Annotated in this window: 46 protein-coding genes (2 of these 46 cut by a window edge); 24 read left to right on the top strand and 22 right to left on the bottom strand. The window is 51.4% G+C overall.

Annotated elements, in window-relative coordinates; genetic code table 11:
* Both ACTJJS_RS07225 and ACTJJS_RS07220 read left to right on the top strand, forming a co-directional pair.
* A protein-coding gene (locus ACTJJS_RS07225) for a beta-ketoacyl-ACP synthase III (protein WP_440663053.1) crosses the window boundary here: on the top strand, positions 1–1,771 show its 3' portion. The gene continues 116 nt to the left of window position 1, outside the view; 1,771 of the gene's 1,887 nt are visible here — the last part of the coding sequence; its start codon lies beyond the left edge, outside the window; it ends in the stop codon at positions 1,769–1,771.
* Between the two features lie 20 nt (positions 1,772–1,791).
* On the top strand, positions 1,792–2,679 hold the full coding sequence (locus tag ACTJJS_RS07220) for a DUF6999 family protein (RefSeq protein WP_168872262.1): 888 nt from the start codon (positions 1,792–1,794) through the stop codon (positions 2,677–2,679).
* Here the strand turns inward: ACTJJS_RS07220 and ACTJJS_RS07215 are convergent.
* Positions 2,676–3,218: a TetR/AcrR family transcriptional regulator gene (locus ACTJJS_RS07215; RefSeq protein WP_343743834.1), complete on the bottom strand. Its 543-nt coding sequence runs from the start codon at positions 3,216–3,218 to the stop codon at positions 2,676–2,678. The two genes, ACTJJS_RS07220 and ACTJJS_RS07215, sit on opposite strands and share 4 nt — an antisense overlap.
* A 24-nt stretch (positions 3,219–3,242) precedes the next feature.
* A complete protein-coding gene (rpiA, locus tag ACTJJS_RS07210) occupies positions 3,243–3,938 on the bottom strand; it encodes a ribose 5-phosphate isomerase A (RefSeq protein WP_440663052.1) in 696 nt (231 codons plus the stop codon).
* A gap of 198 nt (positions 3,939–4,136) precedes the next feature.
* Here rpiA and ACTJJS_RS07205 point away from each other — a divergent pair, with 198 nt between their 5' ends.
* Positions 4,137–6,230, top strand: a complete 2,094-nt coding sequence (locus ACTJJS_RS07205) for a chondroitinase-B domain-containing protein (protein ID WP_440663051.1) — start codon at positions 4,137–4,139, stop codon at positions 6,228–6,230.
* Positions 6,231–6,368: 138 nt separating this feature from the next.
* Here the strand turns inward: ACTJJS_RS07205 and ACTJJS_RS07200 are convergent, their stop codons facing one another.
* From ACTJJS_RS07200 to ACTJJS_RS07190, 3 genes are all read right to left on the bottom strand, one after another.
* A complete protein-coding gene (locus tag ACTJJS_RS07200) occupies positions 6,369–7,547 on the bottom strand; it encodes an AGE family epimerase/isomerase (protein WP_440663050.1) in 1,179 nt (392 codons plus the stop codon).
* A complete protein-coding gene (locus ACTJJS_RS07195) occupies positions 7,547–8,926 on the bottom strand; it encodes an MFS transporter (protein ID WP_440663049.1) in 1,380 nt (459 codons plus the stop codon). Before ACTJJS_RS07195 ends, ACTJJS_RS07200 begins: the two co-directional genes overlap by 1 nt.
* 105 nt (positions 8,927–9,031) lie before the next feature.
* Positions 9,032–9,970 (bottom strand): YihY/virulence factor BrkB family protein, encoded by a 939-nt coding sequence (locus tag ACTJJS_RS07190; protein WP_168872256.1) that lies wholly within the window; start codon positions 9,968–9,970, stop codon positions 9,032–9,034.
* 75 nt (positions 9,971–10,045) lie between these two features.
* Here ACTJJS_RS07190 and ACTJJS_RS07185 point away from each other — a divergent pair, with 75 nt between their 5' ends.
* Positions 10,046–11,092, top strand: a complete 1,047-nt coding sequence (locus tag ACTJJS_RS07185) for an SGNH/GDSL hydrolase family protein (RefSeq protein WP_440663048.1) — start codon at positions 10,046–10,048, stop codon at positions 11,090–11,092.
* Positions 11,093–11,270: 178 nt separating this feature from the next.
* Here ACTJJS_RS07185 and ACTJJS_RS07180 read toward each other — a convergent pair whose 3' ends face one another.
* Together ACTJJS_RS07180 and ACTJJS_RS07175 are read right to left on the bottom strand one after the other, a co-directional pair.
* Entirely contained in the window at positions 11,271–12,179 is a 909-nt protein-coding gene (locus ACTJJS_RS07180) for a helix-turn-helix domain-containing protein (protein WP_440663047.1), read from the bottom strand.
* 67 nt (positions 12,180–12,246) lie between these two features.
* Entirely contained in the window at positions 12,247–13,194 is a 948-nt protein-coding gene (locus ACTJJS_RS07175; RefSeq protein WP_440663045.1) for an alpha/beta hydrolase, read from the bottom strand.
* A gap of 210 nt (positions 13,195–13,404) precedes the next feature.
* On the opposite strand from ACTJJS_RS07175, the gene ACTJJS_RS07170 reads away from it, so the two are divergent.
* The 11 genes from ACTJJS_RS07170 (at position 13,405) to ACTJJS_RS07120 (ending at position 24,907) form a co-directional block, all read left to right on the top strand.
* Entirely contained in the window at positions 13,405–14,118 is a 714-nt protein-coding gene (locus ACTJJS_RS07170) for an alpha/beta hydrolase (protein WP_440663044.1), read from the top strand.
* Between the two features lie 194 nt (positions 14,119–14,312).
* On the top strand, positions 14,313–14,945 hold the full coding sequence (locus ACTJJS_RS07165; RefSeq protein WP_168872251.1) for a hydrolase: 633 nt from the start codon (positions 14,313–14,315) through the stop codon (positions 14,943–14,945).
* 123 nt (positions 14,946–15,068) lie between these two features.
* Complete coding sequence (locus ACTJJS_RS07160; protein WP_440663043.1) at positions 15,069–16,361, top strand: alginate export family protein; 1,293 nt, start codon at positions 15,069–15,071, stop codon at positions 16,359–16,361.
* A gap of 20 nt (positions 16,362–16,381) precedes the next feature.
* Complete coding sequence (locus tag ACTJJS_RS07155; protein ID WP_440663042.1) at positions 16,382–17,122, top strand: M17 family peptidase N-terminal domain-containing protein; 741 nt, start codon at positions 16,382–16,384, stop codon at positions 17,120–17,122.
* A gap of 10 nt (positions 17,123–17,132) precedes the next feature.
* Positions 17,133–19,010, top strand: coding sequence for an amidohydrolase (locus tag ACTJJS_RS07150; RefSeq protein ID WP_440663041.1), 1,878 nt, complete (start codon positions 17,133–17,135; stop codon positions 19,008–19,010).
* Positions 19,011–19,019: 9 nt separating this feature from the next.
* Positions 19,020–19,451, top strand: a complete 432-nt coding sequence (locus ACTJJS_RS07145; protein ID WP_440663039.1) for a DoxX family protein — start codon at positions 19,020–19,022, stop codon at positions 19,449–19,451.
* An 11-nt stretch (positions 19,452–19,462) separates the two neighbouring features.
* On the top strand, positions 19,463–19,936 hold the full coding sequence (locus ACTJJS_RS07140) for a Dps family protein (protein ID WP_440663038.1): 474 nt from the start codon (positions 19,463–19,465) through the stop codon (positions 19,934–19,936).
* Between the two features lie 12 nt (positions 19,937–19,948).
* Entirely contained in the window at positions 19,949–20,641 is a 693-nt protein-coding gene (locus tag ACTJJS_RS07135; protein ID WP_440663037.1) for a YoaK family protein, read from the top strand.
* A 3-nt stretch (positions 20,642–20,644) separates the two neighbouring features.
* Complete coding sequence (locus ACTJJS_RS07130; protein ID WP_440663036.1) at positions 20,645–22,903, top strand: tetratricopeptide repeat-containing sensor histidine kinase; 2,259 nt, start codon at positions 20,645–20,647, stop codon at positions 22,901–22,903.
* Between the two features lie 4 nt (positions 22,904–22,907).
* Complete coding sequence (locus ACTJJS_RS07125; RefSeq protein ID WP_440663035.1) at positions 22,908–24,275, top strand: sigma-54-dependent transcriptional regulator; 1,368 nt, start codon at positions 22,908–22,910, stop codon at positions 24,273–24,275.
* A gap of 8 nt (positions 24,276–24,283) precedes the next feature.
* Positions 24,284–24,907 (top strand): TMEM175 family protein, encoded by a 624-nt coding sequence (locus ACTJJS_RS07120; protein WP_440663034.1) that lies wholly within the window; start codon positions 24,284–24,286, stop codon positions 24,905–24,907.
* On the opposite strand, the gene ACTJJS_RS07115 is transcribed toward ACTJJS_RS07120, so the two are convergent.
* Positions 24,904–26,517, bottom strand: coding sequence for a sigma-54-dependent Fis family transcriptional regulator (locus ACTJJS_RS07115; RefSeq protein WP_440663033.1), 1,614 nt, complete (start codon positions 26,515–26,517; stop codon positions 24,904–24,906). The genes ACTJJS_RS07120 and ACTJJS_RS07115 overlap by 4 nt on opposite strands.
* Before the next feature lie 183 nt (positions 26,518–26,700).
* Here ACTJJS_RS07115 and ACTJJS_RS07110 point away from each other — a divergent pair, with 183 nt between their 5' ends.
* Complete coding sequence (locus tag ACTJJS_RS07110) at positions 26,701–27,282, top strand: Crp/Fnr family transcriptional regulator (protein WP_168872241.1); 582 nt, start codon at positions 26,701–26,703, stop codon at positions 27,280–27,282.
* 3 nt (positions 27,283–27,285) lie between these two features.
* On the opposite strand, the gene ACTJJS_RS07105 is transcribed toward ACTJJS_RS07110, so the two are convergent.
* The 5 genes from ACTJJS_RS07105 to ACTJJS_RS07085 form a co-directional block, all read right to left on the bottom strand.
* Positions 27,286–27,903: an alpha/beta hydrolase gene (locus ACTJJS_RS07105; protein WP_440663032.1), complete on the bottom strand. Its 618-nt coding sequence runs from the start codon at positions 27,901–27,903 to the stop codon at positions 27,286–27,288.
* A gap of 7 nt (positions 27,904–27,910) precedes the next feature.
* Positions 27,911–28,846: a ring-cleaving dioxygenase gene (locus ACTJJS_RS07100; protein WP_440663031.1), complete on the bottom strand. Its 936-nt coding sequence runs from the start codon at positions 28,844–28,846 to the stop codon at positions 27,911–27,913.
* Positions 28,847–28,850: 4 nt separating this feature from the next.
* Positions 28,851–29,171, bottom strand: a complete 321-nt coding sequence (locus ACTJJS_RS07095) for a hypothetical protein (protein WP_440663030.1) — start codon at positions 29,169–29,171, stop codon at positions 28,851–28,853.
* An 11-nt stretch (positions 29,172–29,182) separates the two neighbouring features.
* On the bottom strand, positions 29,183–29,905 hold the full coding sequence (locus ACTJJS_RS07090; RefSeq protein WP_440663029.1) for a pirin family protein: 723 nt from the start codon (positions 29,903–29,905) through the stop codon (positions 29,183–29,185).
* 161 nt (positions 29,906–30,066) lie between these two features.
* Positions 30,067–30,888 carry an alpha/beta fold hydrolase gene (locus ACTJJS_RS07085; RefSeq protein ID WP_168872236.1) on the bottom strand — a complete coding sequence of 274 codons (822 nt, stop codon included), beginning with the start codon at positions 30,886–30,888 and terminating at the stop codon, positions 30,067–30,069.
* A gap of 204 nt (positions 30,889–31,092) precedes the next feature.
* Here ACTJJS_RS07085 and ACTJJS_RS07080 point away from each other — a divergent pair, with 204 nt between their 5' ends.
* A complete protein-coding gene (locus tag ACTJJS_RS07080) occupies positions 31,093–31,950 on the top strand; it encodes a helix-turn-helix domain-containing protein (protein WP_440663028.1) in 858 nt (285 codons plus the stop codon).
* A gap of 94 nt (positions 31,951–32,044) precedes the next feature.
* The gene (locus tag ACTJJS_RS07075; RefSeq protein ID WP_440663027.1) at positions 32,045–32,824 is read left to right on the top strand and encodes an alpha/beta hydrolase; all 780 of its coding nucleotides are present in this window, start codon (positions 32,045–32,047) and stop codon (positions 32,822–32,824) included.
* Between the two features lie 83 nt (positions 32,825–32,907).
* Here the strand turns inward: ACTJJS_RS07075 and ACTJJS_RS07070 are convergent, their stop codons facing one another.
* From ACTJJS_RS07070 to ACTJJS_RS07045, 6 genes are all read right to left on the bottom strand, one after another.
* The gene (locus tag ACTJJS_RS07070; RefSeq protein ID WP_440663026.1) at positions 32,908–33,600 is read right to left on the bottom strand and encodes a DUF3823 domain-containing protein; all 693 of its coding nucleotides are present in this window, start codon (positions 33,598–33,600) and stop codon (positions 32,908–32,910) included.
* Between the two features lie 11 nt (positions 33,601–33,611).
* Positions 33,612–35,483: a RagB/SusD family nutrient uptake outer membrane protein gene (locus tag ACTJJS_RS07065; protein ID WP_440663025.1), complete on the bottom strand. Its 1,872-nt coding sequence runs from the start codon at positions 35,481–35,483 to the stop codon at positions 33,612–33,614.
* Positions 35,484–35,493: 10 nt separating this feature from the next.
* Positions 35,494–38,634, bottom strand: coding sequence for a SusC/RagA family TonB-linked outer membrane protein (locus ACTJJS_RS07060; protein ID WP_440663024.1), 3,141 nt, complete (start codon positions 38,632–38,634; stop codon positions 35,494–35,496).
* Positions 38,635–38,747: 113 nt separating this feature from the next.
* A complete protein-coding gene (locus tag ACTJJS_RS07055; protein WP_440663023.1) occupies positions 38,748–40,784 on the bottom strand; it encodes a beta-L-arabinofuranosidase domain-containing protein in 2,037 nt (678 codons plus the stop codon).
* Between the two features lie 3 nt (positions 40,785–40,787).
* On the bottom strand, positions 40,788–42,635 hold the full coding sequence (locus tag ACTJJS_RS07050) for a glycoside hydrolase family 2 protein (protein WP_440663022.1): 1,848 nt from the start codon (positions 42,633–42,635) through the stop codon (positions 40,788–40,790).
* A 24-nt stretch (positions 42,636–42,659) separates the two neighbouring features.
* On the bottom strand, positions 42,660–43,682 hold the full coding sequence (locus tag ACTJJS_RS07045) for a glycoside hydrolase family 43 protein (protein WP_440663021.1): 1,023 nt from the start codon (positions 43,680–43,682) through the stop codon (positions 42,660–42,662).
* A gap of 194 nt (positions 43,683–43,876) precedes the next feature.
* On the opposite strand from ACTJJS_RS07045, the gene ACTJJS_RS07040 reads away from it, so the two are divergent.
* The 3 genes from ACTJJS_RS07040 to ACTJJS_RS07030 all read left to right on the top strand — a co-directional run bounded on the left by ACTJJS_RS07040 (position 43,877) and on the right by ACTJJS_RS07030 (position 50,204).
* Entirely contained in the window at positions 43,877–47,035 is a 3,159-nt protein-coding gene (locus ACTJJS_RS07040) for a ligand-binding sensor domain-containing protein (RefSeq protein ID WP_440663020.1), read from the top strand.
* Entirely contained in the window at positions 47,017–47,790 is a 774-nt protein-coding gene (locus tag ACTJJS_RS07035) for a response regulator transcription factor (RefSeq protein ID WP_440663019.1), read from the top strand. The genes ACTJJS_RS07040 and ACTJJS_RS07035 overlap by 19 nt, the downstream gene beginning before the upstream one ends.
* A gap of 176 nt (positions 47,791–47,966) precedes the next feature.
* Positions 47,967–50,204, top strand: coding sequence for a cation:proton antiporter domain-containing protein (locus tag ACTJJS_RS07030; protein ID WP_440663018.1), 2,238 nt, complete (start codon positions 47,967–47,969; stop codon positions 50,202–50,204).
* 59 nt (positions 50,205–50,263) lie between these two features.
* Here the strand turns inward: ACTJJS_RS07030 and acnA are convergent, their stop codons facing one another.
* Positions 50,264–52,990, bottom strand: a complete 2,727-nt coding sequence (gene acnA, locus ACTJJS_RS07025) for an aconitate hydratase AcnA (RefSeq protein ID WP_440663017.1) — start codon at positions 52,988–52,990, stop codon at positions 50,264–50,266.
* A 108-nt stretch (positions 52,991–53,098) separates the two neighbouring features.
* Here acnA and ACTJJS_RS07020 point away from each other — a divergent pair, with 108 nt between their 5' ends.
* Complete coding sequence (locus tag ACTJJS_RS07020; RefSeq protein WP_440663016.1) at positions 53,099–53,932, top strand: class I SAM-dependent methyltransferase; 834 nt, start codon at positions 53,099–53,101, stop codon at positions 53,930–53,932.
* Positions 53,933–54,147: 215 nt separating this feature from the next.
* Here ACTJJS_RS07020 and ACTJJS_RS07015 read toward each other — a convergent pair whose 3' ends face one another.
* Positions 54,148–55,944: a chloride channel protein gene (locus ACTJJS_RS07015; RefSeq protein WP_440663015.1), complete on the bottom strand. Its 1,797-nt coding sequence runs from the start codon at positions 55,942–55,944 to the stop codon at positions 54,148–54,150.
* Positions 55,945–56,055: 111 nt separating this feature from the next.
* Between ACTJJS_RS07015 and ACTJJS_RS07010 the strand changes: the two genes are divergently transcribed.
* Positions 56,056–56,733, top strand: a complete 678-nt coding sequence (locus tag ACTJJS_RS07010; RefSeq protein WP_440663014.1) for a Crp/Fnr family transcriptional regulator — start codon at positions 56,056–56,058, stop codon at positions 56,731–56,733.
* On the opposite strand, the gene ACTJJS_RS07005 is transcribed toward ACTJJS_RS07010, so the two are convergent.
* Positions 56,730–57,074: a winged helix-turn-helix transcriptional regulator gene (locus ACTJJS_RS07005; protein ID WP_440663013.1), complete on the bottom strand. Its 345-nt coding sequence runs from the start codon at positions 57,072–57,074 to the stop codon at positions 56,730–56,732. The two genes, ACTJJS_RS07010 and ACTJJS_RS07005, sit on opposite strands and share 4 nt — an antisense overlap.
* A gap of 91 nt (positions 57,075–57,165) precedes the next feature.
* Between ACTJJS_RS07005 and ACTJJS_RS07000 the strand changes: the two genes are divergently transcribed.
* On the top strand, positions 57,166–57,671 hold the 5' portion of the coding sequence (locus ACTJJS_RS07000; RefSeq protein WP_440663012.1) for a quinone oxidoreductase family protein. Its footprint extends 496 nt past the window's final position; the window shows 506 of its 1,002 coding nt (coding positions 1–506); it begins with the start codon at positions 57,166–57,168; its stop codon lies off the right edge, out of view.

The raw sequence follows: 57,671 nt of genomic DNA, 5'->3' as shown, positions 1-57,671 counted from the left end.
CAAAACAAAAATGCTGTCACAGAACGGCATCCAGTCCAGGTACTACGCGCTGGACCAGCAACAGCGTACAACCCACACCGTTAGCGGCATGACTGCAAAGGCCATTGAAGATTGCCTGGGCCGTAACGGGACCGGTAAAGAAGACATTCACTTTATATCGGCCGCCACTACGCAATCAGACCTACCAGTACCGGGATTTGCCAGTATGGTACATGCCGATCTGGGCAATCCGGCCTGCGAAATTGCCAGCCACCAGAGCGTTTGCGCCGCCGGCCTGATGGCTATCAAAAACGCCTATACGAATATTCAGACCGGCGCGGCACAAACAGCCGTGGCCTGTGCAGGAGAACTGGCCAGCAGGCTGTTCAAAGGCAAACGGTTTGAACACCAGCAGCGTATCCTGGACGGACAAGGACTGGAGCTTGAAACAGATTTCCTCCGCTGGATGCTGTCTGACGGCGCAGGCGCACTGCTGTTACAAAACAAACCCGCCGCGCAACACATCAGTTTACAAATAGACTGGATAGATCTCCGCTCCTATGCACACCTGTACGAAGTGTGCATGTATGCAGGCAGGAACAAAGGCAACAACGGCCACCAGCCACTGTCGTGGATGGACTATGACAGTTTCTCCGAGGCGGACCGCGATGGTGCGCTCAACCTGAAACAGGACCTTCGCCTCGTGGACAACATGGTGAAACTGGGCGTACAACGTTTCTTTGAACTGATCGACGACGGGAGATTCGACGCCGCGGGCTTCGACTGGTTCGTATGCCACTATTCTTCCCATCACTTCAAAGAAAAAATTATACAACTGCTGGCAAAGGGCGGCGTGAGCATTCCCGAAGAGAAATGGTTCAGCAACCTATATAGTGTTGGCAACGTGGGCACGGCCTCTATCTTCGTATTGCTGGAAGAACTGTTGCGCACCAAACCATTGAAGGCCGGCGATAAAATACTGTGCATGGTGCCGGAAAGCGGCCGCTTTATCACCGGCTTCATGATGCTGACAGTTGTTCCGCCTACGGCCACACAAACATTTGATCCCGCTTCACTCCTCACCGAAATCAAAGCTCCCGAGATCAGGATACAACAGGACAATCCCACCCTCGAATGGCTGATACGCCAACTCACCACCGTGTGGATTGACTTTGAAAGTTCCCTTCGACAGGTACCTGTCGTGAAGAAAATATTTTCCGGCACGCTCACGTTGGAAGAGTACAAAGCACTGCTGTTTAATCTTCGCCAGCAAGTGATAGACGGTTCCCAGTGGATTGCACGTGCAGCCTCCAACGTGAGCATCGAACACTTCGATATCCGCTCCTCTTTTATCTCCCACTCCCGCGACGAACACCGGGATTACCAGATACTGGAAAAGAACTATATTCAGTGCGGCGGCACCCTGGAGGAATTGCAAAAAGGTGAGAAAAACATCGGCAGTGAAGCGTTGAGCGCCTACATGTTCCAGCGGGCAAGCCAACCGGACCCGTTTGACCTGTTGGGCGGCATGTTCATCATTGAAGGTCTTGGCAACCGGGTGTCCGGCAATTGGGGCCGCGCCATTCAGCAACAGTTGCAGCTGCATGACGACCAGGTTTCTTTTTTCACCTATCATGAAACCAGCGACTCCAATGAAAATCATTTCGAACGGTTTGAAAACGCTATTCAGTCGGGCCTCCTGACCACCGCGCTTGCAGAAAGAATTGTAAAAACAGCGAAGGTGGTCGGTCGTTTGTACCGCCTGCAACTGGAACAAATTGGAAATTACTGAACCGAACCCGTCATCTCTGTATGAAAGACAGTACTTATTTTGAGAAACTGGAGAACAACCCGAGAGATCCGAGCCATTGGCATGCGTTGTTTCTCGACAACAGTATCCCGTTCAATCCTGACGCCAAGGCAGCATTTCTGTATGATGCCAGTCGCAGGACCAAACAGTTCCTGTATCCTTTTGTAAAAGTGTTTGCCCGTTTGGGTATTATTCTGTTGCAGATCTTTAAGGCCATTGCGCCCAATGTGATCAACGCGCCGCAGCGGCTGCACCGCTGGCTGTACAGGGGCATGAAATACTGCATCACGCCGGAGGCCAATTTCCTTATCCTGCGCCATTTTTACCTGGGGTCGGAGGTATTGCGTTTTATCAAAGACAATGTGAAAGATATTGACGACATCCCGATGAACCCGTTGAAACCGGTGTCTGTCAATGCCGTGAAAGATGATCTTTTTTTAAACCACGATCTCAATCTCTACAACTTTATCATCAACCTGAACAATGCGCTCAAAGCAAAAGGCAAAGCCATCACGAAAGTGGAACAGCCGGATTTCAGCGCTATCAGCACCGGACCGCTGCCTTTTGAGCCTTTCCGCGACAAGTGGAGCAATTGCATTGATTTATCTACCGCTATTGAGATATTCACACCGGTGTACCAGTTTTTTCTGACCGACAGCGATTTTTGGAGGGCTTCCAATTCGTTGCAGCTGGATGAAGTGATCGGGTTGTATGCCGCCACCATCATGGACTGCCCGGAGCGGCTGGTAGCGTTGAACAACAAACATCCCATGATTCCGTTGCCCACGTATGGCGCAGCTTTCCGGCTTACGCTGCATGGGCTTTCCACAGAAGTGTTGCATGCATTGTTGGTAGAACAAAAACTGAAACAGGCCGCGGCCGGCAATTAAAGCAGTTCGGCCACCATCCTTCTGGCCTCCTGTACCGGCCATTGATTGGCATACAGCTGACTTTCCACCATGGCCGATTCAAACAGCAGGTACACATGGTCCTGCACCAGCTGTTTTTCTTTGTTGAGGATACCCGCAAAATAGGCGCGCAGGTCTTTTTTATGATCGCGGATGATACGGAGGGCTTCCCCGTCCTGTTCTGTTATTTCGGAGAGAATGTTCAGGAAGGCGCATCCCCGGTAATTTTCTTTTTCATTGATGTCCAGCAGGAAGTCGAATGCCGCGAGGATTTTCTCACGGGGTTTGGATGGCTTTTCCGTAAAGGCCTTCAGTGCATCGAACCAGTAGTTGTGGCGGTATTCCAGGAACGCTTCCAGCAGCGCTTCTTTAGAAGCAAAATGCAGGTACAGGCTGGCGCGGGCCACGCCTGCTTCCTGCAGCACCTGGTTGATGCCGGTAGCGTGGTAACCTTGCCGGTAAAAAAGATCGGTGGCGGTATCAAGCAACCGCTGGCGGGGATCACTGCTTTTCTGCTTCATTACACAAAGATAAGACAGACTGATCTATCTTTCCGGAAATACAATCGTCAACCCGTTTTTACCGGCGATGATGGCTTCATGGGCCATGTGATAAAAGAGGGAGGTTTCCAGTATTCCGGGTATGGCTTTTAACTGTGGATTAATTTCTGCAACCGGGGGAAATGTCGTGAACCAGATGTCTATCAGCAGATTGCCGCGTTCTGTAATGACCGCGCCGTCTTTTTTGTTGCTAAGCCGCAATTGCGGGCGTGCATCGGGGTAAAGGCGCAGCAATGCCTGTTGCACAAAAGATAGTGCGTCCGGGATGAGTTCTATTACTACCGGCACGGTAGGCAGCAGCTTTTCCACGTATTTGGCGCCGTCGCCTATCAGTATAAACCGTTGCGCCATGGCAGCCAGCAGCTTTTCGAGGGTATGTACGCCGCCGCCGCTTTTCAGGGCGTTGAGGCTACGGTCGAACTGATCGCAGCCATCGAAGTGGATGTCCAGTTGTGCCAAAGAAGCCACGTCCCTGACAGTAAAACCGTGTTCCTGCAACAACAGCCGGGTGTTGAAAGAGGCCGTCGCCACGGAGATGCTTTTCAATAGTGCGGGTACCGCCGCCAGTTCCTTTACCAGGTGGGCGATGGTGCTGCCGGCACCCAATCCTATGGTATACCCCTCACGCACATACGTCATCGCCTTTTTGGCCGCTTCCAGTTTGTAGTCAATCGTTTCCATGCTGTATAACTTCACCTAAATGTACCTAAATACTTCAGCAGTAATCACTTAAAAAACAGTTTTTTTTATTCAGAGTTTTTTTCTTTTCTTGCAATGCAAACGATTGCATAAATGAAGACCGTTAGTTATCCTGAGAGACCTTTAGACCGGCTTTACACAACCCATTTACTCCCTGCAACCATACTTTAAACATTCCACATGAGAAAAAAGCTACTCCCTCTGCTTGTACTGTGCTGGCTGACAGTCGTACAGGCCACCGCCCAAACAACGGTAACGTCCCTGTCTGCATTGCAGACCGCCATCAACAACGCCAATCCCGGAGATGTGATCATCGTGGCCAACGGCACCTACACCGCTTCGGCTGATATCTCCATCACCAAACAGGGAACGGCCGCCCAGCCCATCACCATCAAAGCGCAATCAGTGGCAGGTGTGACCATCGCCGGTACCGGCGGCTTCAACATCGCCAGTCCCGCCCAGTACATCATCGTCCAGGGGTTCAAATTCACCCACAGCGCCAGCAAAGCCAAAACAGGCAGCGGCACGTCCTTCTGCCGCTTCACCCGCAACATCTTCGAAACACCGGGCGATGGGGAAAACCTGACCATCGCCGGTAACAATCACGAAGTGGACTACAACACCTTCCAGCATAAAAACGCGATGGGCCGCTTCCTGGCTATCCGCGGCTCCGGCAGCCAGATCGCCGAAAGCCTGTGGATACACCACAACTATTTCCTCGACCAGCAGCCACAGACAGGCAACGGCGCCGAAACATTCCAGTTTGGGCTGAGCGGCTACAGCATGTCTTCCAGCAACAGCATCGTGGAATACAACCTCTTTGAACAATGCGCCGGCGAAAATGAAATGATCTCTGTGAAATCATCAGCAGTAACAATACGGTACAATACCATCCGCAACTGCGCCGCCCAGTTCACCTTAAGGCATGGCAACAAATGCAAGGTGTATGGCAACTACTTCGTCAATACCCCAGGCATCCGCATCTTCGGTGACGACCACGTCATCTACAGCAATCATTTTGAGACCTGCAATCCCGCGATCAACATCGGCAACGGCGACGGTGAAGTGGCCGACGGCTCACCGCTCACCTGCCACGACCGCCCCGACCGCGTACTGATAGCCTTTAACACACTGGTCAATAATACCAGCAACATCACCCAGTCAGGCCGAACCAACGGTCTGGGCGCCACCTATACCAACGTGGCCTACAACATCATCCAGGGAGGCAGCACGGCCGCCACTATCGCCGGGCCATATACCAATCCCACCTGGAAAGGCAATATCATCTACAACACCAGTGCCGGCGCCATCCCCAGCGGTGGTTACGTAACTGCCAACCCGCTCGTGGCACGCGACACTACCGGCACCTTCCACCTGCAGCCCGGCAGCCCTGCTATCGGCGCAGCCACCACCGCTTACCCGGACGTGAAATTTGATATGGACGGCCAACCACGCACCTCCCCTCTGGATGCCGGCGCCGACCAGGTGTCTACCGCCCCCGTGACAGCCGTTATCCTTCAGCCTTCCATGGTAGGCTACAACGCCAATTCCACCCCGCCGGTTACACAGCTGGTAGACATCACCGACAACGGCGGTGTCATCACCGGCCAATATCCCAACACCACCAAACCGTCGGAAGATATCCCCAGCCTGATAGATAACGACATCGCCACCAAATACTTCCGCAGCGGCAGAACAGCCCTATGGGTACAGTACAAATCCACCGCACCGGCCAAAGTCACCAAATACACGCTGACTTCCGCCAACGACGTACCAGCCCGCGATCCTAAAAACTGGACGCTGCAAGGCTCCAATGACACCATCACCTGGACCACCATCGACAGCCGTTCCAACGAAACCTTCGCCACACGCGGACTGACAAAAGCCTACACCTGTACCAACACCACCGCCTACCGCTATTACCGCCTGAACATCAACTCCAATAACGGTGACACAGGTACGCAGCTGGCGGAATGGGAGCTGTTTGAACAACAAACCAGCCTGATGGCCGCCACCGCGAAGGAGGTGCCGGTCAACGTATATCCTAATCCCACTACCGGGACTTTCAAAGTGAAACTGACAGACAAAAAGAATAAATCATACCGCCTGATCGTGCTCGACGCCAGAGGTCACCAGGTAGCAGCCACTGTGCTGCCCGCCGACGCCACTACGCTCGAGGCGAACTTTAATCTCACCGCTTTGCCGGGAGGCATGTATTTCGTTCAGGTGAGCGACGGGGTGTTTCAAACTACCCGGAGCGTGCTTAAATATTGATATCCCGGATGATGGAATTCGGAATTGATGACCCACATTCCATCATCCCGAAATCCAGGGCGTGAGCCCTGGGTTTCGGTTTTCGGAGGCAAGGGGTTGCGTAATAAACGTCAATGATTCCCTATATAACAGACCTTATTATAAACGCTTCATTATCTCCATACACGCCCGTGCATTATGGTACGGGCATTTCCATAATCCTGCCTTATCTTCTTCCATAACAGCACCATCTTCCCTGATGCCCCAGTACCATTCGCCGTTCGTTTTGTCCAGCAGGTGTTTTTCAGTGAACTTCCAGCAGTCATAGGCCCTTTGCAGGAAGCGGCCGGAAGGCTGCAGCTGCCAGGCATTTACAAATCCTACGATAGCTTCCGCCTGTGGCCACCAGTGTTTCTCTGTGACCGTGTGTTGCGTGGACGGTTCATATTCATACCATAACCCGCCATCACGGGCAAGTCCTTCTTCCGTTGCCAGGGTCATTTTCAGCGCCAGGGCTTTAAAGGCCGTCACCAGTTCCGGATCATTGATGGTATGTGCAGCTTCCAGCAGTAACCAGCTGGCTTCTATGTCGTGACCATAAGACACCAGTTGTCCTTTTACTTTCCATTGTTCGTTAAAAAATAAATGCAGATGCCCGCTTTTACGGTCGATGATGCGGTCCAGGAACAGCCGCAGTATGTCCTGGATGTTCTTTCGCAGCGTGCTTTCCGGCCATACCGTATATAGGTTGGCGTAAGCCTCCAACACGTGCAGGTGAGTGTTCGTCGTCTTTTTTTCGTTGGCGTCTTTTTCGCTGAGGCGCTGGTCTGACAAAGGTTTCCAGTCACGCGTGAAAGCTTCGAGGTAACCGCCGTATTGCGGATCGTAGCTAAACCGCTGCAGATGATTATACAGGCGGATGGCGACTGTCAGCACCGCCTGTTGTTTCGTGGCCCGGAAGTATTCGCTGTAGGCATAGATTGCAAAGGCGATGGCATATGTTTGTTTTTTTGTTTCCAGCGGACGGCCTTCGTGATCAACGGTCCAGAATACGCCGCCATGCTCAGCATCCAGCAGGTGCGCACTGAACCATTTTTCCGCGCGGTGCGCCATCTCCAACAGGGATAGATCACGGGTAAGGTTATACGCTGCGGAGAAAGCCCACAGGATACGGGCGTTCAGCACGGCCCCTTTAGGAGCCTGTACCTCAACGTTGTTTTGGTTGTCTACCTTTCCATAAAATCCGCCATGCTGTTCGTCGGGCAGAAACCTCGTCCAATAGTGCAGAATACGGTGTAGTTCGGTTTGTAATTCCTGTTTTAATGCTTGCTGTATCATCAGTTGAGTTGTTGTTTGCGGACAGCCAGATCTTTGCTGATAAGGGCGGTACGGTCTTCCGACAAAGGATATAAAATGATAAAAAGAATAGAGAGTAATGAACCGGCAGCCGGCAGCCAGCTTAACATCAGTACGATACCCTGCTGGGTGGCATGTTGCTGCACACTGTTGGCCTGAAAGCCGAAGCTGCCCAGCAGCCAGCCGGTGAGCGCTCCACCGAGCGTCCAGCCAAACTTCTGCGACATCGAAGAAGAGGAAAAGATAAGGCCTGTGGCCCTGCGGCCATTGCGCCATTCGGAATAGTCAGCGATATCGGCGTACATCGACCATAACAATGGGAAAATGATGCCTGCGCATACACTGATGATCAACTGCAATACATAGATAAGCACCAGCTGCTCCTTTTGCAGCCAGTAAAACCCGATACTGCCTGCAGAAGCGATCACCATCGCCAGGAGATAGGTGTTCTTTTTCCCGATACGGTTACCTACCGGTGACGCCAGTACGACACCTAGTATATTGGCACCCTGGCCTATCAACAGATATAGCGTGGACCAGGTCACTTTGGTATTGCCCACCTGGAAAGCAGCGTCCTGCTGAATGAAATACTTAAAGTAATACAAGGTGGCGCCATCGCGGATAGAGTTGAAAATGAGCGCCGCTACGCCGGCGCCGAGCAATATCCACCAGGGCCGGTTTTGCCAGAGGTCGCGGAGATCATCTTTGAGCGACGCCGATTGCACAAAGGCAGGCTGCACCCGTTCTTTTACCCATGCAAAACATAACAGGAACAACTGTACGCAGATCAGCGCAATCACTGCTACTCCCAGCTGCCAGCCGCGCTGCGGGGTATCTTTTTCGCTGAAGATGTTCACCAGCGGTTCTATCAGCGCTACCACCAGCAAGCTGCCGCCGAACGCAAACGCCATGCGGAAAGAAGCCAGCTTATTTCGTTCCCGCCCATCCGGTGTCATCACGCCCAGCAATGACGCATAAGGCACATTGATCAGTGAATAGATCATCATCATGGCGGAATAGGTGATATAAGCGTAGATAAGTTTCCCGGAAGGGCCATATGCCGGTGTGGTGAAGGTGAGCACTCCTATAATGCCAAAGGGTATTGCCATGTACAGAAGGTAAGGACGGAACTTGCCCCAGCGGGAACTGGTACGGTCGGCCAGGATACCGACCACGGGATCAAAAAGCGTGTCCCAGATACGGCTGATCAGGAACATGGTACCCGCAGCAGCGGCCGTGATCCCCATCACATCGGTATAAAAAAATAACAGGTACATGCCAAACAGCTTCCAGAACATAGAAGAAGCCATATCGCCAAAACCATATCCGATTTTTTCCCGGAGGGTAATTTGGTTGTCCATAACGTGGGTATAAAAGTTGGCTGTTATTATCAGTCAAAACTATTCCCACAAAATACATTTTTCTGTAATACTTATTTATCTGTTTATGGTAATTTTTTGTCCGGGTTAAAGAGATGGTCTGTCTTCCGCTGTTTTCAGTTCATAGTGCGCTGCATGTTGCGCAGTACGGATAGGCATGCCGATATGGGTGGACCAGGCGTCTGTAAAAGCAGCCCCGAAGTAGAAGATAATGGACGAATAAAACATAAACAGCAGCAGTAGCACGGTAGACGCGGATGCGCCATACAAGGTATTAATACTGCTGTAAGTGAGCAGTACTTTTAATACGATTTTCCCGATACTGAAGAGAATACCGGTCACCAACGCGCCTACCAGACCGGGTTTCAGGCGTGGCCTCCCGTCGGGGATAAAATAAAAAACGAGATAAAACCAGATGGTGACGATCAGTACCGACAATACGTAGTTGAGGGTGCTGTTATAATAAGAGGCCAATGCGGGCAGATAAATGCTGATGTATTTTCCCAGGAACGCCTGGGCCGCTTCCGCGATCACATCTATGAGGAACAGCAGTCCCGCAAAAAAAATCACCAGCACCCCTCTCAGGCGTGACAGCATAATCTGCCCGAAATTCGCGCGGTGAACAGCTTTTATCTTCCACAGTTCGTTAATAGAACCTTTGATGATCTTAAACAGGGTGGTGGCCACAAACAGCAGGAAAAGAAACCCCGCGATGCCGATCAGCCAGTTTTGTGCGATGCTCCTGAAAGCCCGCAATGTTTGCACGATAGCTTCGGCCGTTTCAATGCCGAACAGCGCCTCCAGCTGCTGTGACAACCGGCGGCCCGGATGCTCCATCCGGAAAATAAGCCGCAGCAACTGTATCAGTATCACCAGGATGGCCGGCAGCGCAAACGTGGTGAAAAAAGCAGTGGCCCCCGCCAGCCGCAACGGATCATTGGCCTGTAAAGACTGATAGGCATCTTTAAAGGACAGTAGCAGCAGGCGCCAGTAGGGCGGCTTTTTTGTTGTTGTAATATCACCCATGTTTGAAAATTCGGCCGGTAATGCTAAATTTACCGTATAACCGCAAATATAAAGTATCCCCTAAACTTAATGGCCGTGTATAAAATCCTTGTCCTGTTCCTGAGCTGCCTGCTGTGGCAAACGAGCCACGCTGATACCTTCTACCCTGCTGACAACGGCTATTTCCAATATGTGGGACGTATCGATTTCTCTACGCCTGCCACGCCCCGCTTCTGGGCTCCCGGCGTATATGTAACGGCCCGCTTCAAAGGCCCACACTGTGAGATTGTGCTGAATGATGAAATGTTATACGGCACCAACCATAACTACGTGTCGATTATCATTGACAATAAAGCGCCTGTCCGCCAGCAGCTGCTGGGCAAAAGCGATACCATCCGCCTGCACCAGGGACTGGGCGAAGGTCCGCATACCATCGTTATCTGCAAAAATACGGAGGCCGGTATCGGTTACATGGAATTTGCCGGCCTGCGCTGCCGGGAACTGCTGCCACTACCGGTATCGCCTGTACGAAAAATTGAATTCATCGGCAACTCCATCACCTGCGGGTCTGGCAGCGATCAGTCTTCCGTGCCCTGCGGCCAGGGACAGTGGTATGATCAGCATAACGCCTGGAAAAGTTATGGTCCGCTGACGGCCCGCCAGCTGAATGCTCAATGGCAGCTCAGCTCCGTTTCCGGTATCGGGCTGGTACAAAGCTGCTGCGGTATGCCGCACACGATGCCGAAGGTATTTGATAAAGTCAATATGTACCGTGACTCTATTCCATGGGACTTCGCTAACTACCAACCCGATGTGGTGGCTGTCACCCTGGGCGAAAATGACGGTCCACAGGACTCTGCACGCTTCTGCCAGGCTTATGTGACTTTCCTGAAGCGGCTGAGGACCTACTACCCGGCGGCCAGTATCGTATGTATTGACAGCCCTATGGCAGATCCGGCTTTTTCACCGACATTGCAGCAGTACATCACCGCTGTGGTAGCCGCCATGCAGGACAAAAAGGTGAGCAAATATTTTTATAGCAGAAAATATCAAAGCGGTTGTGGCGGCCATCCCGATCTGGCCCAACATCAGCTGATGGCCAATGAGCTGACCGCCTACATCAAAAAAATAAAACACTGGTGACAAATGCAACGGTACAGAAGCCCTGTGCAGAACTGAAAGAGGCGATTGATTACTATTATCATGCCCGTAGCATTAGGCAAAGGCAGACCGCTGTTTTAAGGCATAGCATTTGAAAAGCAGTTTACAGTAGCGCGGACGAAAGTGTATGCCAGCGGTGTTATTGAAGCAGTGATGAGTGTCAATTAAACGTTTGCCTGTATTCCAGCGGAGATAGCCTGGTTTTGCTTTTAAAGAATTTATTAAAAGATTGTGGGTGCCCAAACCCAATATTGTAGGCTATCTCCGCAACCGACAACTTACTGGTGGATAACATCTCTTTAGCTTTGTCCACTACTTTACGGTGAATATGCTGTTGCGCGCTTTGTCCTGTGAGTGACCGGAGCATGTCACTTAAATAGTGGGAAGAGACATGCAGTTGTCCCGCCAGGTATTGTACTGTGGGCAGCCCCTGCATCAGTGCTGTTTCGTTGTTGAAATAATCGTCCAGTAATTTTTCGAGTGCTGTCAGCAGATCATGGTGGATGGTTTTACGGGTGACGAACTGCCGCTTGTAAAACCGGTTGGCGTATTGAAGCAACAGGTCTGTCTGCGCCAAAATCACATCCTGCGTCGTATCGTCAATCCGTTCATTTAGTTCGTCTTCAATGATCCCAAAAACAGACAGCACTGTCTTCTTCTCTTTATCTGACAGGTGTAGCGCTTCGTTAGTGGCATAAGTAAAAAAATGGTACTTTTTTATAGTACCAGCCAGGGGGTGTCCCTGGAGGAAATCAGGATGTATGAACAGGTTGAACCCTTCATATTCATCAGCATCCGTTGGCGCGGTGAGCAGTTGCCCCGGAGCCACAAATACCATTCCTCCCTCATCAAAATCATAATAGCTTTGCCCGTACTTTACTTTTCCATGGAGGTCTTCCATATAGGAGATCTTATAAAAGTTCAGGAAAAGCGATTGCGGAAATTCCTCCCGGAGGATATGCACATCGCAGTTACGGACCAGGCTCACCATAGGGTGTAATGGTTTGGGCAGGCCCAGCAGCCGGTGCAATTCCGAAATGGTGTTTATCTGGTGAGGAGCGGATTCCATATACGTCATGTTTAAAGTTACAATATTTGCAGGTCTCCTGCCTGATCAGGAGACCTGCAGGGCAGCATTACAGTTTTGTGTTAAAAAAGTGTTCCAGTTTATCAACTGCCGGGATGACAGCTTCCTGCTGATGGTAAAGGTCTGTATGGGAAGCCCCCTCCACGATAAAAAGCGCTTTAGGCTCTTTCGCAAGAGAGAATGCCTCCTGCGCCATCCATAAGGTGTCTGCCTCAGATCCCGCAATGATCAATAGCGGCCGTGGCGCGATCATATCCACAAAACGAAAGGCATCAAAACCCGCAATGTGTTCCACGCTGCTCCAGGTAAAGGTTTTGGCAGAACGTGGATGTTGGCCCTGGCTGGTGCAATAGTATTTCCACCCCTCATACGCGTACCGTCCCTGTGCTTTCGCCTGTTCTTCCGTTTCAGGGAAAAGCGGGAAAGAGCCTTCCTCTTTGCCGGCAGCTACGGCACGCCTGTCCCGCGCCGCAAGGTCCAGCATTTGTTGTATCACATCGGGGCTTTGCTTGCCATCAGCGCCGTTTCTGAACATCCGCCCGACATCCACGCCACTCACAGTGGCCACTGCTTTGATCCGGTGATCGGTGGCTGCCGCCATGATACCATAACCTCCCGATGCACAGATACCCAACACGCCTGTTTTGCCGGCATCTACTTCAGGCAGGGTGCTGAGAAAAGAAACAGCTGATTTAATATCCTCCACTCTTTGAGAAGGATTTTCAAGGCCACGGGGAAACCCTTCGCTTTCGCCCTGATAAGCAGCATCAAAGGCCAGGGTGACAAACCCCCGCTCTGCCAGCAGCCTGGCGTACAGGCCAGCGGTCTGCTCTTTGACGCCTGTGCCGGGGTGGCTTACCACGATGGCAGGGAGGGGAGCTGCGTCCATCATGGCCGGGAGGTACAGGTTGCCCGCTATCTTAATACCATCTGATGTAAAGGAAACTTTCCTTGTCGCTATACTGTTAGAAGAGAAAGTGTGATTGATTGTGTTCATATGATCTCATTTTGTTTGATGAGTCAAAATTCGGCTGCTGCCCTTTTCCGGATGTAGCCCTATTACCGGATATTGTAGCCAAAATGAAGCAACTGTCTCTAAAAGGTAAATTATTACACCGTACCGGGCAATACGCTCATTAACGCGGCCCGTTTTCCATCGCACCTTTGTATTGTTAACAAGAAACAAAAAAGCAAAAACTCCGATAACATGAAAAATCAAGCAAACCTCCCCGCAGTAAAAAACATCGTTTTGGTACATGGCGCTTTCACAGATGGTTCCGGCTACCGGGGCATATATGAAACGCTTACCCGGCAAGGCTATCAGGTGACCGTTGTACAAAATCCCCTGACTTCTTTAAAAGACGATGTTACGGCCACGCAGGTGGTACTGGACGCGCAGGACGGCCCGGCCATTCTCGCCGGTCACTCATGGGGAGGCGCCGTTATCACGGAAGCCGGCAATCATCCCAAGGTAGCTGCGCTGGTATACATTGCGGCGTTCCAGCCGGACGACCAGGAATCTGCCCTGCAGTGGTTCCGGACAATGCCGCCGGCGCCGGAAAACGGCATACTGCCGCCCGACGAAAAAGGCATCGTCTACTATGACAAAACGAAATACCACGCCGGTTTCTGTGCAGACCTGAGCCAGGAAGAGGCAGCGTTCATGTACGCATCGCAGGGTGCGTTCTATGGCAAGTGTTTCTTTTCCCCGATCACCACCGCGGCCTGGAGACACAAACCAGCCTTCGGCATCGTGGCCACAGACGACAAAAGCATCCACCCCGATATCCAACGTAATATGTACCGCCGCTCCAATACCAAAGTCACGGAAATAAAAGGCAGTCACGCTCTTTATGTGTCCCAGCCGGAGAAAGTGGCCGCTGTTATTGCAGCAGCGGCACAGGAAGTATCCGGCAACTGATATACGCCTGCATGTCATCACCAGCCCCGTTTGCCATGGCAAACGGGGCTTTTCTGTAAATGCTTTTTTCGCTTTTTCATAATTCTACGAAATACCGTAAAGCCCCGATTCCCACGAAAACACATAACAAATTACATATCAATAGTTTACAAAGAGGCATCTGAATTGTCTTGCTGGCGCAAACTATTTTAAAAATGAAACCATCATCCAACTTATTGTCTCCCGACAATCATGCGCTGGTACTGATCGACTTTGAAGGTCAAATGGGCTTTGCCACCAAAAGCATTGCGCTGAGCGAGCTGAGGACCAACACCGCTATCGTTGCAGGTGCTTCCAAAATCTTCAACGTGCCAACTGTAGTAACGACTGTAGCAGAACAATCCTTTTCCGGCCCTGTGTTTCCTGAGATCGAAGAGTTTTATCCGCAGGCCACTTCTGGTTATATCGACCGTACTTCCATGAATACCTGGGAAGATGAAGCGGCCTATAAAGCCATCGTAGGCAAAGGAAAAAAGAAACTGGTGCTGGCAGGACTGTGGACAGGCGTATGCATCGTAGGACCGGCACTGTCCGCACTGGAAGAAGGCTATGACGTGTTCGTGATCACCGACGCCTGCGGCGATGTAAGCGCAGAAGCGCATGAACGCTCCGTACAAAGAATGATACATGCCGGTGTAAAACCCATGACATCCATTCAGTACCTGCTAGAGCTGCAACGCGACTGGGCCCGTCAGGACACGTACAAGGCTGTCACCGATCTGATGAAGAAATACGGCGGTGCCTATGGCATTGGCATCCACTACGCCCACCACATGCTGCAACACTAATTCATTCGCTAAAACCTGTTCCAATTGCCTTTAAAACGCCTTCCCCGTCTTTTTCGTTTAACCATATCCGTTATTATATTTCTTTCATCCGTTTCCCGGACAACAGGGCAAAGCTTTAAGCTGATGCGCTTTGACGAAGACTATTCGGGCCTGAAAGATTCTGCCCGTACCTTCTACCGGAAAATAAAATACACCGGCTTGTCCAATAACGGGAACGCCTATGTTTCATTCGGCGGTGCGGCCAGAATGGAATATGTCGATTTTAACAACGAAGACTGGGGAAGGCTGGGCATTGGGCACAACGCGTTTCTGTTGCAGCGTTATGACGTGCATGCAGACCTGCACCTGCACGAACGGTTCAGGATTTTCGCACAAATCAGAAGCGCCTGGGAAACCGGCAGAAGCAACGGTCCGCGCCCCATCGATGAAGACCACCTGAATGTACAGAACCTCTTCATCGATGCAGCCATCATCAACAGAAAAGACCAGCAGCTAACACTTCGCGCCGGCAGGCAGGAACTGGATTATGGCAGCGGCAGGCTTATCTCCGTCAGGGAAGGCCCTAACCTCAGGTTATATTTCGACGGCGCCAAACTGATGTATTCCACCTCACGATGGAGCATCGACGGATTTGCCATGATGGCCGACACCACCTACACCGGCGCTTTTGACAACAAGCGCGGCAAACAGGTGAACCTGTGGGGATTGTACAGCAAAATCATCATTCCCGCTTTTCCCAATATCGATTTGTACTACATCGGGATAAAACGTGACCGCTCATCGTTCGAAGAAGGCCTCAACAAGGAACTACGTCATACCGCAGGCACGCGGATATGGCGGTACGGCGGCGGTTTCATTTACAACCTGGAAGCCGCCTGGCAGTTCGGCACCTTTGGCAGCGGCCGTATCAATGCATGGACCGCCTCCGTGGAAGCGGGCTACCTGTTTGAAGACCTTCCCGGTAAACCGGCCATCAGCCTGCGAAACGACTATATCTCCGGCGACAGGAAAAAAGGAGATGGCGACCTTCAGTCTTTTAATCCCCTTTATCCTAAAGGCGGATACTTCGGATTCAGTCCGCAGATAGGCCCTGTAAACCTAATAGACTTACACCCCTATGCCACTATCAATATCGGTAAGAAGATACTGGCACAGGCGGATGTTGTGCTCAACTGGCGATACTCGCTACAGGACGGCATTTACAGGCCCAGCGGCGGATTTAACCTGGCAGGTTCTTCTTCCTCGGAAAGACATATCGGCACCGCCTATCTCGCCAGCTTCGTGTACAGCATGAACAAATTCCTATCGCTGAACTGCGGTTTTCAATATTTCAAAACAGGCGCCTTTATCCGCGACATGACACCTACGCCCAAAGACGGCCTGTTCTTCAACACCAGGGTCAGCTTCAAATTCTAACATGTAAAAAACGATAAACCATGAATAAAACATTTATTACCCGTTGCAGAGCACTCATTATTTCCATGAGTGTTTCTTTTCTTTTGCTGCATACCGTTACCCTTGTGGCACAACACGCCGACGTTAAAACCACGCCTATCGGCACGGCTAAGGTATGGGGCAAAGTAGATGGCATCTCCATCGTAGGACTGGTGCAAGGCCCTTCTGCCGCTGTAGCGCCTTTGCAGGTTGCCTGCGTATTTGAATACACCGAAGGCGACATCTTCAATCCCCCTGCCCTGCCTGCTGCACTCAACGGCATGGTACATCTCGACGACGCGCTCAAAGGACAGATCACCGAATTAAGAAAAAGTGGAAAGTTCGAAGGGCATTATCTCGAAACACTGCTGATCACCCCGCCCAAAGGCGCCATGAAAGCACCTAAGCTGCTGCTGATCGGCCTGGGGGACCGGAACCATTTTAATGCGGACATGATGGTTAGTGTAGGCGCCATCGCTCTCCGGGAAGCCACGCGTATCGGCGTGCCCGGCTTTGCCTTCGCCAGCGATATCAAAGATGCCGGCATCGATTCACCAACAGCATTGGTGGCTGCCAACGTCACCAAAGGGATTATTCAGGCCTGGCGCACCCAACGCTACCTGCAGCAGCAGCACCTCTCTCCCGTGAAACCGATGACCAAAGCCATATTGCTGGCCGGTCCCGCGTTTTTTGAAACCGCCGGAGAAGGTATCAAAGAAGCCATTGCATCCTTTAACAACTAAATGCTTCCTTATGAATAAAAAAGCTGATCTCATTTTATATAACGGGAAGATACATACGGTAGATCCCTCCAATCCAAAAGCCACGGCCGTCGCCATCAGCGATGGCCGGTTCCTGGCAGCAGGCGATGACAATACCATCCTTCAGCAATACGCCGCAGCAGCAACGGTGCAGATAGACCTCAAAGGAAAACGTGTCATCCCGGGGCTCAACGATTCCCATATCCACCTTATTCGCGGAGGCCTTAACTATAACCTTGAATTGAGATGGGACGGCGTGCCTTCTCTCTCCGATGCTTTGGCCATGCTGAAAAAGCAGGTAGCTGTCACGCCATCTCCCCAGTGGGTAAGAGTGGTGGGCGGATGGACGGAACATCAGTTTGCCGAAAAAAGAATGCCTACGCTGGATGAAATCAATGCCATCGCACCGGACACGCCTGTCTTCATTATGCACCTGTACGACCGGGCTTTGCTGAACCGCGCCGCGCTTCGTGCCGTGGGCTTCACCAAAGACACGCCCGCTCCTCCCGGCGGCGTCATCGAAAAGAACAGCAAAGGGGAACCCACAGGACTGATCCTTGCCAGTCCCAACGCCATGATCCTGTATTCCACCCTGGCCAAAGGACCGAAGTTGTCCTACGAGCATCAGGTCAACTCCACCCGCCATTTTATGAAGGAACTGAACAGGTTTGGCATTACCAGCGTCATCGACGCCGGTGGCGGGTTTCAAAACTTTCCTGACGACTACCGGGTGATCAGCGAACTTCACCAAAAACAACAACTGACGGTCAGGATCGCCTACAATCTCTTTACACAAAGGCCCAAACAGGAACTGGAAGATTTTAAAAACTGGACCAGCACGGTGAAACTTCACCAGGGAGATGAGATGTACCGGCACAACGGCGCCGGTGAAATGCTGGTGTTCTCCGCAGCAGACTTTGAAGATTTCCTGCAGCCACGGCCGGATCTGCCGGAAACGATGGAAGCTGAACTGGAAAAAGTGGTGCGCCACCTCGTGGAAAACCGCTGGCCTTTCCGGTTGCACGCCACCTATAACGAAAGCATCACCCGCTTTCTCGACGTCTTCGAGAAAGTGAACAGGGACATTCCTTTCAATGGGCTGCACTGGATATTTGATCATGCGGAAACTATCGATGAACGGAACATCGACCGGGTAAAGGCCCTGGGCGGCGGTATCGCCGTACAGAGCAGGATGGCCTTCCAGGGAGAATACTTCACTGACCGCTATGGTAAAACAGCAGCAGCGCACACACCGCCGGTAAAACGGATGTTGCAGGCAGGCGTACCGGTAGGCGCCGGCACAGACGCCACCCGCGTTAGCAGCTATAACCCATGGATAGCACTTTACTGGCTTTCTGCCGGCAAAACCGTGGGCGGTCATCAGTTGTATGATGATGCCACCAAAATAAGCCGGGAAACAGCGCTCGAATTATATACCAAAGGAAGTGCGTGGTTCTCCAGCGAACAGGATAACAAAGGCAGCATCAAAACCGGTCAGCTGGCCGATCTGGCCGTACTGGACGCCGACTATTTTGAAGTACGGGAAGAAGCCATCAAACATATTGAATCCGTCCTGACGGTCGTAGGCGGCAAAATTGTATATGCCCGCGATGAGTTCTCTCATTTTTCACCTGCTCCCATCGCTGTGCTCCCGGACTGGTCGCCTGTCAACCAGTTTGGCGGTTATTATTCCGCGGCCGGAAACAAGATAGCAGCACCTGCCGCCGCCGTGGCCAGCCAGGTGCATTGCTGTGCCGGCAGCTGCGATGTGCATGGCCATGATCATAATGCTGCCCGGTTAAGTAATATCCCGGTCAATAACTACACTGCTTTCTGGGGTGTCTTCGGATGCTCCTGTTTTGCTTTCTAAATATTTTTTATGAAAGATATCATCCAACATATCCTGTATTCGGATGCCGGCAGTATGCTCAACAACTATGCGTTGCTGGCTTTCCGCCTGCTGCTTGCGCTGGAGCTGTTCCGCGTACACGGCATGAAAAAATTCCGGCTGGAAAACGGTCAGAAGGAACATGTTCCCAATCCGTTACATCTGCCGGAAAAGCTGAACGGATGGGTGGCCACCTTCTCCGATACAGTCGTGCCGTTCCTGATGGCACTGGGGCTGGGCACACGGCTGGCTGTCCTGCCTACTATCGGCGTGACCGCCATCGGCTATTTTGTGGTACACCGTAAGGACAGCGCCGAAGTGCGGGACGTTCCCTATATGTACACCTTATGCCTGTTATTATTGCTGGTACTGGGGCCGGGACGTTATTCCATCGACGTACAATACCTATCTCACTTATTTTAAATCCTTAACACATGCAAACCAATATCGGTATCAAACAAGAACACCTGGCCTCCGTGGCCCATTCACTGGGTAAAATGCTGGCAGATGAATTCATCCTGTACACTAAAACACGGAAAGCCCACTGGTGCGTAACAGGGCCCGATTTCCACAGTAAGCACCTGTTCTTTGAAAGCCAGTACCAGCAACTGGATGAGATCATCGACGGCATAGCGGAACGTATCCGTACGCTGGGACATTTTCCTCCTGCCACGCTGAAAGAATTCCTCGCCCTTACCCATCTCACAGAAATGACAAGAGAGAAAAATGACAGCACAGGGTTCATCAAAGACCTGCTGCATGATCATGAAAACATTCTTATCCATCTCCGGGAAAACATCAATGGCTACGCCACCGCCCTGCATGATGCGGGCAGCAGCGACTATATCACGGGGCTGATGGAAACACATGAAAAAATGGCCTGGATGCTCAGAGCCCACCTGGAATAAATTGTAATTAGTATGACAGAACAACAACATAGTATTAACTGGGTGACCTTCCTGCTGGCATGGGTGGCAGGATATTGCGATACCGCTACTTTTGTGTCCGGCGACTCCATTTTTTCCGCGCATGTTACCGGTAATTTCATCGTGTTTGCCGCACAGGTATCTTCCGGAAGCACCAGCGCCGCCGCGTGGATCAAGCTGCTCACTTTTCCTGTATTTGTGATAGCTGTCATGGCCGGCGGATGGCTGGCAGAAAAATCAGCAAAAAAATACCGCATTTTACTGGCAGAAGGCCTAATTTTGACGGCTTGCGGATTAACTGCTTTTTTCCTGCCGATATTAACATCTCTGGAAGAAAAACCGGTAACCTATCTTATCGTCATGGTCACTGTATTGGGTATGGGCTTACAGAACGCCTTCGGGAAGCTCTTTGCCAAAGAGACCCATGGCCCTACCACCATGATGACGGGTAATGTCACACAAGCCGCGCTGGACCTGGGTAATCTTATCCGGAAAGGTACGCTGGGCAATGAAATTTCGGTGTCCAGCCTTAAAAAGCAAACTGTCACCATCGGCGGGTTCCTGGCCGGCTGTATCATCGGCGCCCTGATGGCCCGGTGGGTGGGACTGGGCGCTATCGTCGTTCCCGGCGTGGCCATCGTGATTTGTTACCTGCAGGGAGAAATGTCCGCGCCAAAAGAAGGGTAACCTATGCTGTCATTCATCATCAATTCCCGGCGGAAGGTACTGCTGCTCCTGTACCTGCTGATACCGGCATCTATACTGGCACAGTCAGATACCGACACAGGCAAAGCCCGTGAGCTGCTCCGGCATGGCAAGGCCGATACGGCCACTATTGCCCGCATGCTGCGCGTAGGCGAAGCCTTCCTCGACAAACCTGAGTCATGGGAAGAAGATATGAACATGGCCTTCCGGATGGCAGACCAGATGGAAGCCCTGAGCCGGCAAATCAATTACCCCAGAGGCCTTGGTCTGAGCAAACTGCTGCGGGCCAAGGCCTTCCGCGAATCCGGGCATGCCGGCCAGGGAAGGGGCAGCAGCGAAGAAGCCCTGCAACTGCTTACCCAATATGGCACTATCAACGAGAAAGCACAGGCCATCATTGAATTGGGGGGCACCTACTCCAACGAACCGCAAGACCTTCCCCGCAAAATCGCGTTATATCAACAAGGGACAGACATCTACCTGAAAAACGGGCAAAAACAATCCGCAGCGCAGCTGAAAGAGTTCATCGGTGACCTCATGCAGGTAAACAAAGACTATGACGGCGCCCTGCGCGTACTGTTGGAAGCACTGGCCATCTACAAGGAAACCGGCTACCAGCGGCTACAGGGCCTGTACTCTGTGATCGGCGGCGCTTACCACGGTGCCAATAACTTTGTACAGTCGCTCCGTTACAACCTGCTGGCAGTGGAAACAGCTGAACAGCTCAGAGAACAGGGACCGCTGATGACCACTATCTACAACCGCGTTGGCCTTAACTATTTCAGCGTACAATACTATGACCAGGCGCTTGACTATTTTGATAAAGCGCTGGCACATGCAAGAACACTCCGCGATACCAGCACCATCAAAGCATTATTGCTTAACATCTCTGACGCCCTGCGGAACCAGGGAGCATATACCAGCAGCCTGGACACCCTGCATGTAGTGGAAAAACTGCCTACGGCCCTGGAGAAACACGAAATAATACAGATTGAAATCGGTTACCTGAGAGATTATATCGCACTACATGCCTTGTCTAAGGCCGCTCCGCACTACGAGAAACTGAAAAAAATACTGGAGAACGAAGAGGAAATACCAGTCTTCACACAGGTGGTCAGGCTGGCACTGATCTTCTATCTGCAGCAAACAGGCCGCTTCAACGATGCTGCACCGTATCTCAACGCTTACCAGCAACACGCCAGGGAATTCCCCGGCGGACTGGTACGACAGGCAGAAGCCGCACTGCTGGCTTTCCGCTCCGACTCCGCACTGGGCAATCTTCCCGGCGCCATCACGCACTTTCAGCATTATAAACAGCTGTCGGATTCAGTGACCAGCACTACGCAAAGCAAACAACTCGATGTGCTCCGGCTACAATTCGAAACAGAAAGAAAAGATAAAGACATTGAGCTGCTGACGCAGAAAAGCAAGCTACAGGAAATCTCCCTCCAGAAAGGAAGAGTGTTCCGCAATGTGATCACCGGCAGCATCTGTGCACTGCTGCTCATACTGGCATTATTGTACAACAGGTACCGGCTGAAGAAAAAGAACGCCGTACGACTGGAAAAACAACAGGAAGCTATCCATGCACAGAACGAACTGCTGAAAAAACTCGTGGATGAAAAAGAATGGCTGCTGAAAGAAATACATCACCGGGTGAAAAACAATCTCCAGATCATCATCAGCCTGCTGAACACACAATCGCGGTACCTCGATAATGCCGATGCCATTGCCGCCATCAAAAACAGTCAGCACCGTATGTATGCCATGTCCCTGATCCATCAGCGGCTATACCATACAGACAATCTCGGCGCCATCGACATGCACTGGTATATCAGGGAACTGACAGGATTTATGGAGGAGAGCTTTGATACCGGCGCTAAAATCACTTTCTGCATCGATAGTGAAGTCATCCTGCTGGACGTAGTACAGGCCGTTCCACTGGGACTGGTCCTCAATGAAGCCGTAAGCAACGCCATCAAGTACGCTTTTCCGGGCGACCGCCACGGCACCGTGGCGATCACCCTCAAAAAAGACGGTGCGCAATATTGCCGGCTGGCCATTACTGACGATGGCGCAGGGCTGCGTCACGACTTCGTTCCGGAAGAGTCCCAGTCACTGGGCATGAGCCTCATGAAAGGGCTGGCCGAACAATTGGAAGGCTCCTTTCAGATAAAAAGCAGTGAGGAAGGTGTTTCCATACAGGTGCTTTTTTTAATAAGATCGATCAACCAGGTAAACTGATATTATGGCTGACAAAGAAAAAATACTGATCGTAGAAGACGAGTTCATTGTGGGCAACGACCTGAAAATGATGCTCGTCAAAGGCGGTTACGATGTGTGCGGCATTGCCGCCTCTGTGGAGCAAGCCAGAACGCTGATTGCCCAAAAACAGCCGGATTGGGTACTGCTCGACATCATCCTGAAAACGCCCACCAGCGGTATTGAACTGGCCAAAGAACTATTGCAGCTCCGGATACCGTTCCTGTATATTTCCGCCAACACCAACCAACAAACCCTCGAAGCCGCCAAGGCCACCCAGCCATATGGCTTCCTCGTAAAACCGTTCCGGGAGCGCGACCTGTTTGTCATGCTCGATATCGCCCGTTACCGCCACGGCGTGGAAACCGGTATGATAAGAGAAGAGACGGCCGCCATGCCTGTGGAAACAACGCTCGATCCGGATATCATCGGCAGCAGTACCGCCATGAAAAAAGCACAGGAGCAGGCCGGCATAGTGGCGCCTACCAATACGTCCGTATTGTTGTTGGGCGAAAGCGGCACGGGCAAAGAACGTTTTGCCCGCGCCATTCACAAAAATTCATTACGGAAAAATAAACCTTTTATCACCGTCAACTGCGCGGCCCTGCCCGTTTCCCTGCTGGAATCAGAGTTGTTCGGCCACGAACGCGGCGCCTTCACCGGCGCGGTACAGAAGCGCATTGGCAAATTTGAACAGGCGCATGGCGGCACGCTCTTTCTTGACGAGATCGGGGAACTGCCGCTGGAAGCGCAGGTGAAGCTGCTACGTACCCTGCAGGAAAAAGAAATCGAAAAACTCGGCGGCGGCCAGCTCACCAAAGTGGACATGCGCGTGATTGCCGCTACCAACAGAAACCTGGAGAAAGAAGTGGCCGAAGGCCGGTTCCGGCTCGACCTCTACTACCGGCTCAACGTATTTCCCATTGCACTGCCACCGCTACGCGAACACAAAGAAGACATCCGTCCGCTGGCCCTTTATTTCCTGCAAAAACTTTCCGGCAACACCGGCAAAAAAGTATCCGGCATAAGTGAAGCAGTCCTGCAAACGCTTGAACAGCACGACTGGCCTGGCAATATCCGGGAACTGGAACACCTGATAGAAAGGCAGTTCATCTTGACCGACGGGGAACAAATCAGTTCTATAGAAATACCGGTGTCCCGCATGCCGCAGATAGCTGCAGCGGAAAAACTGGAAACGATGGAAGAGATGGAAAGGGCGCACATCCTGAAAGTGCTGAAAGCCTGCAACGGCCGCGTATCCGGCGAATTGGGCGCAGCGGAAGTACTTAAGGTGTCTGCGCAAACACTGTATTCAAAGATGAAAAAACTCGGTATAAAAACTACCTATAAATAAACTGCCTGATGGAAAAAGAAACGGCAAGAATAGAAGGCTTCAGCGATGGTGTGTTTGCGATTGCGATCACATTGCTGGTATTGGAACTACGTATACCCGATGCCGATAGTAACGACAACGCCCGCTCGCTGGCCGGCAGCCTGTTGGCACAATGGCCGTCCTTCCTGGCTTTCAGCCTGTCTTTTTTCAGCATCTTCATTATGTGGGTCAACCATCACAAGATGTTCAAGCAAATCTACCGGCGTAACAGCACGCTGATGTTTGCCAACGGACTGGTGCTGTTTTTAGCTACTTGTATCTCCTATCCGACCGCCCTGCTGGCACGGTACTATGGCACACCTTCCCTGACCGTGGCCGTGGCGGTGTATACCGGGCTGTTTGTATTGATCAACCTTGCTTTTAATTTATTGTGGAGCATTGCCAGCCGGAACAGGGAACTGCTGCGGCCGGAAATCAGCAATGCCGCCATCAGGAAAATAAAACGAAACTATCAGTATGGCATTCCGGTGCATGTGTCGGCATTCCTGCTTTCCTTTTGCTGGCCCGGCGGCGCTTTGATACTGTGCGCCATACTCTGGACCTATTGGGCTTTTACTTCAGGCAGGCTGGATTTATCAACCGGCAAGGCTTAACCAGATTCTTTCCCGGTATCAATAAAATGTTCCTTGCGGATACCCAGCTTCTGCATTTTTGAGATCAATGTGGTGGAAGGCAGTTGTAACTTGGCCGCTGCGCCATGAGGCCCGGATATCCTGCCTTTTGACAATTTCACCATTTTGAGGATGTGTTCCCGTTCCACGTCTGCGAGTGAACGCACCGGTGTTTCAGCCCCCGGCTGAGCGAACAACATTTTACTCCTGGCCGGCAGGTTCACTTCTGTAATAACGTTAGTGGAGGTAAGCAGCACCGTTCTTTCTATCAGGTGTTCCAGTTCCCGGATATTGCCCGGCCATGCATATGCCTTTAATTTCTCCAGTGCTTTAGGCGCGATGCCGTCTATCTTTCTGCCACTGCTGGCGGCATATTTCTCCATAAAAAAAGAAACCAGCTCCGGTATGTCCTCTCTGCGTTCGCGTAACGGTGGCAGCATAATGGGAAACACGCAGAGGCGGTAGTACAGGTCGCTGCGGAAACGGCCCGCAACAATTTCCGCTTCCAGGTTTTTGTTGGTAGCGGCGATGATGCGCACATTTACTTTTATTACCGATTTTCCGCCGATCCGTTCGATTTCCTTTTCCTGCAAAGCCCGCAGTAATTTGGCCTGCATTTCCGGCGGCAACTCTCCTATCTCGTCCAGGAAAAGCGTGCTGTTATCGGCCAGTTCAAACTTGCCAATTCTTCTTTCCAGGGCTCCGGTGAAACTGCCTTTTTCGTGGCCGAACAATTCACTTTCCAGCAGGCTGGCCGGAATAGCGGCGCAGTTCACCTTGATCATCAGTTTGTCGCGCCGCGGCGAAGCGTCATGTACCCCATGCGCAATCAGTTCTTTGCCCGTACCGGTTTCTCCAAGGATTAATACCGTAGCATCGGATGACGCTACTTTTGACACAAGGTCATATACTTTCCGGATAGCCGGCGAATCGCCGACGGCTTTTCCGGTAAGATGTTTATCTTTTTTCCGTTCTTCCTTCAGATAACTGTTCTCCTGCTCCAGCTGTATTTTATATTTCCGGATTTCTTCCAGCTGCAATTCTATTTTTTCATTCGCGAGGATATTGGAGACGCCCGTTCCCAACTGGTCTGCGATGCTTTTGAAAAAACTGAACCGGCGCTTTGAAAAAACGCCCTGTTTCATGGCATAGAGATACAAGACCCCTTTGGGCTCTTTACCGTTGCAAACCCTTACCAGCATCATTTCCTTCACACCGGAGTTATACCAGTGAATGACATAGGCTGGAATGTTCCGCTGGCGTATCAGGCTTCGCAGCTCAAACACCACCGGTTCTTCCGTCTCAACAGCCTTGTTGAAGACGCCATCATCAACAGGATGCTGCAGGTGGATGACCGGGCTTTCTCCGGTGACGGTTTTTATTTTCTTTTCCTGGCTGTACAGAAAGGGCGAGTGGGTGCGGGTATCTTCATGAATGAGGCAAAGCGTGTAATAGCTCGCGCCGATGTTTTCCAGCAGTTGTTCATTGACGATCTCCCACAGATCAGCGCGGTGCCGGGCTGCCGCTATGGCTTTCGAAAAACAAAGCAGCGTTTCAAATTCATCGTTTTTACCGGAAATCTGTGTGTTCATTATACAATATTACAAAAGCGCTTATAAATTTACGATATATCGTAAGACCGTATTTTATTGTAAAAATATTACAAATTGATAATCAGCAACATACGATCCGGTATATGGTTTGGCTGTACGGGTAACTTCCATTATAAAAAGCTGGAAGCGGCACAACATCTAATAACCTATCTTTAGTAGACTATGTTTGAACAGATTGATCAATTCGTGGACCGTATCATCTCCCTGACGCCGGAAGAGCGCCAGTTATTTCATTCCCTGCTTAAATTCAGGCGGGTAAGGAAACGTACTTACCTGTTGCAGGAAGGTGAAATTTGTGACTTTGAAGCATATATCGTTAAAGGTTGTATCCGCACCTATTATCTGAGTGATGACGGCACAGAAACCATCTTGTCCTTTGCCATAGAAGACTGGTGGGTGAGCGACACTTACAGTTTTACGGAGCAGAAACCCTCCAATATGTTTATCGAATCACTGGAGGACTGTGAGCTGCTGATCATAGACCGTAAAAGCAAAGCTGCCCTGTATGAAAAAATACCGAAGTTCGAGACTTTGTTCCGGTTACTGATCCAACGCTCGCTCTTTGCGCTGCAACGGCGTTTTCACAGTCTTGTATCACAAACTGCCGAGCAGCGGTATCTTGCTTTTCTCGAAAAATACCCCCAGGTAGTGCAACGCGTGCCACAGAACCAGATAGCCCGTTACCTGGGAGTATCGCCCGAATTTTTAAGCAAAGTGAGAAGCACCATACAGAAAAAGAAATAGCGGTCAGCTAAATACCAGTTCACTGGCCAGCCTGATCTCATCTTCGATGATGGTATGTCCCATATTGTCGTATATCTTTTCCGTTACGCCCGCTCCCATCTTTTGTAAGATGGCAGTAGATTCATGTACCCGTTGCACGGGTACATGGAAATCGGGATTGGAGCTGCCGATGAAGACAGGCATTCCATCAAAAGTACCGTTATAATTTTCCTGATATATTTTATCGCCGATCAATCCACCGGTGAAAGCCACGGCGCCACCATACTTCGCAGCATTCCTGGCAACGAATTCCAGTGTCAGGCAGGCGCCCTGGGAAAAGCCCAGAAAATAAATATGCTCATGCGTAATGCCCTGCTGCTGCAAATCGTCCGTCATTTTTTTCAGTAAGTCCAGCGCGGAAGAAAGCCACGGTTCGTTCTGCGCCGGCGGCGCCAGGAAAGACTGCGGATACCAGGTATGATTGGTGGCCTGCGGCGCCAGCAACGCATAATCGCTCACCGGCAACCACCTGGCCAGCGACAGGATATCTTCTGCCGAAGCACCCCTGCCATGCACCATGATCAGCGCCTTCGTCGCCGTGGCTATTGGTTTCCCTGCTGTAACAATATTCTCTTTATGCATTTGAAAATTATTTTAATACCGGTAATACTTTTTCAATCTCACCTCTGACCGGTTCATACTGTTTCGGAAGTTTAAGACCGGTGCCCAGCTGTTCCAGCGGTTCGTCCACGGTGAAACCGGGATTATCAGTAGCAATTTCGAACAGTACGCCACCCGGCTCCCTGAAATAAAGAGAGAAGAAATAATCCCTGTCAATTTTAGGAGTGATCTCCAATCCTTTGCTAAGTATCTTTTCCCGGTATTCCATCTGAATCGCATCATTTGCCACCCGGAAGGCCACGTGGTGATTGGTGCCTGCGCCGGTATGCCCTCTCTGGCCTTCAGGCAGTGCCAGCAGATCGATGATGCCGGCATTGGCCACAGCGTCCGTGATGAAGCGGTAACGGTCCCCTTCCTGTGCCAGCAGGCGGTAACCGAAGATGTCTGTCAGTACGCCGGCGGTAGCGTCTATTTCTTTCAGTGACAAAGTAGCGCTGTGAAAACCCCTGGTAGCGATATCCGCTTTTACCTCATCTGTCTGCCACGGCGTGCGGGTATCGGGAGTTTTCGGCACCATCAGGTTGATCTGAAGCCCGTCAGGATCAGTGAAAGAAAGATAAGGTTCGCCGAAGTGTTCTGTTATTTCGGAGAAAGAAACATTAAAACGGGACAAACGTTCTTTCCATGCCTCGAGGCTGCCTTCGGGCACTGCGTAGGTAATTTCCGTGGCCATGCCGGTGCCGGTGCGGCCGGGCATAATATTTTCCCAGGGGAAGAAAGTCAGGATAGTACCTGGTGTACCATGCTCATCACCGTAGTAGAAATGGTAGGTGCCGGGATCGTCAAAATTAACGGTCTTTTTGACCATTCTCTGTCCGAGTACTTTTGTATAAAAATCGTAGTTGCGTTGGGCATCGGCCGCAATGGCGGTGATATGATGAAGTCCCAGTATTTTATTTTCCATAGTATTAGTTTTTATTGTGATCAAGTGCGGCGCGCAGCTCATTTTCGAGCAGCCCGCTGCCGCCCCCGTAATGTCTGATAACGATAGTGGATGGATGATGCATGCGGACTGCCTCGCGGAACGTTTCTTCATCCGCCGCGCTTACGCCCACACATAGCAGTATTGCATGGTAGTTGCCGGCCCTTATTTTCTCCAGGCCATCTTCTTTGGTGAGGGCAATAATACCTTCCCACCCTGCATGACTGTTCAGCAGCCGCTCTACCACCTGCATAATGGCAGGATCATATCCGATGGCGAGCAGTTTTAACGACATATTGTTGTTCATGTTGATAGTTATTACTGATGAATCACCATAGGCACTTCCATAAGCAATAGACGGGCGTCATCGCTCAGTGCTTTTATTTCAATCGCTGAAGTTCCTGATATGCCCAGCCCGTCTCTTGCGGACAGTTCTTTTCCATCAACGGAAAAGCGGCCGTCTATCACAAACGCATACACGCCGTTGTCCGACAGGTGAAGCGGATAGGTAAAGGCAGTGCCATGATCAAAATGGCCGGTGCTGAACCATACGTCTTTACGGACATAGCTCCCGTCCGGGCTGTCAGGCGTGACAAATGCATGCAAGCGGTTCCTGGTGGCGTCCTGTTGCAGCTGTCCCAGCGTGTACCGTGGCGCTGTGTTCAGCTCTTCAGGATACACCCAGATCTGCAGGAACTCGGCCACTTCGTCCTGGCTGTTGTTGTATTCGCTGTGAAACAGGCCGCTGCCGGCATGCATCACCTGAATGGTCCCCGCGGCGGCGACGGCCTTGTTACCGGCTGAATCTTCATGTTTAAGGCTGCCTTTCAGCGGGATACTGATGATCTCCATATTATCATGCGGATGAAGGCCAAATCCTTTACCAGCCGGCAGGGTATCGTCATTCAATACCCGCAGGGCGCCAAAACCCATTCTCCGGGGATTGTAATAGTCGCCAAAACTGAATGTCTTGCGGCTGTCCAGCCAGTCATGGTGGTCATGTCCCCGGCTGTCTGCTTTATGAAAAATGTACTGTACCATTGCCTTTATGTTTATACTACAAAGTTCCGTTATACCGGCAGGCCGGCCTATGAACCAGGTTAAGAAAACGGATTAATCTAGATTAAGAATTTCAGGGGCAGGGCAACAGGAAAGCAGCCCGGGCGGTCCCGGGCTGCACTCATAAGCAACTTCCAGTTATTTTACGCTTTGATAAAAGCCAGCAGGTCCGCATTGATAGTAGCAGCCTCAGTAGTAGGCATGCCGTGCGGGAAACCAGGATAGGAAATCAGTTTACCGTTCTTCAGCAGCTGGGCAGCTTTTACGCCGGTAGTAGCAATCGGAACAATCTGGTCATCTTCGCCGTGCATCACCAGCACAGGCACATCCACGCTCTTCAGGTCTTCGGTGAAATCCGTTTCTGAAAACGCTTTGATACAATCATAATGAGCTTTGATAGCGCCCATCATTCCCTGGCGCCACCAGTTGTCCATGATGCCCTGGGACTTTTTAGCGCCTTCCCGGTTGTAACCATAGAAAGGAATGGTGAAGTCCTGGAAAAACTGTTGCCTGTTAGTGGCAGTATTGACGCGTATTTCGTCGAATACAGACATCGGAACGCCGTCAGGGTTGTTGTCATTCTTCACCATAATAGGCGTTACAGCACTTACCAGCACCGCTTTGGCCACGCGTCCCTGTCCGTATTTAGCGACATAGCGGATCACTTCCCCACCACCGGTAGAGTGACCGATATGCACCGCATTTTTTAGGTCCAGCGCTTTCGCCAGTTCCGCTACGTCAGATGCGTAGGTGTCCATATCATGTCCAATGGCTGTCTGGCTGGAGCGTCCATGGCCTCTGCGGTCAAAAGCGATCACCCGGAACCCCTGGTTCAGGAAAAAAATCATCTGGGCATCCCAGTCGTCACTTGACAATGGCCAGCCGTGATGGAATACCAGCGGTTGACCAGTTCCCCAATCTTTGTAGTAAATCTCAGTGCCGTCTTTTACTGTAATCTTGTTCATGTCTGCAGGTTTTGAAGGTTTGTGAATTGATATGTTTGAAAAGCAGGAAATAAATCATTATTGCACCACAAAAATCGTTCATCAAATACCCAACACCCAATAACCTATCTTAAGAATCAGCCTTAATCTAGATTAATATTCGACAGACAATAAAAATTATACCTATATTATAGATAGATGTAATTTTATCTCCAAATATCCTAAATGAAACTCAAACTAAAAGAGGACAATACCGGCGGTGAATTACTGCTGTTTAAAGATGAGCCTGGCCTGGACAGACAGGTATTCACCAAAGACCGGTTCAATAAGTATTTCACTATCGCCTGGAATCCCGGCAAAAGCCAGACTGTCACCATCGATGGAATGGAATATGAATTCCCTTCCAATAGCTTATTAACATTATTATTCAACCAGTCATTCAGCTTTGAGCATACTGAAACTATTGTAGCGTGGCAGTTCAACCGGGAATTCTACTGCATCATCGACCATGATAGCGAAGTTAGCTGTGTAGGCTTTCTGTTCAGCAGTACAGACCACCTTATTGTAAAGCTGAGCGGGCACGCACAGCAAAAGCTGCAGTTACTCTCTGATGTATTTATAGAAGAGTTCAAGACATCAGACCATATCCAGCATGAAATGTTGCTGATGTTATTAAAGCGTCTCATTATCTACGTGACCAGCCTGGCTAAATCCGGATATTTGCCTTCCAGAAAGGTTCCAGACGAGCGGTTCCATATTATTCGGAAATTCAATCTGCTGGTCGAAGCCAACTTCAAAACAGAACACTCCGTCAGTTTTTATGCCGGACTATTGTGTAAGTCCCCCAAAACACTATCGAACCTATTTGCGTTATATAATCAGAAAACCCCATCACAGATCATTCAGGACAGAATTGTGGTAGAAGCCCGAAGGTTACTGGTATACACAGACAAATCCATTAAACACATCACCTTTGAGTTGGGATTTGAAGACATAGCGTATTTTTCCAATTTCTTCAAAAAGAACACCGGCACATCACCTTCCGACTTCAGAAACAAAGGGGGTTCCGAAAAAGGGAAATAATCACAACAAACCGGGTATTATGCTCATCAGACAGGCCTGCTTTTCGTCGCATCTTTGTATCGTTGATTCGAACAAACACTTCAACACTATAGATATGAAAAAGCAAACACTCTTCAACTCCCTGAAAAGTACCATCCTGGCTCTCACCCTCGTTCTTTTCACTTTCACTGCCGCCAATGCGCAGAGTATTAAAAACATAGTATTGGTACACGGTGCCTTCGCTGACGGTTCCGGCTACAAAGGTGTCTATGAAGCACTTACCAGGCAGGGTTACCATGTCACCGTGGTGCAAAACCCGCTGACCTCCCTCGAAGACGATGTTAGGGCCACCAAACTGGCACTGGATGCGCAAGACGGACCGACCATTCTTGCCGGCCACTCATGGGGAGGTGTCGTTATTACTGAAGCAGGCAATCATCCTAAGGTAGCCGGACTGGTATACATCGCCGCCTTCCAGCCCGACAACAATGAAACAGCTCTCAAATGGGTCCAGACTGCGCCTCCAGCTCCTGAAAACGGAATATTGCCCGCAGACGCCAACGGTATTGTTTACTACGACAAAGCGAAATTCCACGCGGGTTTCTGCGCGGATGTAAGCAAGGAAGATGCTGCCTTCATGTACGCCTCACAGGGTGCATTCTACGCCAAATGTTTTATTGCACCAGTCACCGACGCTGCCTGGAGACATAAACCTGCTTTTGGTATCGTGGCTACAGAAGATAAAAGCATCAACCCTGATATCGAACGGAATATGTACAAACGCTCCAACACCAAAGTAACTGAGATAAAAGGCAGCCACGCTGTATATATATCACAGCCCCAAAAAGTAGCCAACGTCATTATCGAAGCCGCAAAAACAGTATCCGGTAAATAACCCCTGACGACATTTCATATAAAAAGAAGACCGGAAAAATTCTTCCGGTCTTCTTTCGTTGATTGTCCTCGTTCGCTGTTCCTTTACATTTTTTGTTCGATGACCGGAGAGAAGATCATATCCTCCACCCCCTCTATTTTGACGCCCACCCGGACAAACACCGATGACTGCACCGGATTGACAGCAGGCACATTCACCTGCAACGTAACATTGCCCGGGTCCTGGATATCGCCGCCATTCATGCTTTGTGTGGCGATATTATTGATACCGTCCACAAACTGCGTCTTGTTAACGTATAACGTAACACGCTCTATGTTTTTAGCGCGGGCATCCGTGATGATCTTCTCCAGTTTACAGTTGGCTGTTACCTGGCGGCCGGTGGCGCTCATTTTAGTGTTCCTGACCATATAATAGGGCAATACCTCTATGTCCATGGTACGGTCCCCTTTCAGCTGCAACAGCGTGGTATCAGTATGGCTGGCCGCATCCGGCAGCGTAAGATAAGGTCCCTGTCCCTGGGGCAGTACCAGCTGGTAGTTACCGTCAAACAGCAGCGAGGAAAAAGAGCCGTCCTGTGCTACCGCCACGTTGATGGGCGTACGTTTTCCCCAGCCGGATTCCCACAGTTCAAAAAACACTTCGCCATGGCTGACATTCACCGCTTCTCCCTGGTAGGTGATACGGCCTTTAAAAGTGGTGCCGGGCGCCGGGTAGTTGTCTTTTTTACAGGAGGCCGCCAGTAATACTATGATGATGATAAATAGATTGTTTCTCATGTGAATGGATTTTACTGGTTAGGATTTTTGATCACCAACGGGTTGTTGTTCCGGATATCATCTCCAATAAAAGAGTAATAGTTGCCCAACCTGAACTGGTGCGCACTCGTAACATTGCTGGGAATTACTTTTTTGAACACCCATTTGCCGTCCTGCGGTGTACCAGGATTGTAGATACGGTATGGCAACAGCCCAAAGACGCGGGTACTGGTGGAACGGGCACTTTCCGGGTGGATGGTCAAATCAGTGGAAAGGCCGTCCCACACTATGTGCGCAAGGCGCCAGCGTTTCATGTCCCAGAGTTGATGGCCTTCAAAGGCCAGTTCTACTTTTCTTTCATGCACAATCCGGTCGAAGGTAATATCACCCGGGGTAAGCGGGACCGTCAGACCCGCACGTGCCCGCACCTGGTTGAGATAACCTGCCGCCGTGTTTTTATCGCCCAGTTCAAAAGCCGCTTCCGCAGCGTTGAGCAGCACTTCCGCATAACGGTAACGCACCCACCATACTTCGCTTTTGGTGCCGATGCGACCAGAGCCAACTGCGGGGTCCTGGTATTTACGCACATAAAATCCTGTCTGCGCGCTGAATTCCAGATTATCGATCGGCCCGTCAAAACCCACTACCTGTATACGATTGCCGCCTACAACGGCTTGTCCGCCGAAGTTGTTGGCCGTTACGATGCTGCCGTCTTTCAGGATATAGCCCGCCCAGATATCTACTTTTTTGCTTTTGAATTCCGTCCCGGGAAGTATAACGGTGCCTGCTAAACGGGCATCCCGGCCGGCAAACATATCTTCCGGTTTATCATAGTAGATGTAATCGCCGCCGGGCGTATTGGTGGCATAGGGCGCAAAGGTGTTGTCCAGTTTTTCGAAAGACTGCACCAGGTTGAGCGATGGATTGAGCCGGCCGCCCTGCTGCTCTTCCGCGAGGGAACGGGGTTGGTTGGCCAGCGTCCATTCCTCAACTTTGCCGCTTTGCAGTTTGAAATCCTTCACGAAAATAACTTCAGGATTGCCGCCTTTGTCATAAAACAGCGCAGCGAAATTCTCGGACAGATTGTCCGGCTTTTTGTTGTACAGCGCGTATTTGCCGCTGTTGATCAACTGCTGCGCTGCTGCCAGCGCCGTTTTATAATAGCCGTCTGCCATAGAAGCAGGAATACCCACCTCACCACCGGGCAGTGATACCTGCGGCGTAGTAGCCCCGTATTTTGCGATGGACGCGGCATACAGGGCAGCACGTGCTTTGGTGGCGAGCACCAGCCCCTTAGTGGCGCGGCTCTTAATATTGGCATCATCAGGCAATGCCGGCATAATGGCATCCATCTCCTGGATCACAAAATCATAGATCTCCGATTCTTTCTGACGGGGTCTTTGCAAGGCACCGGGATCTCCTTTATAGTCATAGGTCAGCGGCTCCAGTACCAATGGCACGCCACCCATACGTTTTACCAGCTCGAAATACACATTGGCCCGCAGGAAACGCGCCTCCGCCAGGAAACGGTCCCTGACCTCAGGCTTCAGCAGGTTCGCTTTGCCGCACTTTTCGATGAACAGGTTCAGCTCACGGATGTAACCATAATCCCAGTAGCCCCAGGAGCCATAATTATATTGCTGGTTCTTATGCCGCCCGTACTGCCCCGACTCAGAAGCAAAGGCTTCATCAAAAGCGGCAAATTCCGACCAGTTTTCGATGGTCTGATAATCGGGATAACGGTCGTACAGGTTGGCTATCACGGATAATACCAGCACTTCATCTTTCCATACCTGCTCATCCAGCAGAATATTGCTGGGCGCACGGTCCAGAAAATTATCATTGCTTTTCACACACCCGAAGAGGGTCAATATCAACAGCATATAAAAACCATACGTTCTCATAAAATAGCTTTTAGAAAGTGAGATTGAAACCAACGTTGATAAACTTGTTCTGCGGATACTGTAGTCCGTTCTCGTCGGCTATTTCCGGTTCAATGCCCAGCTGCTTCACATTATCAATGGAAAACAGGTTGTAGGTGTTCACGTACAGACGGACTTTCTTCAGCTTGATCCTGTCCAGCCAGGGCTGTGGCAGCGTATATCCCATTTCCATGGTCCGCAGGCGGATATAATGTACGTTGGTCAGCCAGAAGGTAGATGGTTTGTTATAGTTACTGTGACCGCCATCATTGAAACGCAACGCCGGGTACTTACCGGGTATCCACTGGCTGTTCACATCAAACGGGTCCTGCCTGTGCCATCGGTCTTCATAGAATTGTTTCAGCAGGTTGCCGTTGTTCTGATAAGGCCAGCGCATCTCCCAGTTTTGAGAGAAAGAATACAGGGAGCCGCCGGAGAAATCGGCAGAGAAATCGATGCCTTTCCAGCGCACACCGATATTAAAGCCAATACCGATGGTAGGATTGCCGGTGGTCTGATAGCCAATAGGGCGCATGTCCAGATCGTTGATGATCCCGTCGCCATTGGCATCCTTGTAAATCAAATCACCGGGCAACATGGTCTTATTGCCTTTTCCGTCAATGTTGACAGGATAATGGTTGATTTCCTCCTGTGATTTAAACTGGCCTACCACTTCATATCCCCAGTAAATACCGCTCCAGCGGTTTTCCTGTGAATTGCGGTAGTGGTCCAGGGAGTTGCCCCACAGCGGCTTATACGATTGTAGGAAACGGCCACGGGAGTACGAAAAATTACCGCCCACCATAAACTGCACCTGCCCTATTTTTCCGTTGTACGCGGCGGATATCTCTCCGCCGACCTGCGCGTCGCTGTTCACATTTTCATCGGGCAACGCATACCCTATTTCGCTGGGCACCAGGATATCATATTTGGGCCCCCGCAATCCGGTACGCTTACGGTAGAAATAATCCACCGCGCCGGTCACTTTACCGTTCCACAGCGAGTAGTCGATACCGATGTCTGTGATGCGGGACACGAACCAGGAAAGGCGGTTATTCGGAACGCCTTTGTCTGCGGAGCCGACCACCACCTGGCCGTCGAGGATCACTTTGGAAGTATTGTAATTATAACCTGACATATAATCGTAAGCGCCGATACCGATATCATCATCGCCCAGCTCACCGTAGGAAGCACGCACCTTCAGGTCGGTGAGGATACTGTTGCGCCCGAGGAGATTGCGGAAAAACCCTTCCTCTGTAATACGCCACCCGGCTGATACAGAAGGGAAGAAACCCCAGCGTCTGTCTGGCGCGAATTTCCAGGAAGCATCATTTCTTCCGGCGACTTCCAGGAAATACTTATCCGCATAGCTGTAGTTGAGGCGGCCGATATAGCCGATCCTCGCCTGCGTATTATCGTTATCGTTATAGGTGTCCATATCGGCAAACTGGATCAGTGGCAACACGTTGTTTTTAGGAACGGCATGCAGCCACACGTCCAGCTCCCGGCGAACGATACGTTCTGCCACAAAAGTGGCGCCGATGCTATGTTTACCGAACGTATTCGCGTAGTTGGCCTGTCCTTGTGTTACCTGCTCCAGTATTTTACGGGTGCCTCTTTCGCGCCAGGGATTGGAGCTGCCGCCGGTACGGCGGTAGGTGCTGTCCTGCGGATAAAAAGTATAGGTGTCGTAGGTGTACTCGTGGCCATCCATCTGCCGGTCGGCAAAATAGTAGGAGTACATGCCTTTGAGCGTAAGCCCTTTTAAGGGTGTATTGTACTCTGCGTTCAGGTTGGTCTGTAGTACGCGCCAGGTCTCCGTCCAGTAGCCGGAGATGGCTTTGGTCTGCACCGCCCAGTTTTCTGTGTTATGGCCAATATCGTTGGGATAGGCGGGGTTGTCATTGGCGTAAGGCCGTTCTGTGGGACGGTTGCGGAACAAAGCAAAACGCGGCGCCCAGTAGTCGTCTCCACCTGGTACGCCAGGGTTGTCGCGTTCCTCGATGCGGCCATTGATCTGCACGCCCACTTTGAGGCGTTTGGTAATCCGGGCGTCCACGTTGCTCTGGATATTGGTACGATTAAAATCGAACTCACGGCCCAGCACGGACTTCTGGTCAAGCCGGGTAACCGACAGGTAGTAGTTGATGTTCTCAGAACCACCGGTAGCGTTCACGTTAATAGAGCGTTGTGGTGCGTTCTTTTTGATGATGAAGTCGTACCAATCGAAGCTCTGATAACCTTTCTCCGTGCCGGCTTTCCATTTTTCCAACTCGGCCGGCGTGATTTGTGTGCCGGGATTTTCGCGGTTCATTTCTGCCTCGGCTTTGCCCAGCATCCATTCGTAGGCACCTACTGTTTTGGGAAAACGTGACCAGTTCTGCCATCCCGTATAACCGTCTACGTTAATCAGGTTGCCGCTGCCCATGCGACCGCGCTTGGTGGTCACCACCACTACCCCGTTGGCGGCACGTACGCCGTAAATGGCCGCTGATGCGTCTTTTAGCACAGTAATGCTTTCAATGTCGTTAGGAGAGATGTTATTAAACTGTCCTGCGTCTTTTTGTATTCCGTCGATCACATACAGCGGGTTGCCCATGTTACGGATCTGGATATTGGCAGAAGCGCCGGGCCGGCCGTCGGGCATACGGAAGCTCACGCCGGGTATTTTACCTGCCAGCGTAGCACTGACGGTAGAGCCATGTACCCGCTCTATGTCTTTGGCCGTGATGGCGGATACCGCACCGGTCACCGACTCTTTGCGCTGGGTGCCGTATCCCACCACGATCACTTCGCCCAGCCCCTTGTTGTCTGGTTCCAGCTGTACCAACATTGGTTTACCGGGGGTAACGGGTAATTCTTTTCGTTGATAACCTACATAACTAAAAACGAGAATGGCTTGTTCGTTGGGCACACTGAGGGAAAAGGCGCCGAGGTCATTGGTGGAGGCGCCTTTGGCGGTGCCTTTCACACTTACACTGACGCCGGGCAGCGGACTGCCTTTATCATCCGTGACTTTTCCGGTAACAGGAATGTCCGCAGCAAGTGCCGGAATGCCTGTCAACAACAGTAACCAAAAGACAATAAGGGGCAGGTTCCGGGCAAAGCCCGGAAATGGTAACACTGTTTTCATAACGAGTATGTTTTGGGTGATTTTGGTTTCCCACCCCCGGGCCTTCCCGACGGGTGGCTGTTAGTTAAGTTTTGGTTTTGTCATCACATGGAAAAAATACTGGTGTCTATATCCTATCTGACTACGGGAAATGCTACGATTCTCACTTTGGTACATCCATAAGGGACCAGGGTGATCGTTTCTTCTTCAGCTGCGGTTTGCCCTTTATAAGTGCCCTCGCGGGTGGTGACAGGCTGCGGCGCCACATCGTCCACTAATTGCCAGGCTGGTATTCTCTTAGCGGAGGTGGTAATACTGACGGGGGCATGTTCCAGGTTCCAGACGAAATCATTGGTCACAGGCTTTCCCTGGTGAACGGTAAAACTTTGCACAGGCGCTTTCACGGCTTTCTCCAGCAGGCCGTAATTCCATGGGCCTTCCGGGAATATGCTGAAATATTCGCCTTCATGTTCATCCCGCCCTTTCTCCCATCGTTCATTTAACTTCAACGCATATACGAGCGGGCCTCTTTCCACGGCGCGGGAGTTACGTCCCCAGGCGGACACTGTTACTTCCATCGGCATTTGCAGCACCAGCTGGTCCTTGTCTTTCCACGCTCTTTGCAGTGTAACGACCTGGCCACCTTTCTCACGGCGCAACGGCTGCCCGTTGAGCGTGATCACCGCCTCGCGGCACCATGACGGGATACGCAGCTGCAGCGGGAATTCCACCGTACCGGCAGTCTGGAAAATGAAACTGACCTGCCCATCGAAAGGATAGGCCGTCTCTTCCCTGATAGTGACGGCCTGCTGTTGTTTGCCCACTTTGGCGGTGACTTCATTGGGGCTGTAAGTCAGTGCCGCCAGGCCATGATCAGGCGTGCCATACCAGAGGTGCGAGGCAAACTTCGTCCAGCCCTGGTGCATATTGGACGTGCAACAGGTATACCCGCTGCGCAGGCCATACACGTTATTCATCCCTCTTTCAAAAGGCAGGGAGAAGTTAAACACGCCTTTTTTCACCTGTACCTGGTTGGCAATCTGGAAATATTGTTTGTTGTTGTAGTCGTCGGTTGTCTGTGTAGGCAGTGCATTGAACGTCATACGTTCGAGGGCGTCCATGTAGCGGATATCACCCGTGATCCCTATTGTTTCTTCCAGGGAAAACATGGACTCTACGATGGCGCACAGTTCGGTGCCCTGCGTAGGGGCGTTGCCGTGAAGGTCTTCATCGGCAGAGAAGATGCCCATGGGCAGGCCATGCAGGGTCATGAGGTCATGGAAGCCGGTCTGGAGTGAATCGAGGTATCGCCGGTCGCCGGTACGCTGATAGTTGACTGCCGGGTCTTTCAGGCCCATGGCCACATTAACGCCATGGCGGTGCATCCATTGATGGTCGTCCTGCTGAGTGGCTGCGTCTATCACCCAGTTGCGGTTGCCCAGCCAGGTAGTCCAGGGATAACTCTGCCGCTGTATTAGTGCTGCCAGCTCCAGCAGCGACGGGTCTTTCGTTTGCTGATACAGCCATTGCACCACCAGCGCATTGTCAGCGCCGCGGGAAGTGGCCCATTCTGTCCATTGGCCAATGGGACATTTCTTCAATACCTGCAACTGGTACTGAAAATATTTTTTCATGAAGGGGAGCACGCGGTTGTCGCCGGTGGCCGAATAGTACTGTTGTAGTACTTTCAGCATCACCATTTTAGGCCACCAGTCTTCCCCCGCCTGGGGATTATTAACGGTGACGGCTATATTTTTTTCGCGCTCGGCCTGAGTGATGGGGCCAAAATAACCAGATGGACGCTGGTGATCCAGCGTCCAGTTAATATAGCGTAGCACTTTTTGTTTGAGCGCGGCATCATCCAGCAGATAGGCCAATGGTACCGCGCCGTCCAGCCAGTAGGGCGTCTCTTCCCAACCATCACCTTTCCCGCCCAGCCAGCCGTTATCGTTTTTTATTTTATTATGGACTTCATCAAGATGGCCGCTGCTGCCATCGCGCATGACCTGCAACTGATGAAGCAGCCAGCCGCGGGGTTTCACAGTACCTAACGGTAACTCCCGGTATGCCGGTACTTTAAAAACAGGAGTAACCGGCGAATGATGAGCATTCGCCGGTGTAAAGCCAACTATAATGGATGTGAGTGCGAACAACGTGGAACGGAAGCGCATATATCAGGGTTTGAGTGTTACCAGGGCTGGATTATAAAGTTTTTGACTTACCGCTTTCAGTTTCTCTGCGGGCACTTTCTGGACTCTGCGGTCGTAGGTCATCAGACCATTGATTTCCACTTCCACGTCGGTGGTTTGGGTATATACCGCGGCGGACAGGCCCAGTTTGATCAGCTCCTCCAGCCGGTCAGTGAAAGCGGAGTAACGTTTAAACATATCATCGGCGTTTTTAAAGCTCTGGTATCCCCAGTTATCTTTCTGCTGCCATACATGTCCGTCTACCGGCAGTCCCAGTCCGCCGTACTCTCCCAGCACGATAGCGCGTTTGTCGCCATATACCGCAGGATCAGGCATGGCCGGCTCAGGATAATTGTGCAGGTCGATGATGGGCCCTATCGGGTAGAAGTTGCCACCGCTGGCGGTATTCACCAGGCGGGACGGGTCTTTCTTCATCGTCCATGCCGCGATGTCCATGGTCTTAAACTGCCCCCATGCTTCGTTGAACGGCGTCCATACGATGATGGAAGGGAAGTTATAAAGGGTATTGATGATCGCGTTCCACTCTTTGCGATAGTATGCTTCGGATTCGGGAGAACGTTTTTTATCAGTGGCCCTGTCGATGATGCCCGGGCGCATTTCCCAGCCGTTGCCGAGGTCGCCGCTGGGCATGTCCTGCCATACCAGCATACCGAGTTTATCGCAGTAATAGTACCATCTGGCTGGTTCTACTTTGATATGTTTGCGGATCATGTTGAAGCCCATCGCTTTGGTTTGCGCGATATCGTATTGCAGCGCTTCGTCAGTGGGCGCGGTGTACAATCCGTCAGGCCACCAGCCCTGGTCCAGCGGACCGAACTGGAACACGAAGCGGTTGTTGAGCAGCATGCGCTGAACGCCGTTGTTGTCTTTTCCGATGGAAGATTTACGCATGGCGAAATAACTCTTTACTTCGTCTATCACCTTTCCTTTACGGGTGATGGTAAAGCGGAGATCATACAGGAACGGTGATTCCGGTGACCATAACTTAGGGGACGCGATCTTCAGTTGCAGCGGTTGTGCTTCCAGGTTGCCGGAAGCGACTTCCGTACCGCCGTCCAACGCTGTCACTTTCACCACGTCGCCAGGCTGGCGGCCGGGGATATCTGCCGTCACGGTCAGTTCCGCGCGATCGATGTCGGGCGTTTGTGTAGTGCCGGCGATATAAGTGTCGGCCACGCCTTCCACCCATACGGTCTGCCAGATACCGGTGACCGGCGTATACCAGATACCGTTAGGTTGTTTCACCTGTTTGCCTCTGGGCTGCGGGCCATCATCGGTAGGGTCCCATACGCTGATCGTAATTTCCTGCGCGCCCTTTTTCAGGAAAGGGGTGATATCAAAGGAGAACGGATCAAAACCGCCTTCATGGCTGCCGGCTTCTTTACCGTTAACGTATACGGTCGTACGCCAGTCTACCGCACCAAAATGCAGCAGTACCTTTTTGCCTTTCATGGTAGCAGGCAGCGTGATGCTGGTACGGTACCACAACAGGCTGTCTTTGCCCACCGTGCGGCCTACACCGGACAGTCCTGATTCAATGGCGAACGGCACCAGTATCTTTCCATCCCAGGAAGCGGGCGTGGCGGCGTTTTTCTCCCGTACAGCATACTGCCATAATCCGTTGAGGTTTTTCCAGTTGCCACGCACCAGCTGTGGGCGCGGGTATTCAGGCAGCGCCGCTGTTGGATTTACTTTTTCACTCCAGGGAGAAGTGATTTTTCCGCCTGCTATTTTCCACTCTTGTTGTTGCGCATAAGCCGTGGATGTTAATCCGAGGGATAAAGCCAGTACTAAAAGGTTGTTTTTTATCATACGTTGTCAATTGTCAAATGATGATTATTCTCCCGCGGGCTTGCGTTGCGGTTCGCCGATCTTCACCGGTCCACCGATTACCGGGAGGCCGCCGGCGTCCCATGTGAGGCGCTGCATGCGGGGATTACGTTGGCCGCCGCAGCCTTGCTTGGCGCGGGAATTGGCGTGGTAGATGATCCAGTCTTCTTTACCGTTGACGGATTTAAAAAAGCCGTTATGTCCTGGGGAGAAAGCCCCGTTTTCCGGTTTGCCTTTGAGAATGGGTTCCGGCATTTTGGTCCAGTTGGCCGCTACCATCGGGTCTGCATTCTTTTTGAGGCGCATCAGTCCGAGGGCGTAGTCATCTGTCCAGCAGCCGCAGACAGAGAATACGAGAAATACGTCCCGTCGTTTGTTGACCAGTATTTCCGGGCCTTCGTTGATACCGTTTTTCTCCCATGGATACCGGGGCGCGGCTATCTCCACGCGGCCGGAGGCCAGCGTCCACGGGTCCTTCATGCGTGCGATATAAAGCCGTTGCACATTATCCTTACCGTTATGCCCGCTCCAGATAAAATAACGTTGCCCCTTATACGAAAAAACGGTGCCGTCGATGGCGAAATCGTTGGCGGCCGTATCGCGGATTTGTCCTTTATCGGTCCAGGTACCGGTAGTAGGATCTGCTGCTGTATTTTCCAGTACGAAAGTATGTTGCGGATGTATGCTGTCTGATGAGCCGGCAGTGTAATAAAGATACCATTTACCATCAAGGCGGTGTAGCTCCGGCGCCCAGATGTCGCGCGCATTCGGTCCTTTGGCCGGTGGCGTCCATACCACTACGGCAGGCGCAGCAGCTAAGGCCGACATGGATTTTGTTTTGCGAATTGTGATGTTATGGCCGGTAGTAGCCATGTAATAGTATATGCCCCCTTCCTGTATGACCCAGGGATCGGGGCCGCTTTGCAGCAACGGATTAGTGAATGTTGCGGCTGTGTCCGGCTTTAGCTGTTGGCAAAGCCCGGTCATCGACAGTAAAAGATATAAGGGCAACAGGTAAACGCCTTTCATAACATAGATTTTGATTGATTTAAGCGTATAAAAAACGCTTAAACTATTTTCCAAAGAAAAAGAATACCGGATTTGATAGTACGCTTTTTCGTCTCAATCTTTTTACAAATCGTCTCATTTTTTGGTGGCAGACCTTGATTCCTGAATCGGAATGGATATTATTATCTTTATAAAAACCTTTTATTCTTTTGCAGTTGCGCGGTATTGTCATTTTCCTGTTGCTTTTCGCCGGCTTTCCGGCCTTCGGCCAGTCTGTCAACTTTATACATTACCAGGTAGAGAACGGGCTGTCAAATAATGCGGTGATCTGTTCTTTGCAGGACAGGCAAGGGTTCATGTGGTTTGGCACCAAGGACGGCCTCAACCGCTTCGACGGCTATACGTTCCGCGTTTTCCGCCACGACCCGCAGCAGCCAGGGAGTATCGGCGGCAACTATATATCGGTGATATGGGAAGATAATGACGGCCTGTTGTATATCGGCACCGATAAAGGGCTATACGCCTACAATCCCGCCACAGAACAGTTCACCTTCATCAAAGCCCAGCCGGGTATTATCCTCGCCATCGACAAAGACCTCGATGGCAATATCTGGTTCAGCGACGACCTGAAATTGTACCGTTACAATCCGCATACCGGCGAACTGAAGGCACCGGCACATTATCCGCAGGCCAGCAACCTATGCAGGGCAACGGATGGCAACATCTGGCTGACATCGCCCGAAGGGCGGATAGCCGTGTACAACAGGCAAACAGACCGGTTTACGGCCTATTCCCTGTTTGACCACTCTCCCCCAACAACCTCCACGTGGACCACCAAAATGACAGGCACCGGTCCGGACACCATTCTCGTTGGCACTACCACGCAGGGGCTTAAGCTGTTCAACACCCGGCTGCATACGTACGAAGACCTGCTCACCCGCACCGAAGAAGGCACGGGCACGTATGTACGTGATTTCCTGCGCCGCGGCCCCGATGAATACTGGATAGCTACGGAAAGCGGCATCTACATCTACCATCCGTCTGATAAAAGTTATATCAACCTCCGAAAAAAATACAACGATCCTTATTCTATCTCCGACAACGCAGTATACACGTTGTACCGCGACCGGGAAAACGGAATCTGGGCGGGCACTTATTTCGGTGGTGTTAATTATTTCACAGAATCTTATACCGCTTTTGAAAAATTTTTTCCGCGCACCGGTGAAAACGCCCTCGGCGGCAACGCTGTGCGGGAAATATGCGCCGACCGCTACGGCCGTCTCTGGATAGGCACAGAAGACGGCGGACTAAACAGCATGGACATACGCAGTGGCAACATCACGCGTTTCAGGCCTCTGCCTGGCGGAGGCGGACTGTCACACACCAATCTGCATGGTCTGCTCGTTACCGGAGACACGCTGTGGATAGGCACTTTCGAGCATGGCCTCGATCTGATGGACGTACGCAGCGGGAAATTTATCCGTCACTACGCCGCCGGCAACGGTCCCTACGACCTGCGAAGCAATTTTATCTACAGCATTACGCAGGACCGTAACGGTGATATCCTGTTCTGCACTTCGAGGGGGCTTTACCGTTATCTCCGTGATCGTGACGGCTTCGCCCTTATTAAAGAACTACCGGATTATTTCTTTTATACCTGCGTATACCAGGACAGCGAAGGCACTTACTGGGCGGGCACCACACGCGACGGCCTCCATCATTTCAATCCGCGTACCGGCAAAAAAGGCCTGTATCTCTTCAGCAGTACCGACAGTACCAGTCTGCCTAACAACCGCGTAGACCATATCTTCGAAGACAGCCGCCGCCAGCTCTGGTTCACCACAGAGGGAGGCCTCTGCCGGCTGGACAAAGCCACCAATCGTTTTACGAGATATACCACCCGCAACGGGCTACTAAGCAACATGACCTATAACCTTTTGGAAGACGACCAGCACGATTTGTGGATCACCACTTCCAGGGGACTGGCACATCTCCATCCCGGCACTGGTAACATCAAAGTATATACGAAAGCGAATGGCCTGCTCAATGACCAGTTCAATTACAATTCAGCCTACAAAGACAGCTGCGGCACTATGTATTTCGGTAGCGTAAAAGGCATGATACGCTTCAATCCCGCCAGCCTGCCTGCCGACAGCTATGTGCCGCCCGTGTACCTCACTGGTTTCCAGGTGTATAACAAACCGCTGTTGCCCGGTAATGCAGCCTTACCGAAAGCCATCAATTACACCGATACCATTACGCTCGCCTATGACCAGTCGTCTTTCAGCATCGATTTTGCGGCGCTGCGTTTCAGTGCACCGGAAACAACGCCGTACGCCTACAAAATGGAAGGACTTGATAAAGACTGGACATACCTGGAAACCAATCGCAAGGCCGTCTTCACCAAACTGGCGCCCGGCACCTATCGCTTCCTGGTGAAAGCCGCCAACAACAGCGGCCAGTGGACCACCGCGCCGCGGCAACTGACCATTCGTATACTGCCGCCGTTCTGGGCCAGCTATCCCGCTTACGCATGTTATCTCATCTGCCTGTGCAGTATTACCTGGTTTATCATCCGGCATTACCGCCAGCGCAGCCGGCAGCAGCAACAGCGCCGTATGGAGTTGCTTGAACATGAAAAAGAAAAAGAACTGTACCAGGCCAAGATTGAATTCTTCACACACATCGCCCATGAAATACGTACACCGCTGACGCTCATCAAAGGCCCCATGGAGAAGGTGATACAACGCTCGGGAGAAGTGCCGCAGGTACAGAAGAACCTTCAGATCATGGAGCGCAATACCAACCGGCTGTTGGACCTTACCAATCAACTGCTCGATTTCCGGCGAACGGAAATCAACGGTTATAAACTGAATTTTGTCAAAGCCGCCATTCCGGCGCTGTTGCAGGAGATACACCTACAGTTCCTTTCCGCAGCGGAACAGAAAGAGCTGCAGTTTCGTATATCCCTTCCCGTGCAGGAATTTTTTGCTTATATCGATATAGAAGCGTTCAACAAAATCATCAGCAACCTGGTGAGCAATGCTATCAAATATGCCAGCGGAGAGGTATTGATAACGCTGTTACCTGTCAGCCCCGATGCAGCACGTTTTACCATTCATATTCAAAACGACGGCATCCTTATTCCGTCGGAGATGAAGGAGAAGATATTTGAGCCGTTCTTCCGTGGCAAAGGGGCCGACAACCAGCCTGGCACCGGTCTGGGCCTGTCCATCGCGCGGTCGCTCACGCAGCTGCACCAGGGCACGCTGGAGCTGCAACACACCACCAACCGTCATAATCTGTTCGTACTGACCTTACCTATACATCAGGAAATAGAATTTAATCTCAGCAAATGGAAAAGCATATCATAACCCGGCCACAGCTGCTGCTGGTAGACGATAATCAGGAGATCCTTGATTTCATCGCCGACGACCTGCAGGACAAGTACCACATCGTTACCGCAAAAGACGGCGTTGCCGCCCTGCGGGTGCTGCGTGACAGCGCCATTCAGCTGGTCGTCAGTGATGTGATGATGCCTGAAATGGACGGCTTTGAGCTTTGCCGCCAGATCAAATCGGACGTGGAATACAGCCATATCCCGGTGATACTGCTCACCGCCCGCAATACCCTGCAATCCAAGATCGAAGGCCTTGAACTGGGCGCAGACGCCTATATCGAAAAGCCTTTCTCCCCGGCACACCTGGAAGCACAAATTGCCAGTCTGCTGAGCAACCGGCAAAAGGTGCGGGACCATTTCGCCGCAGAACCCACCGTTCCTATCCGCAGCATGGCCATCTCCCACGCCGATGAAGCATTCCTCGACAAGCTGCACGAAATCATCCTCCAGCACCTCACCGATGTAAACCTCGATGTGGAAGTCCTTGCCGACAAAATGAACATGAGCCGCCCTACCCTGTACCGCAAAATAAAAGTCATCTCTGACCTTACCCCGCATGAACTGATCAACCTCACCCGCCTTAAAAAGGCCGCCACACTGCTGGACAGCGGATATTACAAAGTCAATGAAGCCGCGGAAATGACCGGCTTTGCGTCGTTGAATAATTTCAGCCGCAATTTTCAGAAACAGTTTGGCATGCTGCCTTCAGAATATTTGGGAAGGAGGTGAATTGTCATCCTCCATCCTGTATTTTCCCTTTAACATTTACTTGTCAACCCCCTGAAAAAATAATATATTAGCGAAGTTCAGCGATTCGACAATTGGCTTTAAACACATTATGCCGGCACGTTTATACGCGCTGACATAACCGTACATTACGCAATCTATAAATCGATTTTTACTGTATGCATCTACCGAAATTGATTATTGACCTGGCATTGATTCTTGGAGCGGCAGGTATTATTACTTTATTGTTCAGGCGACTGAAACAGCCCATGGTATTGGGTTATATCATCGCCGGCTTCATCGTGGGCCCTAACTTTCATCTTTTCCCTTCCATCAGTGACGGGGAAAGCGTGAAGATATGGTCTGAGATAGGCGTTATCTTTTTATTATTTTCCCTTGGCCTGGAATTCAGCTTTAAAAAGCTGATGCGTGTAGGAGGCACCGCTGCGATTACCGCCTTCACGGAAATAGCCTTTATTACAGTGGCCGGGTATTTCACGGGTCAACTGATGGGCTGGAGCACTATGGACAGCCTGTTCCTCGGCGGTTTGCTCGCCAGTTCGTCCACTACTATTATCATCCGTGCTTTTGAGGAACTGGGCATCAAGAAAAAACCTTTTACCAAAATTGTTTTTGGCGTATTGGTAATAGAGGATATTGTGGTGATCCTGTTGATGGTATTACTTTCCACCATGGCGGTGAGCAAGCAGTTTGAAGGTTCACAGATGTTGTTCACCATCGCCAAACTCCTGTTTTTCCTGGCGGTATGGTTCCTCGCGGGCATTTTCCTGCTGCCTACCTTCCTGAAAAAAATGGAGAAATATATGAACAGCGAAACGCTGCTCATCCTCAGTATCGCCCTTTGCCTGGGCATGGTGATACTGGCCACACAGGTTGGTTTCTCCGCGGAGCTGGGCGCCTTTATCATGGGCTCTATTATCGCGGAAACCACTTCTTCCGAAAAAGTGGAACATCTCATACAACCGGTGAAAGACCTGTTTGGCGCTATTTTCTTTGTATCCGTAGGAATGCTGATCAACCCGGAAATGATCGTGGAATACCGCTGGCCCGTACTGTGGATTACTTTGCTGACTATTTTCGGTAAGTTCATCAGTACAGGCGTAGGCGCGCTTTTGTCCGGCCGCCCGTTGAAAGAGGCCGTGCAGGTAGGTATGAGCATGGCGCAGGTAGGCGAGTTTGCCTTCATCATTGCTACGCTGGGCGTCACCCTCGGGGTCACCAGCGAGTTCCTGTTCCCGGTAGCCGTAGGCGTTTCGGCGGTGACTACGTTTACCACGCCGTATATGATCCGTTTCTCGACGCCCATGTACAACTGGCTGTCGAAGATCATCCCGGAGAAATGGCTGCTGGCGCTTAACCGCTATTCTGCCAGCTCACAAACCCTTCAGGCGGAAAGCGACTGGCGCATTGTGCTCAACGCCTACCTGAAAGTGATCATCCTCAACAGCGTAGTACTGATCGCCATCATCCTGCTCAACACCTATTATGTAGGACCTTTCATCGCGAAATATATAGAGAACCAGCTGCTCGCCAAACTGATAGCGGTGGTACTGGCCATTGCCATGATGGCGCCGTTTATCTCTGCGCTCACCATCAAAAAGGTACAGGGTATCGCCTATAAAGCGCTGTGGCTCGACTCCAAATACAACCGCGGCCCGCTGGTGGTAGTGGAAGTGATCCGCAACGTGATAGCCGTGCTGCTGGTAGGTTTCCTGCTCAATCAGTTCTTTCCCTTCTGGCAGGCATTGCTGGGCACCTCGCTGGTGATGGCTGTGGTACTGCTGGCACTGCGGCAACAGCTACAGAAATATTACAGCCGTATTGAACACCGTTTTCTGTCCAACCTCAATGCGCGTGAAGAAGCAGATGCCGCCGCCAGGAAAACACCGGCCGCCGATCTGCTTCCCTGGGACGCGCAGGTATCGGAAATAGAGATCAACCCATGGTCTTCACTGATCGATATACCGCTGGTGGACCTGCAGCTGCGGGAAAAATATGGCATCAACGTAGGCGCCATCAAAAGAGGCAATGTCACCATCTATGCCCCCACCCGCCAGGAGAAACTGTTTCCCAACGACGTGATCGTGGCCATCGGCACCGAAGCCCAGCTGGAAGAATTCAACCGCGTAGTGAACACGCTCGTTGTGGAAAGAAGCGACGATATGGCGGATGATAACGTAGGCCTTACCAGCATCGTGGTAGACGAACACAATGGCCTGAAAGGGCAGACCATCCGCAGTTCCGGCATCAGGGAAAAAACCAATGCGCTGGTAGTGGGTATTGCCCGTGGTGCTGAACGTATTCTCAACCCACCTTCTGATATGGCTTTTGAATGGGAAGATGTGGTGTGGCTGGTAGGAGATCGAAAAAAGATATCAGAACTTACCAAAAAATAAAACCAAAGAGCGAAGACCGGATGGATCTTCGCTCTTTGGTTTTTATCGATGATGATCAATTAAGCTTTCTTCAAAAACGCTCTCAGCACATATTGCAGGATACCACCGTTTTTGTAGTACTCTATTTCAATAGCGGAATTCAACCGGCATTTTGCCTGGAAAACAACTGCCGGCCCACCGGCAGGTGTAGCTGTTACCGTTACTATTTTACCTGGGGTGAGGTCTTCCGCTATACCGCTGATGGTATAGGTCTCTGTGCCGAAAAGGCCCAGCGAAGCAGCAGTTTCGCCATTCACATATTCCAGCGGCAGCACGCCCATACCCACCAGGTTGCTGCGGTGGATACGTTCGTAACTTTCGGCGATGACGGCTTTCACACCCAGGAGATTGGCCCCCTTGGCGGCCCAGTCACGGGAAGAACCGCTGCCGTACTCTTTACCGGCCAGGATGATCAACGGCACTTTTGCTGCAGCATATTGCATGGCCGCGTCGTACACCGGCAGCACCATGCCTTGCGGCATCAGTGTAGTAAAGCCGCCTTCTTTCGGTGACAGTGCATTTTTGATGCGAACGTTGGCAAACGTCCCCCTGATCATCACTTCATGATTGCCTCTACGGGAACCATAAGAGTTAAACATCTTGGGATCGATGCCTCTGTCGATCAGGTATTTGCCTGCCGGCGTATCGGCTTTGAAGGAACCCGCGGGCGAAATGTGGTCTGTAGTCACGGAATCGCCCAGCATCAGCAGCACCCGCGCGTCATTGATATCTTCTGCGGCAGACGGCGTATCAGGCAGGTTGTAGAAAAACGGCGCTTCTTTGATATAGGTGGAATCATTGCTCCAGTGATAATCCTGCCCGGTAGGCGCCAGTAATCCTTTCCACTGGTCATCACCTTCAAAGATCACGGAATAGGTGCTTCTGAAATCCTCCTGTTTCACGGCGGCAGCAACGGCCTCGTTGATTTCATCCTGTGTGGGCCATATATCACGCAGAAACACTGGTTCACCGTTAGGGTCATAACCCAGCGGGTCGTTGAGCAGGTCCACGTCTACGCGGCCGGTGATGGCGTAAGCCACTACCAGCAGCGGCGAGGCCAGGAAATTCATCTTCACCTGCGGATGCACGCGCGCCTCGAAATTGCGGTTACCGGACAATACAGAGGCTACGATCAGGCTGCCTTTGTCCACAGCTTCGGCGATATGCGGAGGCAAAGGCCCACTGTTACCAATACACGAAGTACAGCCATATCCCACCACATGGAAACGCAAGGCTTCCAGCTCGTACAGTAAACCGGAACGTTTCAGGTATTCAGTCACCACGCGGGAACCGGGCGCCAGGCTGGTTTTTACCCATGGCTTCACATATAGGCCACGGCTGATCGCTTTCTTGGCTACCAGCCCCGCGCCGATCATCACGCTGGGATTGGAGGTATTGGTGCAACTGGTGATGGCCGCAATGGCAATAGCGCCGTCACTCAGTACATATTCTTCATTTTTTAGTTTGATGCGTACCGATTTCAGATAATCCACTTCTACCGCCACCTCTTCGGTATGTTTCTGGATCTCGTAGGTGAAGGCGGTACCAGACCCACCTTCGTACAGCCAGGCGGTATCACGGCGTTTGCCTTCGGGCGTGTACATCCTTTTAAACTCCTTGTTTAGCAGCGTTTCAAACTCTGCATGCAGGTCTTTCACCAGGATGCGGTCCTGCGGCCGTTTAGGACCGGCTACGGCTGACTGCACCTTCGACAGGTCCAGCTCTATCACATCGGAATACGTGATATTTTCATTGCCGTGGCGCCACAACATATTTTCCTTGCAATATTCTTCCACACGGGCCACCACCTCTTCCGAACGGTTGGTGCGGCGCATGTACTGCAATGTTTGTTCGTCTATGGGGAAATAAGTAACCGTACAGCCAAATTCCGGCGACATGTTGGAAATGGTGGCCCTGTCCGGCACAGAGAGATGATCAAGCCCGTCGCCAAAGACCTCCACAAATTTATCAACCACGCCATATTTGCGCAGTAGCTGTGTGATAGACAGTACCATGTCCGTTGCGGTAACGCCCTCACTTAATTGTCCGGTCAGTTTCAGGCCGATCACCTGTGGACAGGAGAAATAAATCGGTTGCCCCAGGATGGCCGCTTCCGCTTCAATACCGCCCACGCCCCAGCCGAGTACGCCGATACCATTCACCATCGGGGTATGGGAGTCGGTGCCCACCAGTGAATCCGGGAATATCCAGCCATCGCGGGAAATAACGCCATGCGCCAGGTATTCAAGGTTTACCTGGTGACAGATGCCCATGCCCGGCGGCACGACCGTAAAATTATCAAAAGCCTGTTGCGCCCATTTAAGCAGCTGATACCGCTCTTTGTTGCGCTCATACTCGTAGGCCACATTTTTGGTGTAAGCGTAGTCCGTCGCAAAAAAATCCACCTGCACGGAGTGGTCCACCACCAGGTCTACCGGGATGGCCGGGTTGATTTTAGTGCCGTCTTTTCCCCTGCGGATGACTTCTGCCCGGATCGAGGCAATGTCCACCACGGCCGCCACACCCGTGAAATCCTGCATCAGCACACGCGCCGGCTTAAAAGGAATTTCCTTGTCGGGCGGAGTGGGCTGCCAGTTGACCAGCGTTTCCACATGTTCATCGGTGATGGCGAAATTGTCGTGGTTGCGCAATACGTTTTCGAGTAAGATCCTGATGGAGAAAGGTAAACGGGATATCTGCCTGCCTTCCTTTTCCAGTTTGCTGAGAGATGCTATACGTTCCTTCATATGCTATATTGTTGACATTCCTAATGAAACAATGATAATCTGTAATTGTTCTGACTGCATCTGCTATGCGCACGTAAGCCTTATATTCATTAAAAATAACCAATTCTGATGACCAACAGGCTAAAAGTTCCCTCAACAGCAAGGCTCGTGCTGGAGCAGGCTATCAGATTGTATACCAGCCCGCTCGAAAAAGCCTATGTCAACGCGATTGATTTCAGTGAGATCAGCCGGCTCTCGCGCGACCTGACCCGCGCTTATCCGCCGATAGCCGATACCGTTTACTACCGCAAACTGGCCGTCCGCGAAGTGATACGACAAAGCATGGACCAACATCCCGTGCTGCAGGTGCTGATCCTTGGCGCGGGACTGGACCCGCTGTCGCTCTACCTGCTGGAACATTATCCCGGCCGGACCAGCCGTATCGTGGAGGTAGACAACGGGTATATCGAAGAGAAGAAAAAAATCTATGAGGAAATATTACATATAACAGGACCGCTGCATTTCCTTCGGTGCGACCTTACCGATACTGTTTTGCTGGAGGCTATGTTGAAACAGGCAGGGTATGTGCCCGACGAACCCGCCATTATCATTTTTGAAGGTGTCATTCATTACATCAGCAACGAATCTTTTGTGCAGATGATGCAACTGCTGGTCACGCCCCAACAGCACCATCTGGGCGTACTGGATTTTTCACTGGCACTGGAGGAAGTACCAGACAATTTTCTGGTCTATCACCGCAATACGGTGAAGGTGATAGAAACACATCTCAACAGCATCCCCAATCTCAATACCCGTCAACAGATACGGGACCTGGTGGCCCGTTTTGGCCGGCTGGAGTATTTCGAGCCATTATGTGAAACAGAGCGGAAATTCACCGGTACCAACCGGGCTTTTCATCAGCCCGGACACGGTATTGTGGAAATGGCTGTTTTCAGTTTATAGATGCCACCACGGCAGATGTGGATAACTCTCACCCACGATCACCTGTTTCCCGATCATCGGGTCTTCCGGAAATGATCACCATAACCTGAGCCTCCTCCGGGAAACAACGTATAGCCATCGAAGTGAAGCACAAAAGGCCTCCCGGCCGGAAAAATGACGTGCAGGCGTTGCCGTTAAAAAGTACGCTATTTCAGCACATGAAAAACGGGCGCAGGTCATCTCACCAGCAGCCGTTTTCCACGCGCCATAAGGCGCAACAACCGGGTGTTGCCGAAAAAGGCGGAGTGATACCTCGCTGATGCCAGCTGTCTTTCACTATAGGTATGCATGATAGCAGCCGCAGTCACCATCCCCTTCAGCTGATTGTCTTCTACTACGGCCAACACGCTGAGCTGATATTTCTCCAGCATCTGCGCCACCATGTTAATATCATCATTAGGCAACAGGAACGGCGCCGTACGGGACACCAGATGTGCAATAGCCATATTTTCATCTGCCGCCGGCAACCGCTGACGATCAAAATACCCTGCAAAACGGCCGTCAGCGTCCGTTACCAGCAGGTGCTGCTGATAGTAGGCGTGGTTGTCCAGCAGGATGTTTACCTGTGCTACGGTAAAGGTGTCTTTCACGGACAGCTCCGGCGGCACCGCTACCGTAGCGGCGTTTATCTGCTGCATCACATCGGGGAGGTATTCTTCCGGCGCATGGATGCCCCGTCGGCGGATCTTCTCTGTCATAATAGACCCTTTCATCAAAAAGAAAGAAACAAAGTAAGCGGTGGTACATGCACCGATCAAAGGCAGCAGTCCATGCGGCTGCCCGGTTGTTTCCAGCGCAAATACAATAGCCGTCAGCAACGCGCGCGATGCGCCCGCAAACATGGCCGCCATACCAATCAACGCGGCCGTAGCCAGGTTGATGCCACTGCCCGGAAAAAGCTGCAGCACCGCTACGCCCATCAATGCGCCCAGCGCGCCACCAATGGTGAACAACGGCGCCAGCGTACCACCGGAGGTGCCGCTGCCCAAAGAGATCACCCATGACAGGTATTTCAACACACAAAGCGATAGCATCAGGGCTAAGGTCACCTCACCGGTCAACAGCGTCCTGATATTATCATATCCAACACCCATGGTATGCGGCGCGAAATAACCAATCACACCCACCGCCACGGCGCCAATAGCCGGCCACCACATCCAGTGAACAGGCAGGTGCTCAAACATGTCCTCCATCCAATACACAGAACGGGACACCAGCGCTGCCACTACACCGATAGCGGCACCCATGAGCACATAAGTCACCAGTGCTATGTCAGATACCGCCGGAATAGGCGGCATCGCAAATACCGGGTCATTACCGAACAACAACAGGTGCATGCCTGCACCAGTAATACAAGACAATGCCACCGGAATCACCGAGCGGGGAGAAAATTCAAACAACAACAGTTCTATCGCCAGCAGGATAGCTGCCAGCGGGCTGCCGAAGATAGCAGACATGCCCGCACAGGCGCCCCCTGCCAGCAATACTTTCCGCTCTGCGGAAGAAATATGGATCACCTGGCCGGTAAACGACCCTAGTGCCCCACCTGTGGCAATGATAGGGCCTTCCGCACCAAAAGGGCCGCCCGTGCCTATGGAAATGGCGGCAGACAACGGCTTCAGCAGGGTGATCACCGGCGGTATCCGGCTTTCATTCAAAATAATGTTCTCCATCGCTTCGGGGATACCGTGCCCGCGGATCGCTTTGCTGCCAAAACGCGCCATGACACCCACAATAAGGCTACCGATGACAGGCACCACTACCACTACCCAGCCCAGGTGATGACCGGCAGGGTCCCGCTCTTCAAAGGAAAACCGTCCATAAAAAGACAAGTTGGTGATCAAACTGATCAATAGTACCAACCCTTTGGCTATAAGGCCCACCAGTATGGCGTTGAGCAAGGCTTGCATACTCAGGTAAAATACTCTTTTCGATACTTTTCCGGCCTTCTCAGGCCTTTTTATATGATCCATGAAATGAAAAAATGATATCTGAAATAAAAAACCATCACAAAAATATGATTCAAATCATATTAAATAGCATTTCTTCTATAAAAACATCGAAAAAGTATTACTATTGCAACCATGAAGAAAAACAGGGCCTGCGATCTGAAGACATGTTTTTTATGCCAGCATGCCATCCCGGAATGGTTGGCGGCAGTTGCCTCCCACCGGCAGCATCAGCCGTTTAAAAAAGGCGAAATACTGTTCCGCGAAGGCGATCCGGCCACCGGCATCTATTTTTTATATGACGGGAAAGTGAAAGTGCATAAACAATGGGGACCGGAAAAAGAACTTATCATCCGGCTGGCAAAAAAAGGCGACATCCTCGGTCACCGCGGATTTGGCAGCGAACAGCGCCTCTACCCGGTATCTGCCACGGCCCTGGAAGATGGCACCTTCTGTTATGTGGACAACGAGTTTTTTGAAGCCTCCCTCAAGGTAAATCCCACCCTCACCTACCGGCTCATGCAGTTTTATGCCGCGGAATTACAGGAAGCGGAAAAGAAAATGCGCAACCTCGTGCACATGGACGTGAAAAGCAGACTGGCAGACGCACTGCTGGAAATAAGCCGGGTATATGGGCACAAACAATTTACGATCAACCGGCAAGACCTCGCCTCGCTGGCCGGCACTACCTACGAAACCATCTACCGGATGCTACAGGAATTTATCCAGCAACGGTTAATTGAAGCCGAGGGAAAATCCATCACTATTTTACAGGAGAAAAAATTACAACAGCTGCTGACAGCAACATCCTAGTCACCCCGTTTATCATACCACTCGGCCAGCTCGTCCAGGATAGGCAATACCGCCGCGCCTTTGTCGGTGAGGCTGTAATCCACGCGTACCGGCACTTCTGCGATAATGGCCTTAGTTATCAGCCCTTCCGATTCCAGTTCCCGCAACTGCCGCCCCAGCACCTGGTCCGACACCGGCGGCAATACCTGTTTCAATAAACTGAAACGGTTCTTCCCCTCCGAAATATGAATCAGCACCAGCGCCTTCCAGCGTCCGGAGAGGATCTCCAGCGCCCCCGTGATACGGCATACGCTGCGCAGGAATTTCCGGTTAGACGCATTAGAGGATGTTTCCTTGATCATAATACCACTCATTTTTTTGTGAGTAACTCTCAATTATCACGGTTATTGGTCACCGTGACACAGCCCGTTAGCTTTACCCAAAATTACGCACATGCAGGCAATTGTATTAAATGGATTTGGAGACACCGGTCAGTTCCGCGAAGCGGAACTACCCATGCCCGTTTACCGGGAAAATGAATTATTGATTGAAATCAAAGCCGCTGCTTTTAATCCTATTGACTATCAGATGCGGCAGGGCCGCCGCGAAAGCCAGCATATGCATTCTCCGGTGCTAGGCCGGGAACTGGCCGGCATAGTGGTGACCGCAGGCGCGCAGACAAAAGGCTTCCGGCCTGGCGATAAAGTGATCGCTGCGGCCGGCAGCAAAGGCTCCAACGGCACCTATGCCACCCACATCGCGCTCAATTACCAGATGGTAGCGCCACTGCCGGCAGCCTTGCCGTTTACTACGGCAACGGCTATACCGTCTGCCGGACTTACCGCCTGGCAAACCTTTCAACGGATACACGCCCGTCCGGAAGAACACATCTTTCTCACCGGCGGCGCCGGCGCAGTAGGCAGCTTCCTGATCAAATTACTGAAAGCATATGGCAGCCA

The sequence above is a fragment of the Chitinophaga sp. 22308 genome (assembly GCF_052045305.1).
Lineage (GTDB): Bacteria > Bacteroidota > Bacteroidia > Chitinophagales > Chitinophagaceae > Chitinophaga > Chitinophaga varians_A.
The sequence above is the reverse complement of the archived record's forward strand: the minus strand, read 5'-3'. Positions and strand labels throughout refer to the sequence as shown.

Excerpts from the sequence above, each read along its gene's own strand:
- ACTJJS_RS07200 (WP_440663050.1), bottom strand. The coding sequence starts at position 7,547 with ATGATACAGCAAGCATTAAAACAGGAATTACAAACCGAACTACACCGT.
- acnA (WP_440663017.1), bottom strand. The coding sequence starts at position 52,990 with ATGAAGGAACGTATAGCATCTCTCAGCAAACTGGAAAAGGAAGGCAGG.
- ACTJJS_RS07070 (WP_440663026.1), bottom strand. The coding sequence starts at position 33,600 with ATGAGAAACAATCTATTTATCATCATCATAGTATTACTGGCGGCCTCC.
- ACTJJS_RS07095 (WP_440663030.1), bottom strand. The coding sequence starts at position 29,171 with ATGAACAACAATATGTCGTTAAAACTGCTCGCCATCGGATATGATCCT.
- ACTJJS_RS07075 (WP_440663027.1), top strand. The coding sequence starts at position 32,045 with ATGAAAAAGCAAACACTCTTCAACTCCCTGAAAAGTACCATCCTGGCT.
- ACTJJS_RS07160 (WP_440663043.1), top strand. The coding sequence starts at position 15,069 with ATGCGCTTTGACGAAGACTATTCGGGCCTGAAAGATTCTGCCCGTACC.
- ACTJJS_RS07015 (WP_440663015.1), bottom strand. The coding sequence starts at position 55,944 with ATGGATCATATAAAAAGGCCTGAGAAGGCCGGAAAAGTATCGAAAAGA.
- ACTJJS_RS07205 (WP_440663051.1), top strand. The coding sequence starts at position 4,137 with ATGAGAAAAAAGCTACTCCCTCTGCTTGTACTGTGCTGGCTGACAGTC.
- ACTJJS_RS07170 (WP_440663044.1), top strand. The coding sequence starts at position 13,405 with ATGAAAAATCAAGCAAACCTCCCCGCAGTAAAAAACATCGTTTTGGTA.
- ACTJJS_RS07130 (WP_440663036.1), top strand. The coding sequence starts at position 20,645 with ATGCTGTCATTCATCATCAATTCCCGGCGGAAGGTACTGCTGCTCCTG.
- ACTJJS_RS07045 (WP_440663021.1), bottom strand. The coding sequence starts at position 43,682 with ATGAAAGGCGTTTACCTGTTGCCCTTATATCTTTTACTGTCGATGACC.
- ACTJJS_RS07050 (WP_440663022.1), bottom strand. The coding sequence starts at position 42,635 with ATGATAAAAAACAACCTTTTAGTACTGGCTTTATCCCTCGGATTAACA.
- ACTJJS_RS07175 (WP_440663045.1), bottom strand. The coding sequence starts at position 13,194 with ATGAACACAATCAATCACACTTTCTCTTCTAACAGTATAGCGACAAGG.
- ACTJJS_RS07115 (WP_440663033.1), bottom strand. The coding sequence starts at position 26,517 with ATGAACACACAGATTTCCGGTAAAAACGATGAATTTGAAACGCTGCTT.
- ACTJJS_RS07085 (WP_168872236.1), bottom strand. The coding sequence starts at position 30,888 with ATGAACAAGATTACAGTAAAAGACGGCACTGAGATTTACTACAAAGAT.
- ACTJJS_RS07125 (WP_440663035.1), top strand. The coding sequence starts at position 22,908 with ATGGCTGACAAAGAAAAAATACTGATCGTAGAAGACGAGTTCATTGTG.
- ACTJJS_RS07030 (WP_440663018.1), top strand. The coding sequence starts at position 47,967 with ATGCATCTACCGAAATTGATTATTGACCTGGCATTGATTCTTGGAGCG.
- ACTJJS_RS07035 (WP_440663019.1), top strand. The coding sequence starts at position 47,017 with ATGGAAAAGCATATCATAACCCGGCCACAGCTGCTGCTGGTAGACGAT.
- ACTJJS_RS07135 (WP_440663037.1), top strand. The coding sequence starts at position 19,949 with ATGACAGAACAACAACATAGTATTAACTGGGTGACCTTCCTGCTGGCA.
- ACTJJS_RS07105 (WP_440663032.1), bottom strand. The coding sequence starts at position 27,903 with ATGCATAAAGAGAATATTGTTACAGCAGGGAAACCAATAGCCACGGCG.
- ACTJJS_RS07155 (WP_440663042.1), top strand. The coding sequence starts at position 16,382 with ATGAATAAAACATTTATTACCCGTTGCAGAGCACTCATTATTTCCATG.
- ACTJJS_RS07190 (WP_168872256.1), bottom strand. The coding sequence starts at position 9,970 with ATGGGTGATATTACAACAACAAAAAAGCCGCCCTACTGGCGCCTGCTG.
- ACTJJS_RS07110 (WP_168872241.1), top strand. The coding sequence starts at position 26,701 with ATGTTTGAACAGATTGATCAATTCGTGGACCGTATCATCTCCCTGACG.
- ACTJJS_RS07065 (WP_440663025.1), bottom strand. The coding sequence starts at position 35,483 with ATGAGAACGTATGGTTTTTATATGCTGTTGATATTGACCCTCTTCGGG.
- ACTJJS_RS07120 (WP_440663034.1), top strand. The coding sequence starts at position 24,284 with ATGGAAAAAGAAACGGCAAGAATAGAAGGCTTCAGCGATGGTGTGTTT.
- ACTJJS_RS07140 (WP_440663038.1), top strand. The coding sequence starts at position 19,463 with ATGCAAACCAATATCGGTATCAAACAAGAACACCTGGCCTCCGTGGCC.
- ACTJJS_RS07215 (WP_343743834.1), bottom strand. The coding sequence starts at position 3,218 with ATGAAGCAGAAAAGCAGTGATCCCCGCCAGCGGTTGCTTGATACCGCC.
- ACTJJS_RS07080 (WP_440663028.1), top strand. The coding sequence starts at position 31,093 with ATGAAACTCAAACTAAAAGAGGACAATACCGGCGGTGAATTACTGCTG.
- ACTJJS_RS07195 (WP_440663049.1), bottom strand. The coding sequence starts at position 8,926 with ATGGACAACCAAATTACCCTCCGGGAAAAAATCGGATATGGTTTTGGC.
- ACTJJS_RS07100 (WP_440663031.1), bottom strand. The coding sequence starts at position 28,846 with ATGGAAAATAAAATACTGGGACTTCATCATATCACCGCCATTGCGGCC.
- ACTJJS_RS07090 (WP_440663029.1), bottom strand. The coding sequence starts at position 29,905 with ATGGTACAGTACATTTTTCATAAAGCAGACAGCCGGGGACATGACCAC.
- ACTJJS_RS07150 (WP_440663041.1), top strand. The coding sequence starts at position 17,133 with ATGAATAAAAAAGCTGATCTCATTTTATATAACGGGAAGATACATACG.
- ACTJJS_RS07020 (WP_440663016.1), top strand. The coding sequence starts at position 53,099 with ATGACCAACAGGCTAAAAGTTCCCTCAACAGCAAGGCTCGTGCTGGAG.
- ACTJJS_RS07005 (WP_440663013.1), bottom strand. The coding sequence starts at position 57,074 with ATGATCAAGGAAACATCCTCTAATGCGTCTAACCGGAAATTCCTGCGC.
- ACTJJS_RS07165 (WP_168872251.1), top strand. The coding sequence starts at position 14,313 with ATGAAACCATCATCCAACTTATTGTCTCCCGACAATCATGCGCTGGTA.
- rpiA (WP_440663052.1), bottom strand. The coding sequence starts at position 3,938 with ATGGAAACGATTGACTACAAACTGGAAGCGGCCAAAAAGGCGATGACG.
- ACTJJS_RS07010 (WP_440663014.1), top strand. The coding sequence starts at position 56,056 with ATGAAGAAAAACAGGGCCTGCGATCTGAAGACATGTTTTTTATGCCAG.
- ACTJJS_RS07145 (WP_440663039.1), top strand. The coding sequence starts at position 19,020 with ATGAAAGATATCATCCAACATATCCTGTATTCGGATGCCGGCAGTATG.
- ACTJJS_RS07055 (WP_440663023.1), bottom strand. The coding sequence starts at position 40,784 with ATGCGCTTCCGTTCCACGTTGTTCGCACTCACATCCATTATAGTTGGC.
- ACTJJS_RS07220 (WP_168872262.1), top strand. The coding sequence starts at position 1,792 with ATGAAAGACAGTACTTATTTTGAGAAACTGGAGAACAACCCGAGAGAT.
- ACTJJS_RS07180 (WP_440663047.1), bottom strand. The coding sequence starts at position 12,179 with ATGGAATCCGCTCCTCACCAGATAAACACCATTTCGGAATTGCACCGG.
- ACTJJS_RS07060 (WP_440663024.1), bottom strand. The coding sequence starts at position 38,634 with ATGAAAACAGTGTTACCATTTCCGGGCTTTGCCCGGAACCTGCCCCTT.